The 57,671-nt window shown below is 72.5% G+C and carries 43 protein-coding genes and 1 pseudogene (1 of these 44 cut by a window edge); 25 read left to right on the forward strand and 19 right to left on the reverse strand.

The genetic code is table 11. From position 1 onward, the window contains the following. Positions 1–526 carry the 5' end (the start) of a mechanosensitive ion channel family protein gene (locus tag ACGF12_RS05850; protein ID WP_393026041.1) on the reverse strand. 632 nt of this gene lie to the left of the window's left edge, so only the first 526 of its 1,158 coding nucleotides appear in the window; its start codon is at positions 524–526; its stop codon lies beyond the left edge, outside the window. 490 nt (positions 527–1,016) lie between these two features. On the opposite strand from ACGF12_RS05850, the gene ACGF12_RS05855 reads away from it, so the two are divergent. Beyond that, positions 1,017–1,661 (forward strand): HNH endonuclease, encoded by a 645-nt coding sequence (locus tag ACGF12_RS05855; protein ID WP_380614149.1) that lies wholly within the window; start codon positions 1,017–1,019, stop codon positions 1,659–1,661. Between the two features lie 250 nt (positions 1,662–1,911). On the opposite strand, the gene ACGF12_RS05860 is transcribed toward ACGF12_RS05855, so the two are convergent. Beyond that, positions 1,912–5,871 (reverse strand): beta-N-acetylglucosaminidase domain-containing protein, encoded by a 3,960-nt coding sequence (locus ACGF12_RS05860; RefSeq protein ID WP_393026045.1) that lies wholly within the window; start codon positions 5,869–5,871, stop codon positions 1,912–1,914. 438 nt (positions 5,872–6,309) lie between these two features. Between ACGF12_RS05860 and malQ the strand changes: the two genes are divergently transcribed. Further along, on the forward strand, positions 6,310–8,448 hold the full coding sequence (gene malQ / locus ACGF12_RS05865) for a 4-alpha-glucanotransferase (RefSeq protein WP_393026048.1): 2,139 nt from the start codon (positions 6,310–6,312) through the stop codon (positions 8,446–8,448). A gap of 74 nt (positions 8,449–8,522) precedes the next feature. After that, entirely contained in the window at positions 8,523–8,747 is a 225-nt protein-coding gene (locus ACGF12_RS05870) for a hypothetical protein (RefSeq protein ID WP_393026050.1), read from the forward strand. A gap of 103 nt (positions 8,748–8,850) precedes the next feature. Here the strand turns inward: ACGF12_RS05870 and pepN are convergent, their stop codons facing one another. Together pepN and ACGF12_RS05880 are read right to left on the reverse strand one after the other, a co-directional pair. Continuing rightward, the gene (pepN, locus tag ACGF12_RS05875) at positions 8,851–11,460 is read right to left on the reverse strand and encodes an aminopeptidase N (RefSeq protein ID WP_393026053.1); all 2,610 of its coding nucleotides are present in this window, start codon (positions 11,458–11,460) and stop codon (positions 8,851–8,853) included. Positions 11,461–11,636: 176 nt separating this feature from the next. Continuing rightward, positions 11,637–13,439: a PQQ-binding-like beta-propeller repeat protein gene (locus tag ACGF12_RS05880; RefSeq protein WP_393026055.1), complete on the reverse strand. Its 1,803-nt coding sequence runs from the start codon at positions 13,437–13,439 to the stop codon at positions 11,637–11,639. A gap of 392 nt (positions 13,440–13,831) precedes the next feature. Here ACGF12_RS05880 and ACGF12_RS05885 point away from each other — a divergent pair, with 392 nt between their 5' ends. The 3 genes from ACGF12_RS05885 to ACGF12_RS05895 all read left to right on the forward strand — a co-directional run bounded on the left by ACGF12_RS05885 (position 13,832) and on the right by ACGF12_RS05895 (position 18,861). Then, entirely contained in the window at positions 13,832–15,010 is a 1,179-nt protein-coding gene (locus ACGF12_RS05885; RefSeq protein ID WP_393026058.1) for an ROK family protein, read from the forward strand. A 258-nt stretch (positions 15,011–15,268) separates the two neighbouring features. After that, positions 15,269–17,173: a 1-deoxy-D-xylulose-5-phosphate synthase gene (gene dxs / locus ACGF12_RS05890; RefSeq protein WP_393026061.1), complete on the forward strand. Its 1,905-nt coding sequence runs from the start codon at positions 15,269–15,271 to the stop codon at positions 17,171–17,173. Positions 17,174–17,334: 161 nt separating this feature from the next. Further along, complete coding sequence (locus ACGF12_RS05895; RefSeq protein WP_393026064.1) at positions 17,335–18,861, forward strand: ArnT family glycosyltransferase; 1,527 nt, start codon at positions 17,335–17,337, stop codon at positions 18,859–18,861. Positions 18,862–18,972: 111 nt separating this feature from the next. On the opposite strand, the gene ACGF12_RS05900 is transcribed toward ACGF12_RS05895, so the two are convergent. From ACGF12_RS05900 to ACGF12_RS05920, 5 genes are all read right to left on the reverse strand, one after another. Continuing rightward, the gene (locus ACGF12_RS05900; protein WP_393026066.1) at positions 18,973–21,120 is read right to left on the reverse strand and encodes a 3-hydroxyacyl-CoA dehydrogenase NAD-binding domain-containing protein; all 2,148 of its coding nucleotides are present in this window, start codon (positions 21,118–21,120) and stop codon (positions 18,973–18,975) included. Between the two features lie 2 nt (positions 21,121–21,122). Further along, positions 21,123–22,340: a thiolase family protein gene (locus ACGF12_RS05905; RefSeq protein WP_393026069.1), complete on the reverse strand. Its 1,218-nt coding sequence runs from the start codon at positions 22,338–22,340 to the stop codon at positions 21,123–21,125. A gap of 246 nt (positions 22,341–22,586) precedes the next feature. Continuing rightward, the gene (locus ACGF12_RS05910; RefSeq protein ID WP_393026071.1) at positions 22,587–23,828 is read right to left on the reverse strand and encodes a ribonuclease D; all 1,242 of its coding nucleotides are present in this window, start codon (positions 23,826–23,828) and stop codon (positions 22,587–22,589) included. A gap of 206 nt (positions 23,829–24,034) precedes the next feature. After that, positions 24,035–24,751: a response regulator transcription factor gene (locus ACGF12_RS05915; RefSeq protein WP_030288221.1), complete on the reverse strand. Its 717-nt coding sequence runs from the start codon at positions 24,749–24,751 to the stop codon at positions 24,035–24,037. Between the two features lie 320 nt (positions 24,752–25,071). After that, positions 25,072–25,734: a DUF3000 domain-containing protein gene (locus ACGF12_RS05920; RefSeq protein WP_387620787.1), complete on the reverse strand. Its 663-nt coding sequence runs from the start codon at positions 25,732–25,734 to the stop codon at positions 25,072–25,074. A 203-nt stretch (positions 25,735–25,937) separates the two neighbouring features. On the opposite strand from ACGF12_RS05920, the gene hemE reads away from it, so the two are divergent. Then, positions 25,938–26,984, forward strand: a complete 1,047-nt coding sequence (gene hemE, locus ACGF12_RS05925) for a uroporphyrinogen decarboxylase (protein WP_393026334.1) — start codon at positions 25,938–25,940, stop codon at positions 26,982–26,984. A 130-nt stretch (positions 26,985–27,114) separates the two neighbouring features. On the opposite strand, the gene ACGF12_RS05930 is transcribed toward hemE, so the two are convergent. Then, positions 27,115–27,555 carry a DUF523 domain-containing protein gene (locus tag ACGF12_RS05930; protein WP_393026075.1) on the reverse strand — a complete coding sequence of 147 codons (441 nt, stop codon included), beginning with the start codon at positions 27,553–27,555 and terminating at the stop codon, positions 27,115–27,117. A 55-nt stretch (positions 27,556–27,610) separates the two neighbouring features. Here ACGF12_RS05930 and ACGF12_RS05935 point away from each other — a divergent pair, with 55 nt between their 5' ends. The 3 genes from ACGF12_RS05935 to hemQ are packed head-to-tail and all read left to right on the forward strand — an operon-like array spanning position 27,611 to position 30,392. Next, entirely contained in the window at positions 27,611–28,201 is a 591-nt protein-coding gene (locus ACGF12_RS05935) for a Uma2 family endonuclease (protein WP_393026078.1), read from the forward strand. A gap of 38 nt (positions 28,202–28,239) precedes the next feature. Continuing rightward, positions 28,240–29,670: a protoporphyrinogen oxidase gene (gene hemG, locus ACGF12_RS05940; RefSeq protein ID WP_393026081.1), complete on the forward strand. Its 1,431-nt coding sequence runs from the start codon at positions 28,240–28,242 to the stop codon at positions 29,668–29,670. Then, complete coding sequence (gene hemQ / locus ACGF12_RS05945; protein WP_380614165.1) at positions 29,667–30,392, forward strand: hydrogen peroxide-dependent heme synthase; 726 nt, start codon at positions 29,667–29,669, stop codon at positions 30,390–30,392. The genes hemG and hemQ overlap by 4 nt, the downstream gene beginning before the upstream one ends. Positions 30,393–30,461: 69 nt before the next feature. Here the strand turns inward: hemQ and ACGF12_RS05950 are convergent, their stop codons facing one another. From ACGF12_RS05950 to ACGF12_RS05960, 3 genes and pseudogenes are all read right to left on the reverse strand, one after another. Beyond that, positions 30,462–31,244, reverse strand: coding sequence for a TIGR04222 domain-containing membrane protein (locus ACGF12_RS05950; protein ID WP_393026084.1), 783 nt, complete (start codon positions 31,242–31,244; stop codon positions 30,462–30,464). A 69-nt stretch (positions 31,245–31,313) separates the two neighbouring features. Next, entirely contained in the window at positions 31,314–32,372 is a 1,059-nt protein-coding gene (locus tag ACGF12_RS05955; RefSeq protein WP_393026087.1) for a TIGR04222 domain-containing membrane protein, read from the reverse strand. Positions 32,373–32,400: 28 nt separating this feature from the next. Beyond that, a pseudogene (locus tag ACGF12_RS05960) lies at positions 32,401–33,674 on the reverse strand (DUF692 domain-containing protein). Positions 33,675–33,940: 266 nt separating this feature from the next. Between ACGF12_RS05960 and ACGF12_RS05965 the strand changes: the two are divergent. The 8 genes from ACGF12_RS05965 (at position 33,941) to ACGF12_RS06000 (ending at position 41,521) form a co-directional block, all read left to right on the forward strand. Continuing rightward, on the forward strand, positions 33,941–34,867 hold the full coding sequence (locus tag ACGF12_RS05965) for a GNAT family N-acetyltransferase (protein WP_393026090.1): 927 nt from the start codon (positions 33,941–33,943) through the stop codon (positions 34,865–34,867). Positions 34,868–35,001: 134 nt separating this feature from the next. Next, complete coding sequence (locus ACGF12_RS05970) at positions 35,002–35,787, forward strand: hypothetical protein (RefSeq protein WP_393026093.1); 786 nt, start codon at positions 35,002–35,004, stop codon at positions 35,785–35,787. A 121-nt stretch (positions 35,788–35,908) separates the two neighbouring features. Then, the gene (locus ACGF12_RS05975) at positions 35,909–36,919 is read left to right on the forward strand and encodes an MBL fold metallo-hydrolase (RefSeq protein ID WP_393026096.1); all 1,011 of its coding nucleotides are present in this window, start codon (positions 35,909–35,911) and stop codon (positions 36,917–36,919) included. 47 nt (positions 36,920–36,966) lie between these two features. After that, positions 36,967–38,745, forward strand: a complete 1,779-nt coding sequence (locus tag ACGF12_RS05980; RefSeq protein ID WP_393026098.1) for an ATP-binding protein — start codon at positions 36,967–36,969, stop codon at positions 38,743–38,745. Then, entirely contained in the window at positions 38,742–39,173 is a 432-nt protein-coding gene (locus ACGF12_RS05985; protein WP_393026101.1) for a roadblock/LC7 domain-containing protein, read from the forward strand. The genes ACGF12_RS05980 and ACGF12_RS05985 overlap by 4 nt, the downstream gene beginning before the upstream one ends. Before the next feature lie 179 nt (positions 39,174–39,352). Further along, positions 39,353–39,706, forward strand: coding sequence for a DUF742 domain-containing protein (locus ACGF12_RS05990; protein ID WP_393026104.1), 354 nt, complete (start codon positions 39,353–39,355; stop codon positions 39,704–39,706). After that, positions 39,684–40,331, forward strand: coding sequence for an ATP/GTP-binding protein (locus ACGF12_RS05995; RefSeq protein WP_393026106.1), 648 nt, complete (start codon positions 39,684–39,686; stop codon positions 40,329–40,331). Before ACGF12_RS05990 ends, ACGF12_RS05995 begins: the two co-directional genes overlap by 23 nt. Beyond that, positions 40,328–41,521, forward strand: a complete 1,194-nt coding sequence (locus ACGF12_RS06000) for a cytochrome P450 (RefSeq protein ID WP_393026109.1) — start codon at positions 40,328–40,330, stop codon at positions 41,519–41,521. Before ACGF12_RS05995 ends, ACGF12_RS06000 begins: the two co-directional genes overlap by 4 nt. Before the next feature lie 45 nt (positions 41,522–41,566). Here ACGF12_RS06000 and msrB read toward each other — a convergent pair whose 3' ends face one another. From msrB to ACGF12_RS06020, 4 genes are all read right to left on the reverse strand, one after another. Continuing rightward, positions 41,567–41,971 (reverse strand): peptide-methionine (R)-S-oxide reductase MsrB, encoded by a 405-nt coding sequence (msrB, locus tag ACGF12_RS06005; RefSeq protein ID WP_380614176.1) that lies wholly within the window; start codon positions 41,969–41,971, stop codon positions 41,567–41,569. 22 nt (positions 41,972–41,993) lie between these two features. Next, a complete protein-coding gene (murC, locus tag ACGF12_RS06010) occupies positions 41,994–43,403 on the reverse strand; it encodes a UDP-N-acetylmuramate--L-alanine ligase (RefSeq protein WP_393026112.1) in 1,410 nt (469 codons plus the stop codon). Between the two features lie 109 nt (positions 43,404–43,512). Then, complete coding sequence (locus ACGF12_RS06015) at positions 43,513–43,974, reverse strand: indole-3-glycerol phosphate synthase (RefSeq protein WP_393026115.1); 462 nt, start codon at positions 43,972–43,974, stop codon at positions 43,513–43,515. A gap of 51 nt (positions 43,975–44,025) precedes the next feature. Beyond that, positions 44,026–44,817: a pyrimidine reductase family protein gene (locus ACGF12_RS06020; protein WP_393026117.1), complete on the reverse strand. Its 792-nt coding sequence runs from the start codon at positions 44,815–44,817 to the stop codon at positions 44,026–44,028. A gap of 96 nt (positions 44,818–44,913) precedes the next feature. Between ACGF12_RS06020 and zapE the strand changes: the two genes are divergently transcribed. The 4 genes from zapE to ACGF12_RS06040 all read left to right on the forward strand — a co-directional run bounded on the left by zapE (position 44,914) and on the right by ACGF12_RS06040 (position 50,207). After that, positions 44,914–46,002, forward strand: coding sequence for a cell division protein ZapE (gene zapE / locus ACGF12_RS06025; RefSeq protein WP_393026120.1), 1,089 nt, complete (start codon positions 44,914–44,916; stop codon positions 46,000–46,002). Between the two features lie 103 nt (positions 46,003–46,105). Beyond that, complete coding sequence (gene uvrB, locus ACGF12_RS06030) at positions 46,106–48,202, forward strand: excinuclease ABC subunit UvrB (RefSeq protein ID WP_393026123.1); 2,097 nt, start codon at positions 46,106–46,108, stop codon at positions 48,200–48,202. Positions 48,203–48,455: 253 nt separating this feature from the next. Next, positions 48,456–49,034: a TerD family protein gene (locus tag ACGF12_RS06035; RefSeq protein WP_393026124.1), complete on the forward strand. Its 579-nt coding sequence runs from the start codon at positions 48,456–48,458 to the stop codon at positions 49,032–49,034. Positions 49,035–49,223: 189 nt separating this feature from the next. After that, a complete protein-coding gene (locus tag ACGF12_RS06040; RefSeq protein WP_393026127.1) occupies positions 49,224–50,207 on the forward strand; it encodes a TerC family protein in 984 nt (327 codons plus the stop codon). Between the two features lie 83 nt (positions 50,208–50,290). On the opposite strand, the gene ACGF12_RS06045 is transcribed toward ACGF12_RS06040, so the two are convergent. Beyond that, a complete protein-coding gene (locus tag ACGF12_RS06045) occupies positions 50,291–50,944 on the reverse strand; it encodes an MBL fold metallo-hydrolase (protein WP_393026130.1) in 654 nt (217 codons plus the stop codon). A gap of 45 nt (positions 50,945–50,989) precedes the next feature. Then, the gene (locus ACGF12_RS06050) at positions 50,990–51,724 is read right to left on the reverse strand and encodes a maleylpyruvate isomerase family mycothiol-dependent enzyme (protein WP_393026133.1); all 735 of its coding nucleotides are present in this window, start codon (positions 51,722–51,724) and stop codon (positions 50,990–50,992) included. A gap of 267 nt (positions 51,725–51,991) precedes the next feature. On the opposite strand from ACGF12_RS06050, the gene uvrA reads away from it, so the two are divergent. The 3 genes from uvrA (at position 51,992) to uvrC (ending at position 57,564) form a co-directional block, all read left to right on the forward strand. Continuing rightward, a complete protein-coding gene (gene uvrA / locus ACGF12_RS06055) occupies positions 51,992–54,901 on the forward strand; it encodes an excinuclease ABC subunit UvrA (RefSeq protein ID WP_393026135.1) in 2,910 nt (969 codons plus the stop codon). Between the two features lie 113 nt (positions 54,902–55,014). Further along, the gene (locus ACGF12_RS06060) at positions 55,015–55,458 is read left to right on the forward strand and encodes a Rieske (2Fe-2S) protein (protein ID WP_393026137.1); all 444 of its coding nucleotides are present in this window, start codon (positions 55,015–55,017) and stop codon (positions 55,456–55,458) included. Between the two features lie 66 nt (positions 55,459–55,524). Further along, a complete protein-coding gene (gene uvrC, locus ACGF12_RS06065) occupies positions 55,525–57,564 on the forward strand; it encodes an excinuclease ABC subunit UvrC (RefSeq protein WP_393026139.1) in 2,040 nt (679 codons plus the stop codon). Positions 57,565–57,671: the final 107 nt, after the last annotated feature.

Raw genomic sequence — 57,671 nt, forward strand, 5'->3', positions numbered from 1 at the left:
TGCGGGCGCCGAAACCGATCGCCACACCGGCCACACCGGCACTCGCCAGCAGCGGCGCCAGGTTCACCCCGAGCGCGGAGAGCACCATCAGCGCCGCCGTGCCCAGGATGCTGAACGAGGCCACGCTGCGCAGCACCGAGCCGATCGCCTCCGAGCGCTGCTGGCGCCGCTCCGGGTTCACCACCCCGTGGTTGGCCAGCAGCCCGCCCAGCCGGCTCTCCTCGTGGTGCTCGTGACCGCGCGCCATCCGCGCTATCAGCTGGGTGATCAGCTTGCTCACCACGACCCGCAGGACCATCGCGAGCACGATGATGAGGATGATCTGGAGGCCGCCCGCCAGCCAGCTCTGCCAGTGCGTGTCGAACCAGCTGGCCGCCTGCTTGGTGGTGTCGGTGACCTCCTGCGCACTGGTGGGGATGCGCAGGTCCAGCTGCGGCAGCCCCGGCGCGGTGGGGGAGAGCGCCGGCGTCGGGGTGGAGAGCGTCGAGGACGCGTCGGTCAGACCGGTGGCGCCGGAGCGGAACACGTGCGGGACCTTCCTTGCTGGGGGCGTGACGGGCCCGCGCAGCCGCAAGCGGCCCGCGGACCGTGCGCCTCAGCCTAGCCGTTGCCGAACACCCGCCCGGACACGCCGAAGGGCGTACAGAAGATCCCGGACGCCCCGTCAACGCCCCGGTGCGCTCCCCCTATGCACCGCCCCCGCGCCACCCGGACCGACCCCGAACGGCCCAGGCAGGCCGCCGTACGGGCCAGGGCGCTGCTCCGACCGGCCGAGCCGCCCCCCGGGCGGGAGACCGCGCCGTACCCCGGCGCCGCCGTGGTGCAACCCGACCTCTCCCAGGGCATACCGGGTATGACACAAGCCACACCCGGAGTTCACGTCGGGTCCGTTACACAGGAGTGGTGGCGCCGTACAAAGGCGTAAGGCGACACTGGGGGAGATCGCGCACTCGTTGTGCGATCCAACCGCTCGTCCCGGCGCGAGCCACGCGCCGCAGGCGTCCAAGGAGGCATCCGTGCCGCATGTCCTGGTCCTCAACGCGTCCTACGAGCCACTCGGCGTCGTATCGATGCGCCGCGCACTCATCCTGGTCCTCAACCACAAGGCGGTCAGCCTGGAGGACTCGGGAGTCACTCTGCACAGCGCCACCAGCGCCCTTCCGGCGCCGTCCGTCGTCCGACTGACCCGCTTCGTCCGGGTCCCCTTCTGCGGGCCCGTCCCGCTCACCCGCCGGGCGCTGTTCGCCCGGGACCACGGCCGCTGCGTCTACTGCGGGGCCGCCGCCACCAGCGTCGACCACGTCATCCCGCGCAGCCGGGGAGGCCAGCACCGGTGGGACAACGTGGTGGCAGCCTGCCGCCGCTGCAACCACACCAAGGCCGACCGCCACCTCACCGAACTCGGCTGGCGGATGAAGCGCCCGCCCGCACCGCCCAGCGGCCTCGCCTGGCGGATCATCGGCACCGGGATCAAGGACCCGCGCTGGCGGCCCTACCTGGAGCCCTACGGCGGCTCGGACCAGCTGCGCGCCCCGCAGTGGGGCGAGTACGAGCACCACGACCATACCGAGCCGAACCACTCCGTCCCGATCGGCCGGGCGCACGGCGCCCACCCCGCCCCCGTCCGCCGCGGCGAGCAGCCCGAACCGCTCTCCGCCTGACCGAAGCACCACAAGGGCCCGCCCGTCATACCGTCGGTACGCGCCTCATGGGCCGCCGCGCCCCCCACACTGGGGAGCCCGGCGGCCCGCCGCGTTTTTTGGGCACCCCTTTTTTGGGTCCGGCTCGCCTCCGGGGCGCTCTGGTCCGGTGCCGACGGTCGGCGCTCCCTCGCTCCTCCGTCGCTCCCTCGCTTCTCCCTTTCGGCACCGGCGCGCCCCTTCGGCTCGCCGGGCTTGCCCGGGTGGCCTCCTACTGCTTCGGCGGCGCCGCCGGAGGCGTGGTGGCCGCGACCCCCGGCTGCCCCGGGCCTGGCTGGCCGGGCTGGCTCGGCTGGGCCGGCGGAGTGGTCGGCGGCTGCGGCGGGACGACCGGCGCGGTGACGGCGTACAGCTCGATGCCGTACAGCGAGTAGCCGAACTTGGTGGCCCGCGCCACGCCCTGCATCCGGACGAACCGGACGTTCGAGGCGTCGAAGCGCACCGTCTCGTCCCCGCCCTTGCCGTTGTCCACCACCGCCGCGTCCGTCCAGGTGCTGCCGTCCGGCGAGACCTGGAGCTTGTACGAGGAGGCGTACGCGGCCTGCCAGTGCAGCACCGCCGCGCCCAGGTGGACGGGCTGCGGCAGCTCCAGCTGCACCCAGGCGTCGTCCTTGGCCGGCGAGGACCAGCGGGTCTTGGGGTCGCCGTCGGCGACCGCCGAGGCCGGGAAGGACGGCGTCTCGTCGCCCGAGGAGGTCGCCGTCGAGCCGACCGCCAGGTCCGGCCCGCTGGTCGGCGGCACCACGTGCACCTGCAGCACCTGCTTCACGGTGGTGCCGCCCGCCACGTACGACACCGGCACCTGGTACGTCCCGGACGGCGTCCCCGGCGCGGCGGTGACCAGCAGCGGCACGCCCACCCGGCCGCCGCGCGGCACGGTCACCGGGCCGGCCGGGGTCACGGTCAGGCCCTTGGCGGCGGCCGGCACCTCGGTGCGCAGTTCGCCGGTGGTGCCCTCGGGGCGGCCGGCCTCGACGGTGGCCTGGGTCTTGGCGGGCGAGGCCGCGCCGGTGACCACGTCCAGCGCCGGGTCGGCCAGGCTGAGCCGGGCCGCCGGGACGTCCGAGTACCAGGGGATCACCTGGTTGACCACCGGCGGGTCGCCGCCGGGCTTCCAGGTCAGCCGGAAGGCGTCGGCCAGCTGTCCGCCGGCCGCCAGCTCGTTGTAGCCGGGCTGCACGGTGCCGATGTCCGTCCAGGTGCCGTCGGAGCGGCGCACCGCGACGGTGGCGGTGGCGTGCACGTTCGGGTCGGTGAGCACGGTCAGCCGGTCCAGCGGACGGGCGCTGCCGAGCTCGACGGTGAGCGGCTGGTCCTGCGCGGTGGGCGGATTGGCGGCCCGGTACGCGGTGTCCGGGTTGCCGTCCAGAACGGCCGCGGCCGAGGAGCCGGGCAGCGCGTCGGGCCCGCCGGAGACGCTGGCCGGGGCCTCGTCGGGGGCGGTGACGGTGAACTCGCGCACCGCGACGGCGGTCTTCTGCGCGGCCGTGGCCCGCAGCCGTACCGCCCGTACCACCGTGCCCGGCGGCAGCTGGGCGCTGACCGTCTTCTGGTTCTTCACCACGGCGAGCTGCTTCCAGCCGCCCTCGCCGGTGCTGTACTCCAGTACGCCGTCGCGGATGTAGTCGTCCACGGCGGTCTGGGCGTCCGGGCCGTCGCCCCAGCCGCCCATCAGCACGGTGACACCGGTGATCGCCCGGCCGGCGCCCAGGTCCACGCCGACCGAGTCGCCGGGCTGCGGGGGAGCGGAGCTCCAGTAGAAGGTGTCGGCCTGGCCGTCGGTCATCAGCGCGGGCAGGTGGTCGTGCGCGGTGCCCATGCTGGTGGTCGGGGTGACCCCGCCGCTGACCACGCCGGACCAGTTGTCGGCGGCGCGCACCGCGCGGTCCAGGAACGGGCCGAGCACCCCCGCGCCGATGGTCGCCGGGGACTGGGAGAGCTGGGCACGCAGCCGGTTGAGCTGCACCCGGGCCTTCCAGGCCGCCGCGCCGTCGCCGCCCTTCTGGGCCAGCAGCATGTCCAGCGCGGCCTGCCCGGCCAGCCCGTAGTCGTGCAGCGGGCCCAGCCACGGCCCGGCCTCGGCGGCCAGCTGGGCGGTGGCCTGGGTGCCGGCCAGGGTCTGCTGGGCGGTGGCCATCGCCGCGAAGGCGTCCCGCAGCGGGCCCGCGGCCTCGATCAGCTTGGCGAGGTCCGGGGTGGCGCCGGAGGTGGGCTCGGCGGCGGCCCAGAACCGGTCCAGCAGCGGCGTCAGGTAGCCGGACTCCTGCTTGGACAGCGGCGAGGAGGTGCTGTTGCCGGCCAGCGCGGTCACCGCGGACAGCGCCGACCCGGCGGGCGTGGCGGCGGCGCCGGTCGGCCCGGCCAGCGAGCGCACCGCGGCCTGCCAGGAGTCGTCGGGCTTGTAGCCGGTCGGGTTCCAGGCGAAGTCGCCGGCCGTGGCGAGCGCTATCCGGGAGGCCACCGGCTGCTGCATCGCGCCGGTCAGCAGCACCGCCGAGCGGGTGGCCACCTCCGGATCGCGCCCGGTGTAGGCACCGAGGAAGAGCCGGTCCGGGCTGGCGTCGTTGACCGGGTAGTTGTCCATGGTGACCAGCGGGTGCCCGTACAGGCTGCCGGTGTCGGAGGTCTGGGCGCCGGTGATCTTCTCCGGGATCACCCCGCCGCCGCTCCAGGCCACCTGCACACCGCTCGGCAGCGCGTCGGCCAGCGCCTTGCGGTACGGCGAGGTGCCCTGCTTGTGGTACTCGGTGGGGACGACGGACAGCGGCGCCAGGCCCGGGTTCTTGGCGATCAGCCGGTCCTGCACCTTCTTGATCAGCGCGGCCTGCGCCTTGGCGGCCGCGGCCGGACCGCTGCCGTAGGCGTCGTGGTCGTCGTCGCAGTGCCACTCGTCGTAGCTGACGTCCAGGAACTGCAGCTGGAAGGCGGTGAAGCCGAGCTTGCGCAGCCCGTCCAGCTTCGAGACCAGCGCGTTGACGTCCTCCTCGGAGCTGAAGCAGAGCGACTGCCCCGGATCGATCGCGTAGCCGAGGGTGACGTGGTTCTGCCGGGCCCGGTCGCCGAGCTCGCGCAGCTCCGACTGCTGCGCGGCGGGGTAGGCGTCGCGCCAGCGGGACAGCCGGAACGGGTCGTCACCGGGGGCGTAGAGGTAGAAGTTCTGCTTGGAGCGGCCCAGGAAGTCGACCTGGTCGAGCCGCTGCTGGGCGGTCCACGGGGTGCCGTAGAACGCCTCCGCGGTGCCGCGCACCGCCGCGCCGCTCGGCCAGTCCCGCAGCGTGATCCCGGGCAGCCCGAGCCCGGCCGCACCCGGCCCCTGGCCCTGCCCGGCCGGTACGGCGGAGAGCAGCTGGCGCAGGCTCTGCGCGGCGTAGAAGGTGCCGACCGCGTCCACGCCCGCGAGCACCACCGCGCCGTAGGTCCCGCCGCCCTGGGCGGGCAGCTGGCCGGCCGCCAGCACGTAGCCGCCGTCCGTCATGCCCTCGGTCGAGGGCGCGACGCCGTCCTTGGAGCCGGCCGCGGCGGCCAGCTGGCGCAGCGTCCGGTCGACCTCGCCGCCGGCGTCCTCGGCGGCCCCGCCGACGTACACCACCAGCGAGCCGGCGGCCGGCGTCCCGCCGTCCGGCTGCGGGGTCACCGAGGTGGCCCCGGCGATCGTCAGCACCTCGCGCACGGCGTCCACCGCGCCCCGGTCCACCCTGGGCGCGGGCACCAGCGTGACCGCGGCCGGCACCGTGACGGCCTTGCCCGCCACGGTCTGCTCCTGCGGGTGCGGGAACACCTGGGGGTTCGTCACACTGCCCAGCGGCGTCTGCGGCGCGCTGCTCACCACGTCCGGCCCGGGCGTCGCCGCGTACGCCGCCGACGGCATCGGCCCGGCCAGCAGCCCGCCGACCACCGCCGCCGCCGCGACCCCGGCCGCGATCTGCATCGCCCGCCGCCCCGGCCGCCCCGCCGCACGCTCCGCCCGCACGGATGCCAACAGCGGCTCCGTCCCCTTCAGATCGGCGATCAGCCGGTCCGCGGTCCTCGGCGCCAGCTGACGGCACGTCCGCGCGGTGGCCCGCCGGGCACTCAGCGCGGCCGGATGCTGCAGCACCTCCCGCAGCGCCGGACTCTGCTCCAACTGCTGCCGCAGCCGCCGCCCGGCCACAACGGACACACGGGCTTGCACAGGAGCCTCCTCGACAGGCCTGGACCACAACGCGAGCAACCCCACCAGCTACCCAACCCGGTGTCAACGTCGTCGACGGCTATGTTGAATTTGCCCCGATTCATCCCGCTCCCCAACCCGTGCTCCGAGGGCGCCCGCGACGGCCGGAACCGGCGACACCGTGCGGCGATGCGTCAGCCGGACCTCTGGGAGGGGCAGAGGGGCGTGACCGGCATCCGCACGAGCGCCCTCCGGTCCCTCCGGCAGGCCTCGGCGGCGCCGCTGTCCCCGACCGGCTCGGTCCGCCCGCGGTCCGTCGCCGACGACCGACCGGTCGAACCGCGGTGGCCCGGTGCGATCCGCCCCGTACGGTCGTGTCGCGCAGCGTGGTCGGCTCGTCACCCGGGTAGGACTTGGGAGTCCTGACCGGGCGTTGCCGAGACATCGCAGGAGCCGCGAGTGGCCGCTTACCACGACAGTGACGGAGCCGACGGGCTGAAGGTGCCGCCGCAGGACGCGCCGCCACCGCCGGCCGAACTGGTGGCGCTGGCGCAGGCGTACGGGGTGGATGCGCGGCACCCGGGGCCGGGTGGGCAGGCGGTGGGGGCGCGGACGCTGGTGGCGGTGCTGGCGGCACTGGGGGTGGCGGCCGGGACGCCGGAGGAGGTGCGGGAGGCGCTGGAGCGTCACCGGGCCGAGCAGCAGGGCCGGTTGCTGCCGCCGTGCGTGGTGGTCCGGCAGGGGCGGCGCACCGCGCTGGACGTGCCGGCCGACGCCCGGCTGCGGGTGGAGCTGGAGGGCGGGGGCAGTTGGGAGCTGCCGCGCGGTCACTCGCACTGGCTGCCCGCGGACCTGCCGCTCGGGCGGCACACGCTCAAGGCGGAGAGCAACGGCGCGACAGCAGCGGCACCGCTCATCGTCGCCCCGCAGCAGCTGCCCCAACTTCCCGGTCGCAACTGGGGGTTCCTCGCCCAGCTGTACTCCGTCCTCTCCTCCCGCTCCTGGGGCATGGGCGACCTCGGCGACCTCGCCGAGCTGGCCCAGTGGGCGGGTGCCGGGCTCGGTGCGGGCTTCGTGCAGATCAACCCGTTGCACCAGGCGCTGCCGGGCGCCCCGGGTACTCCCACCGACCCGTCCCCGTACCGCCCGTCCTCCCGCCGCTTCGCCGACCCGGTGCACCTGCGGATCGAGGCCGTCCCCGAGTACGCCTACCTGAACACCGCACAGCGGGAGCAGGCCGACGACCTGGCCCGCCGCGCCGCCCGGCTGCGCGACGAGGTGCTCGGCCACGACGGTCTGATCGACCGCGACGCCGTCTGGGTGCTCAAGCGGGAGGCCCTGGAGCTGCTGCACGAGGTGTCGCGCGGCCCCGGCCGTCAGGCGGCGTACGAGGCGTACCAGCGGCGCGAGGGCGAGTGGCTGCGCCGGCACGCGTTCTGGAACGCCCTGGCCGAGGCGCACGGCTCCGACTGGCACCACTGGCCGAAGGGCCTGCGTCACCCGGACGGCCCACAGGTCGCGCAGGCCGCCAAGGAACTCCAGGAACGCGTGGAATTCCACCGCTGGCTCGCCTGGCAGGTCGACCAGCAGCTTTCCCACGCCCAGCGCAGTGCCCGCGAGGCGGGCATGCCGGTCGGCCTGATCCACGACCTGGCCGTCGGCGTCCACCCCGACGGAGCCGACGCCTGGGCCCTCCAGGACGTTTTGGCCGGCGGCATCTCGGTCGGCGCCCCGCCGGACGCCTTCAACGCCCACGGCCAGGACTGGGGCCTGCCGCCCTGGCGCCCGGACGCGCTGGCCGCCGCCGGCTACGCCCCGTACGCGGAGCTGCTGCGGGCGACCACCCGGCACGCGGGGGCGCTGCGCATCGACCACGTGATGGGCCTGTTCCGCCTCTGGTGGGTCCCGGCCGGGCACCCGCCGACCGAGGGCGCGTACGTGCGCTACGACGCCGAGGCGATGCTCGGCGTGCTGGCCCTGGAGGCGCACCGGGCCGGGACGGCGGTGATCGGCGAGGACCTGGGCACGGTCGAGCCGGGCGTCCGGGAGGAGCTGGCGGCGCGCGGCATCCTCGGCACCTCCGTGCTCTGGTTCGAGCGGGACTGGCAGGCGAACGGCGGCATCCTCGCCCCGGACCGCTGGCGGCCGGGCTGTCTGGCCACCCTCACCACCCACGACCTGCCGAGCACCGCGGCCCGGCTCTCCGGCGAGCACGTCGAGCTGCGGCACCGGCTGGGCCTGCTGGCCCGGCCGCTGGGGGAGGAGCAGGAGGAGGCGGCGACGGAGCTGGCGGACTGGCGGGCCGAGCTGGCCGGGCTGGGGCTGCTCACCCCGGGCGAGCCGCTGTCGATGCCGGTGCTGTACCGCTTCCTGCGGGCGACCCCGGCGGAGCTGGTCGGCGTGTGGCTGCCGGACCTGGTCGGCGACCCGCGCCCGCAGAACCTGCCCGGTACCTGGGACCAGTACCCGAACTGGCGCCTGCCGGTCGCCGACGGCGCCGGCGACCCGGTCACCCTCGACCACCTGGCCGCCGTCCCGACCGCCCGCCTGCTGGCCCACCTCCTCGCCCCGCCCAGCCCGCGCGACCCCGGCCGCTGACCGGGACGGGCCCCGCGGGCCGGAAGGCCGACCCCGACGCGCGCCCACCCATAAGCGGCGGGTAAGTTGGAAACGTGGACAAGAGGAACGCTTTGCGAGCCGGCGCGGTCTGCGCAACGGTCACGCTGATGATGCTGCTGTCGTCGCCCGCCATGGCCCTCACCAGGGACGACGGTGACGACCCGGGTCCTGGCCTGAGCGTCGGCCAGACCATCGGCCTGTACGTGCTGATCCCGCTCGCGGCTTTCGCCATCATCGCGGCCCTCGCGGGCATGCCGTACGGCAAGAAGAAGAAGTAACCGTCGCGTCCACCAGGACCCAGCGTCCACCAGGACCCGCACAACCCTGAAGGGGCGCCGGACGATCCCGTCCGGCGCCCCTTCAGGCGTTCCCGACATCCGGTCAGCGAGCCCCCGCCGCCCGGTCCACCGCCTGGGCCTTGAGCGCGCGCTCGATCCCGGCCCGCGCCTCGACCACCTGGCGCCGCAGCGCCGGGGCCGGATCGGCCTCGGTCAGCCAGGCGTCCGTGGCGGCCAGCGTCCCGGCCGACACCTGCAGCGACGGGTACAGCCCGACGATGATCTGCTGCGAGATCTCGTGGCTGCGGGTCTCCCAGATGCCCTTGACGGCGGCGAAGTACTTCGCCGCGTACGGGGCCAGCAGCTCCCGCTGGTCCGACTGCTGGAAGCCGGCGATCACGGCCTCCTGGACGTAGTTGGTCAGCTTGTCCGACTCCACCACCGAGGCCCAGGCCTCCGCCTTGGCCTCGGCGGTCGGCCGGGCGGCGCGGCAGGTGGCCGCGTGCTCCTGGCCCGCCGCCGTGTTGTCCCGCTCCAGCTCGGCGGCGATCGACGAGTCGTCCGCGCGCCCGGTGGCCGAGAGCCGGGTCAGCAGCGTCCAGCGCAGCTCGGTGTCCACCGCCAGGCCCTTGACCTCCACCGACCCGTCGAGCAGCCCGGCGAGCAGGCCCAGCTGGCCGTCCGTCCGGGCGACCGTGGCGAGACTGCGGGCCCAGGCCAGCTGGTGGTCGCTGCCGGGCTCCGCGGCGCGCAGGTGCTCCTCGGCGGCGGCGGCCCAGCGGGCGAGGCCCTGCTCGCGCCACTCCGGGTCGGCGTAGGCGTCCAGGGCCAGCTTCACCTGGCGCTGCACGGACTGCACCACGCCGATGTCGCTCTCCCGCCCGATGCCGGACAGCGCCAGCGACAGGTAGTCGCGGGTGGCCAGCTCGCCGTCACGGGTCATGTCCCAGGCGGAGGCCCAGCACAGCGCGCGCGGCAGCGACTCGGTGAAGCCGCCGAGGTGCTCGGTGACGACGGCCATCGAGTCCTCGTCCAGCCGGATCTTGGCGTACGACAGGTCGTCGTCGTTGAGCAGCACCACAGCCGGCCGGTGCCGCCCGACCAGCTCCGGCACCTCGGTGCGCGGGCCGTCGACGTCCAGCTCGATCCGCTCCGTGCGCACCAGAGAACCGTCGTCCGTCAGCTCGTACAGGCCGATCGCGATGCGGTGCGGCCGCAGCACGCCACGCGGCGGAGCCGCAGAATCGGACACAGTGCCCTTGGCGCCGGCCGGCAGCGCGGGGGCCTCCTGCAGCACCGCGAACGACTCGATCTCACCGTCCGTGTTCAACACGACGGACGGCCGCAGCACGTTGATGCCGGCCGTCTCCAGCCAGGACTTCGACCAGGCCTTGAGGTCGCGTCCGCTGGCCTCCTCCAGCGCCCCGAGCAGGTCACTCAGCCGCGTGTTGCCCCAGGCGTGGCGCTTGAAGTACGCCTGCACGCCCTGGAAGAACGCGTCCTGGCCGACGTACGCCACCAGCTGCTTGAGCACCGAGGCGCCCTTGGCGTAGGTGATGCCGTCGAAGTTGACCTGGACGTCCTCCAGGTCGTTGATCTCCGCCATGATCGGGTGGGTGGACGGCAGTTGGTCCTGCCGGTAGGCCCAGGTCTTCATCTGGTTGGCGAAGGTGGTCCAGGAGTGCGGCCACCGGGAGCCGGGCGCCTCGGCCTGGCAGACGGCCTCGGCGAAGGTGGCGAAGGACTCGTTCAGCCAGAGGTCGTTCCACCACTCCATGGTGACGAGGTTGCCGAACCACATGTGGGCGAGCTCGTGCAGGATCGTCGCGGCACGCGACTCGTACGCGGCGTCGGTGACCTTGGAGCGGAACACGTACTGGTCACGGAAGGTGACGGCGCCCGCGTTCTCCATCGCGCCGGCGTTGAACTCCGGGACGAAGAGCTGGTCGTACTTGGGGAAGGGGTACGGGTAGTCGAACTTCTCCTGGAAGTAGTCGAAGCCCTGCTTGGTGACCTCGAAGATCGCCTCGGCGTCCAGGAACTCGCGCAGCGACGGGCGGCAGTAGACGCCCAGCGGCACCCGCTGCTCGCCGTTCTCGTAGGCGTCGAAGACGCCCACGTACGGGCCGGCGATGAGTGCGGTGATGTAGGTGGAGATCCGGCCGGTGGGCTCGAACTTCCAGACCCGGGTGGCACCTTCGCCGACCGGCTCCGGCGTCGGCGCGTTGGAGACCACGACCCAGCCCTCGGGGGCGGTCACGGTGAACGCGAACGTGGCCTTCAGGTCCGGCTGTTCGAAGCTGGCGAAGACCCGGCGGGCGTCCGGCACCTCGAACTGGGTGTACAGGTAGGTCTCGCCGTCGACCGGGTCGACGAACCGGTGCAGGCCCTCACCGGTGTTGGTGTAGGCGCAGGTGGCGACCACGCGCAGCTCGTTCTCGGCGGCCAGGTTCGGCAGCGGGATCCGGCTGTCGGCGAAGCTGCCCGGGTCGAGTGGGGCGCCGTTGAGGGTGATCTCCTCGACGCTCGGGGCGACGAGGTCGATGAAGCTGTCCGCGCCGGGCGTGTTGGCGGCGAACCGGACCACGGTGGTGGACCGGAAGGTGCCACCGTCGCGGGCCGAGCCGAGGTCGAGCTCGATGTCGTACGCGTCCACCCGGAGGAGGTCGGCCCGGGTGCGGGCCTCCTCACGGGTCAGGTTGGTGCCGGGCACTCGCTGCACTCCTTTGTCAGGCTGATGGACCGAATCCTCGCATGCCCAACGGTCGAGCCCACCGGAAAATCGCAGGCGGGGCGGACCCGGGCCGAAGCCCGTGCCCGCCCCGCCCGGACGAGTGCCCGCGGCCCCGGGTCAGACCCCCGGGACCACGTCCGACGTCACCATGGCCGTCACTTCGACCACTTGGTCATCGGCGACGTGTAGCTGCTGCCGCGACGGTAGGCGATGATCGCGCTGTTGTCGTCGGTCACGAAGAACTCCGACATGCTCATCCCGATGTCCATGCCGTCCGGCATCGCCATGGTGCCGATGTCGCTCGTCGAGCCGTCGGCCTGCGACAGCGTCACCAGCTTGGCCGGCTTGTCGTAGCCCTGGCTGACGATCGCCCGGACCTTGCCGTCCTTGGTGGTGCCGGAGACCAGGCGCATGTCGTTGCTGTCCGCCGAGCCGGTGGTGGACCAGATGCGCTTGCCGGTGTTCAGGTCGTACGCGTTGATGCCCGACTTGCTGCCGGTGATCTGGACGTACAGCGTGGTGCCGCTGACCACGTTGCTGCTGATGGCGTCGGACTGGCCGGACAGGCGCAGGCTGTCCGAGCCGGCCTCCTTGGTCGACATCTGGTTGCCGGGCTTGTTGTCCTTGTCGAACGGCAGGATGTAGTCGCCGTTCGGGCCGCCGGTCATCAGCACCACCAGGGGCTGGGTGCTGACGACCTTGTCGACGCGCTCGATGGTGCCGGTGAGCGTGATCGGCGAGCTGGCGGGCTGGCCGGTCTCGGCGTTGACGATCTGCAGCACCGACTTCGGGCTGACGTCGTAGCAGCGGTCGGTGATCGCGATCTGCGAGCCGGCCGTGGCGCCGTACACGGTGCAGTCCTTGCCGCGGCCCTTCAGCTGCCAGACGGGCTGCCCGTTGTCGATGTTCAGCGCGCCGACCGGGCCGACGGCGACCACCTTGTCGGTGACGCTCAGCGTCGGCGAGGACAGCCGGTCCGCGGTGGCCTTGACGCTCCAGAGCAGCTTGCCCGAGGAGATGTCGACGGCGCCGATGGTGGAGCAGTCGTAGTCACCGGTGTTGAAGGAGACCGCGACGATGTTCTTGGAGTTGTGCGAGTAGGAGGCGGTGCACAGCTCCTTGGAGCCGGACGGCACCGGGATGTTCCAGGCCTGCTTGCCGTCCGAGAGATTGTAGGCCGTGATGCCGGTGCTGTCCGCGCGCACGGCGGTCTGACCGGCGCCCCAGACTCCGAGCAACTGCGAACTGGTGTCCGAGTCCTGCGGCTTGGCGGCGTTCCAGGCGACCTTGTACGTCTCCTTGCCCGGGGCGGGCGTGGTGTCCCCGCTGGTGCCGATGGTGGTGTTGCCGCTGTTGGAGGTGCTGGTCGTGGTGCCGCCCGAGTCGGCCACCGGCCCCGGGTTGGGCTTGGGGTCGTGCCCCTTCAGCAGGATGACCAGCGCGATCACGATGGCGACCACCAGCACACCACCGATGATGCCGCCCCACAGCATCACGGGGTTGCGCTGCGCGGGCGCGGCGGGCGCCGGCGCACCCGGGTAGGTGTACCCGGGCTGCTGCTGGTAGTTGTACCCGCCGGCGTTGTAGTCAGGGGTGGCGTAGCCGGCGCCGGCCGCGCCGCCGGGCATCGGGTCGTACGGGCCGATCGGCGCACCGCCCGGCGGCGGGGCCTGGGCGGGGAGGCCGGGCGCGGTCGGTCCGTACGCCGCGTAGTCGACGCCGCCCGGCGGCTGCGTGGGCGGTGCCGGCGGCTGGGCCGGCGGCTGGGCCGGCGGTCCGGCCTGGCCCGGAACGGCCGAGCCGTCGAGCTGCGTCATCTGGTCCGCGACGGCGGCCGGATCCACGCCGCCGTTTGCCGGGCGTCCGAACGAGACGCCCCGGTTCTCCTGCGGGCCGCTGCCGGGCACTTCGCCCGCGCCCGGCGTAGGGTGATCCCCTGCCATCTGATTCCCCGTCATGTCTGGAAGCGTCCCCCTGCCGGTACCGTCCGCGGCCCGGTGGGACGGGTGAGATTCGGCACCATGCTAGTGGTGGGTGGTTTTCGGCCGTCGCCAGTACCGCCGAACCCCGCCCCCACGGGCCCTGACCGCGCAACACTTTCACCGGCCACCCACGCCGCCGCCACGGCCGCCCCGCCCCCGGCACCAGCGCGCGCCCACCCGCGCGCCCCCTACCCGCCCACCCCCAGCACCCTCCACCCACCCCGTACCTCCCTCCAGCGAGAGGGAGGCGCCCCCGGCCACCCGCCCTCCCGAGAGCCACCCCCTACACGAAAGACCCCCGCGCCGTAGGCTTCAGGAGTTGAAGGGGACGCCCGCCAGAGGGATCCCCGCCCCTGGGAGGGTGGATCATGTCGACGGACACACCGGGCTCGCAGTCGTCCCTGCACCGGGCGAACCTGGAGCGGGTGCTCCGGGCGGTGCGGATGGCCGGTTCGCTCACCCAGGCCGAGATCGCCCGCGGCACCGGCCTCTCCGCGGCCACCGTCTCCAACATCGTGCGGGAACTGAAGGAGAGCGGCACCGTCGTGGTCGCCGACACCTCCTCCGGCGGCCGCCGCGCCCGCAGCGTCTCGCTCAGCGGCGACGCCGGCATCGTGGTCGGCATCGACTTCGGCCACACCCACCTGCGGGTTGCGGTCGGCAACCTGGCGCACCGGGTGCTGGCCGAGGAGAGCGCCCCGATCGACGTGGACGTCTCCGCCGCGCAGGGCTTCGACCGGGCCGAGGCGATGGTCGAGCGACTGCTGGAGCAGGCCGGCTTCCGCCCGGAGAAGGTGATCGGCGTCGGCCTCGGCGTGCCCGGCCCGATCGACGTGGAGACCGGCGCGCTCGGCTCCACCGCGATCCTGCCCGGCTGGACGGGCATCGCCCCGGGCCGGGAGCTGGCCGAGCGGCTCGGCATGCCGGTGCACGTGGACAACGACGCCAACCTGGGCGCGCTCGGCGAGCTGGTCTGGGGCGCCGGCCGCGGTCTGAGCGACCTCGCGTACATCAAGATCGCCAGCGGCGTCGGCGCCGGGCTGGTGGTGAACGGCCAGATCTACCGCGGTCCGGGCGGCACGGCGGGTGAGATCGGGCACATCACCCTGGACGAGGCCGGCCCGGTCTGCCGCTGCGGCAACCGGGGCTGCCTGGAGACCTTCGTCGGCTCCCGCTACCTCCTCTCGCTGCTCAGTTCCACCCTCGGCCCCGACCTCACCCTGCCCCGGGTGGTCGAGCTGGCCCACCAGGGCGACCTCGGCTGCCGCCGGGTGATCGCCGACGCCGGCCGGCAGATCGGCACAGGCGTGGCCACCCTGTGCAACCTGCTCAACCCCCGCCGGGTGATCCTCGGCGGCGACCTCGCCGAGGCCGGTGAGCTGGTGCTCGCCCCGATCCGCGACTCGGTCGCCCGCTACGCCATCCCCAGCGCCGCCCGCCAGCTCTCGGTCGTTCCCGGCACCCTCGGCGGCCGGGCCGAGGTGCTCGGCTCGCTGGCCCTGGTGATGAGCGAGATGGGGGAGTCCGGCGCCCTCGGCCGCCACTGAGGGCTCCCGGGTGGACGGCTGCCGGCCCGCCCGACCGGAACACCCATCCGTCAATGCGGCATTGACGTGCACCCCCGGCCCCACCTCCCGGAATGGCGGTAACCCGTCGGTGGCACCGGGCGTGCCGGTCGGTGTCCGGCAAGCGGACATTAGACTCGACCGGTCGGCACCGACCGCGACCGCCGGCCTGCCGCCGGACCGGGCAGCGACGCCCGTCGGACCGTCCGCGGTCCGCGAACACTGAACGAGGAGGAACGGGTGGCCCTGCTGACCCGCATTCGGGGACCGCGCGATCTCGACCGGCTCACGCCCGGACAGCTGGCCGCACTGGCCCAGGAGATCCGGTCCTTCCTGGTGACCGAGGTCTCCAAGACGGGCGGCCACCTCGGCCCCAACCTCGGCGTGGTGGAGCTCACCATCGCGATGCACCGGGTGTTCGACTCGCCGCGCGACCGCATCCTCTTCGACACCGGTCACCAGAGCTACGTCCACAAGCTGCTCACCGGCCGCCAGGACTTCTCCCGGCTGAAGATGAGCGGCGGCCTGTCCGGCTACCCGTCCCGCGCCGAGTCCGAGCACGACGTGATCGAGAACTCGCACGCCTCCACGGTCCTCTCCTACGCCGACGGCCTGGCCAAGGCCAACCAGCTGCTCGGCAAGAACGACCCGGTCGTCGCGGTGATCGGCGACGGCGCGCTGACCGGCGGCATGGCCTGGGAGGCGCTCAACAACATCGCCGACGCCAAGGACCTCCCGATCGTCATCGTCGTCAACGACAACGAGCGCTCCTACTCCCCGACCATCGGCGGGATGGCCAACCACCTCGCCACGCTGCGCACCACCCAGGGCTACGAGCGCTTCCTGTCCTGGGGCAAGGACGCGCTGCAGCGCACCCCGGTGGTCGGCCAGCAGCTGTTCGAGACGCTGCACGGCGCCAAGAAGGGCCTCAAGGACTTCATCGCCCCGCAGGGCATGTTCGAGGACCTCGGCCTCAAGTACATCGGCCCGATCGACGGCCACGACCTGACCGCCCTGGAGTCCGCGCTGACCAAGGCGCGCGGCTTCGGCGGCCCGGTGATCGTGCACTGCCTCACCGAGAAGGGCCGCGGCTACCACGCCGCCGAGAACAACGACGAGGACCGCTTCCACGCCGTCGGCGTGATCCACCCGGACACCGGCCTGCCGGTCAAGAGCTCGGGCAAGGACTGGACCTCGGTCTTCGGCGAGGAGATGGTCGCGCTCGGCCACGAGCGCGAGGACATCGTCGCCATCACCGCCGCGATGCTCCACCCGGTCGGCCTCGCCCCCTTCGCCAAGGCCTTCCCGGACCGCATCTTCGACGTCGGCATCGCCGAGCAGCACGCCGTCACCAGCGCGGCGGGCCTGGCCACCAACGGCCTGCACCCGGTGTTCGCGGTCTACGCGACCTTCCTCAACCGGGCCTTCGACCAGGTCCTGATGGACGTCGCCCTGCACAAGCTGGGCGTCACCTTCGTGCTCGACCGGGCCGGTGTCACCGGGACGGACGGCGCCTCGCACAACGGCATGTGGGACATGTCGATCCTCCAGGTCATCCCGGGCCTGCGGCTGGCCGCCCCGCGCGACGCCGACCAGGTCCGCGCCCAGCTGCGCGAGGCCGTCCTGGTCAAGGACGCCCCGACCGTGGTCCGCTACTCCAAGGGCACGGTCGGCCCGGCAGTCCCCGCGGTCGCCAAGGTCGGCGGCATGGACGTGCTGCGCGCCGCCGAGGAGCCGAGCGGTGCGCACCGCGCCGACGTGCTGATCGTCTCGGTCGGCGCGATGGCCCCCACCTGCCTGGAGGTCGCCGACCTGCTGGCCGCCCAGGGCATCACCGCCACCGTCGTGGACCCGCGCTGGGTCAAGCCGGTCGACCCGGCCCTGCCGGGCCTGGCCGCCGAGCACCGGGTGGTCGTCACGATCGAGGACAACGGCCGTACCGGCGGCGTCGGCGCGGCCGTCGCGCAGGCACTGCGGGACGCGGACGTGGATCTGCCGGTGCGCGACTTCGGCATCCCGCAGGAGTTCCTGGACCACGCCAGCCGGAACGAGATCCTGGCCGAAATCGGCCTGAACGCCCCCGACATCGCCCGCAAGGTGACCGCCCTGGTCGCCAGGCTGGACGTGGCGCCGGTCGAGGCCTGAGAACGGCCTGGCGGAACGGGCCCCGGGAACCGTCCCGACCCGTTCCGCCGACGACTGGTTGTCGTCGCTCCGTAACAGTTCGTCGCGGAACAAGCTGACAATCGCACTGAAAGGCGGGACCGGCGCCACCCGCGCCGATCCCGCCCGGTAGGTTGTCAACCGTGCCGACCCCCACCCGCCTCCGCCCCGCCGGACTGGCCGAGCGCCTGCCCGAGCGTGTCCGTACCCACCTTCGTCAGGGGTACTGGACCAGGCTGGTGCCGGCGCTCGCGCTCGTCGCACTGCTCACCCACATCCCCTCCTTCGCCCGGCCCGTCTGGAGCCCGGACGAGGGCTTCCTGGCCACCCAGGCCCGGATGCTGGCGGACGGCGGCGTGCTCTACGACACCGTGGTGGACCGCAAGCCGCCGCTGCTCCCCTGGCTCTACCAGGCCTGCTTCGCCGTCTTCGGCTCCGCCTCGCTGTGGCCGCTGCGCACCCTCGCGGTGGTGGCCCACCTGGTCACCGCGATCCTGCTGGCCTCGATCGCCCGCGGCCGCTGGGGCAACCGCGCCGGTGCCGGGGCCGGACTGCTCTACCTGCTGGTCTCCATCGGGCTCTCCCCGGAGGACACCCAGGCGGCGACCTTCGAGGTCTTCATGCTGCCCGCCATGGTGGCCGCCTTCCGGTACGCCGAGCGCCGCCGCTGGCTGGCCGCCGGCATCGCGGTCGCGCTCTGCTCGCTGACCAAGCAGACCGGCGGCGCCGTCATGCTGCCGGTGCTCTGGATGCTGCTGCAGGACGCCCGCCGACGAGGGGTGCGCTGGCCGCCCGCGCTGTTCAAGATCGGGTTCGGCTTCGCGCTGCCGATAGCGCTGGTCGCGGTCATCCTGACCAAGCCCAAGGGCTTCCTCTTCTGGGTGGTCACCGGCAGCGGCGACTACGCCTCCTTCGGCGGCGCCTGGCTGCAGATGCTCGGCCGCGCCTTCGGCAACCTGGGCATCCTGGCCGCCGCGGGCCTCGGCTTCCTCTACCCGGTCGGCCGCCGGCTCTGGTTCAAGTACCGCCACCGCCCGCTGCCGGTGGCCGGCGAGGAGCACGGCTCGACCACCGACCTGTGGGTCTGGCTGCTCTCCTCGGCCGTCGCGGTCAGCGTCGGCTTCCACTTCTTCGGCCACTACTACCTGCAGCTGATCCCCCCGCTGGCGCTGCTGGGCACCGGGGCGGTGGCCACCTCGGCGATCCGCTGGAAGCCCGTCCTGGTGTACACCACGGTCGCCGCCACGGTCTTCTGGGGCCTGGCGCTGGCCTGGCCGGGGGAGCAGATGAACCGCAACACCGAGGTCGCCACCGCGGTCGCCGCCCAGACCACCCCCAAGGACACCGTGCTGGTCTGGGGCATGCACCCCGAGCTGTACTGGCTGGCCGACCGCAAGCCCGCCACCCGCTACCTGACCGCGGGCTTCCTCACCAACTACAGCGGCGGCAAGGACGGCAGCCCGAACGTCGGCGAGCAGTTCAGCGTCAACAACGCCTGGCAGACCTTCGACAAGGAGCTGGCCAACGGCCTGCCCGAGGTCTTCGTGGACGACTCCGGCATCTCCCCGTACCAGCCGGTGATGGTCCCCCGGATCGAGAACCTGCTGGACACCCACTACGAGATGATCGGCGTCATCGGCGACACCGTGGTGTACCGCCTCAAGCACTGAGCACAGCCGCCCCGGGCACCGGGCACAGCCGTGCCGCCCCGGGCACCGGGCACGTACGGAAGGAGCCCCCGGCGACCAGGTCGCCGGGGGCTCCTTCCGTAGCGCTACGCCTTACGCGGGCACCGAGGCCACGCCGGGGGCGAGGAACTTCTTGCCGGTCACCCGCTCCGAGACGCCCTCACGGTCCAGGTACGGGGTGATCCCGCCCAGGTGGAAGGGCCAGCCGGCACCGGTGATCATGCAGAGGTCGATGTCCTGTGCCTCGGCGACGACACCCTCCTCCAGCATCAGGCCGATCTCCTGGGCCACGGCCTCCAGGGCGCGGTTCAGGACCTGCTCCTCGGTGAGCACCGAGTCGCCGAAGGTCAGCAGCTCCAGCACCTCGGGGTCGAGGACCTGCTTGCCGTCCACCCAGGTGTAGAAGCCGCGCTTGCCGGCCTTGACCACCTTGCCGAGGTTCTCGGAGACGGTGAACCGCTCCGGGAAGGCGCCGTGCAGGGTCTCCGAGACGTGCAGGGCGATGGCCGGGCCGACCAGCTCCAGCAGCACGATCGGGGACATCGGCAGGCCGAGCGGCTCGACGGCCTTCTCGACGCTGGCGATCGGGGTGCCCTCGTCGATGATGTTCTGGATCTCGCCCATGAAGCGGGTCAGGATCCGGTTCACCACGAACGCCGGGGCGTCCTTGACCAGGACCGAGGTCTTCTTCAGCTTCTTCGACACGGCGAAGGCGGTGGCCAGCGACGCGTCGTCGGTCTGCTCGCCGCGGACGATCTCCAGCAGCGGCAGGATCGCGACCGGGTTGAAGAAGTGGAAGCCGACGACCCGCTCGGGGTGCTTCAGCTTCGAGGCCATCTCGGTGACCGACAGCGAGGAGGTGTTGGTCGCCAGCACACAGGTCGGCGAGACCACGTTCTCCAGGTCCGCGAAGACGGTCTGCTTGACGCCCATCTCCTCGAACACGGCCTCGATGACGAAGTCCGCGTCGCCGAAGGCGGCGGCCTTGTCGAGCGAGCCGCTGACCAGGCCCTTGAGGCGGTTGGCCTTGTCCTGGCCGATGCGGCCCTTGCCGAGCAGCTTGTCGATCTCGGCGTGGACGTAGCCGACGCCCTTGTCGACGCGCTCCTGGTCGATGTCGGTGAGGACCACCGGCACCTCCAGACGGCGGGCGAACAGCAGCGCCAGCTGCGAGGCCATCAGACCGGCGCCGACGACGCCGACCTTGGAGACCGGGCGGGCCAGCGACTTGTCCGGCGCGCCGACCGGGCGCTTGGCCCGACGCTGCACCAGGTTGAAGGCGTAGATGCCGCTGCGCAGCTCGCCGCTCATGATGAGGTCGGCCAGGGCCGCGTCCTCGGCGTCGAAGCCGGCCTGCAGGCTGGCCTTGTCGGCGAAGTCGGCGTCCTTGACGGCGGCGATGATGTCCAGCGCCTTGTAGGCGGCCGGAGCGGCGCCGTGCACCTTGCCGTCGGCGACCAGACGGCCCCAGGCGACGGCGTCGTCCCAGGCCTTGCCGCGGTCGATCGCCTCGCGCTCGACGGCGACGTCGCCCTTGAGGACCTTGGCGGCCCACAGCAGCGACTGCTCCAGGAAGTCGGCCGGCTCGAAGATCGCGTCGGCGATCCCCAGCTCGAACACGTCCTTGCCCTTGAGCTGCTTGTTCTGGTTCATCGAGTTCTCGATGATGACCTTGACGGCGTTACCGGCACCGATCAGGTTCGGCAGGATGGTGCAGCCGCCCCAGCCGGGGACGAGGCCGAGGAAGACCTCGGGCAGCGAGAAGGCCGGAACGCCCGCCGACACCGTGCGGTAGTCGCAGTGCAGGCCGACCTCGACGCCGCCGCCCATGGCCGCGCCGTTGTAGAAGGCGAAGGTCGGGACGGGCAGCGCGCCGATCCGCTTGAAGACCTCGTGGCCGCCCTTGCCGATGGCCAGCGCGTCCGCGTGCTGCTTGAGCAGCTCGACGCCCTTGAGGTCGGCGCCGACCGCGAAGATGAACGGCTTGCCGGTGATCGCCGCGCCGACGATCTTGCCCTCGGCGGCCTCGGCCTCGACCTGGTCCAGCGCCTCGGACAGCTTGAGCAGCGAGCCCGGGCCGAAGGTGGTCGGCTTGGTGTGGTCGAAGCCGTTGTCCAGGGTGATCAGGGCCAGCTTGCCGGCCTGCAGCGGCAGGTCCAGGTGGCGCACGTGGGCGGTCGTGACGACCTCGCCCGGGAACAGCTCGGCGCCGTGCTGGAGCAGCTCAGTCGTGGTGCTCATGGTCACTTACCACCCTCGAAGTGCGGGTTCTCCCAGATGATGGTGCCGCCCATGCCGAAGCCGATGCACATCGTGGTGAGGCCGTAGCGGACGTCCGGGCGCTGCTCGAAGCGGCGGGCCAGCTGGTTCATCAGGCGCACGCCCGAGGAGGCCAGCGGGTGGCCGAAGGCGATCGCACCGCCGAACGGGTTGACCCGCTCGTCGTCGTCCGCGATGCCGTAGTGGTCCAGGAAGGACAGCACCTGGACGGCGAAGGCCTCGTTGACCTCGAAGGCCTGGATGTCGTCGATGGTCAGACCGGCCTTGGCCAGCGCCTTCTCGGTGGCCGGCACCGGGCCGATGCCCATGACCTCGGGCTCGACGCCCGCGAAGGCGTAGGAGACCAGGCGCATCTTGACCGGGAGGCCGAGCTCCTCGGCGACGTCCTCGGCGGCCAGCAGCGAGGCGGTGGCACCGTCGTTCAGACCGGCCGAGTTGCCCGCGGTGATGTTGCCGTGCGGGCGGAACGGGGTCTTGAGGTTCGCCAGGCTCTCCATCGTGGTGCCCGGGCGCATCGGCTCGTCCACGGTGGCCAGGCCCCAGCCGGTCTCGCCGACCTCGGGGTTGGTGTTGCGGATCGAGATCGGCACCAGGTCGGGCTGGATGTCGCCGTTGGCGTACGCCTTGGCGGCCTTCTCCTGCGAGCGCACGGCGTAGGCGTCGCAGCGCTCCTTGGTGATGTGCGGGAACCGGTCGTGCAGGTTCTCCGCGGTCATGCCCATGAACAGGGCGGACTCGTCGACCAGCTTCTCGGAGACGAATCGCGGGTTCGGGTCGACGCCCTCACCCATCGGGTGGCGGCCCATGTGCTCTACACCGCCGGCCACGACCACGTCGTACGCGCCGAAGGCGATGCCGCCGGCGGTGGTGGTCACGGCGGTCAGGGCGCCGGCGCACATGCGGTCGATCGCGTAACCGGGAACGGACTTCGGCAGGCCGGACAGCAGGGCGGCGGTGCGCCCGATGGTCAGACCCTGGTCGCCGATCTGCGTGGTGGCCGCGATGGCGACCTCGTCGATGCGTTCGACGGGCAGGTTCGGGTTACGGCGCACGAGCTCCCGGATGCACTTGACGACGAGGTCGTCCGCGCGGGTCTCGTGGTAGATGCCCTTCGGGCCGGCCTTGCCGAACGGGGTGCGGACGCCATCGACGAAGACGACGTCCCTCGCGGTACGAGGCACGGGGGCTCTCCTCCCAGGGACCAACATTTCGAGGTGGGCGGGCTGCCGCCGGTGAAGACCCGAGCGGCGCCGCATCACCGTCATGCTACCCGCCGGTAACCAACCTGCCCAGGCCTCTCGGAGGGTTCGGACCATGTGTCCCGCGACACGTCCGACCAGGAAGGCTTCCCGGACACGTCGAAGGGGATGCCGTCCGGACGGACGACATCCCCTTTTCGGAGTCATGCCTCGGGAGCGCGGCCCGGGTCAGCCCTGGGTCGAGGCGGCGGCGAACGCGGCGGCCACCGGCGGCGCCACCAGGTCGACCTGCCACTGCCGGGCGCCGAGCCGGCGCAGTGCGGCGGCCACGCCCTCGGCACTCGGCTCGACCGGCGGCTCCCAGGAGACCCGGCGCACCAGGTCCGGGGTGATCAGGTTCTCGGCCGGCAGGTTGTGACGCTCGGCCAGGTCGCTGACGGCGGCGCGGGCACCGGAGAGCCGGGCGGCGGCCACCGGGTCCTTCTCGGCCCAGGCCCGCGGCGGCGGCGGTCCGTCGTGCGGCGCGGCGGCCGGCGGCAGCTGGTTCTCCGGGATCTCCCGGCCGCGCTGCACCGCCGCCAGCCACTGGTCCAGCTGGCGCCGGTGCAGCCGCGGCCCGAAGCCCTGGACGGCCTGCAGCGCGGCGATGTTCAGCGGCATGGCCAGCGCGGCGTTGACGATCGCGGCGTCCGAGAGCACCCGGCCGGGGGAGACGTCGCGCTCCTGCGCTATCCGGTCGCGGGTCAGCCACAGCTCGCGCACCACGGCCAGCTGGCGGCGCCGGCGGACCTTGTGCAGCTGCGAGGTGCGCCGCCACGGGTCGGTGCGCGGGGCCGGGCGGGGCGCGGCGGCGATCGAGGCGAACTCCTCCAGGGCCCAGCCGAGCTTGCCCTGGGCGTCCAGCTCCTGTTCGAGTGCGTCGCGCAGCTCGACCAGCACCTCGACGTCCAGAGCCGCGTAGCGCAGCCAGGGCTCGGGCAGCGGGCGGGTGGACCAGTCGACCGCCGAGTGCTCCTTGGCCAGGCTCAGCCCGAGCACGTTCTCGGTCATCGGCCCGAGGCCGACCCGGGCGAAGCCGGCGATCCGCCCGGCCAGCTCGGTGTCGAACAGGCGCTGGGGTCTCATGCCCACCTCGGCCAGGCAGGGCAGGTCCTGGGTGGCGGCGTGCACCACCCACTCGGCGTCCGCGATGGCGGCGCCCAGCCCGCTGAGGTCGGGGCAGGCGATCGGGTCGATCAGGGCGGAGCCGGCACCCGCGCGGCGCAGCTGGATGAGGTACGCCCGCTGCCCGTAGCGGTAGCCGGAGGCGCGCTCGGCGTCGACGGCGACCGGTCCGGTGCCCGCGGCGAAGGCGGCGACCGTGGCGGCCAGCGCCCGCTCGTCCGCCACGACGGGCGGGATCCCCTCCTTCGGTTCGAGGAGCGGGACCGGGGCTGCTTCTTCTGGGATGGCTGCTACGGCGTCGGTCACCCCCCAAGGGTACGACGGTCCCCGGAACTGGGAGTGTTGTCGGACTGGTCAGACCGTTACGGGCGGCGGCGAAGGTGCCGTCCGCACATGGCTGTGGCGGTTGCCCCGATGCCTGCGGCGGCCGCTCCCACGCCTGCGGCGGCTCAGAAGGAACGTTCCTCCTGAGCCGCCGTTGTGGTTCGACAAACAGTTCGGGTTCGATCGGCTCAGTGGATGATTCCGGTGCGCAGTGCGACCGCGACCATGCCCGCGCGGTCCCCGGTGCCGAGCTTGCGGGCGATCCGGGCCAGGTGGCTCTTCACGGTGAGCGCGGACAGGCCCATCGCCACGCCGATCGCCTTGTTCGACTGGCCCTCGGCGACCAGCCGCAGCACCTCGACCTCGCGGCCGGACAGTTCGCGGTAGGCGGCCTGCTGCGGGCCCGGCGCACCGGGGGCCCCGGGCGCTCCCGGAGCACCGGCGGCGCCCGGCATGCCCGGCATCCCGGGGCGGCGCATCCGGCCGGCCAGTCCGGCGGCGCCGAGCGGCAGGCCCGGGCGGCCGGGCATCGCGACATTGGTGCGGGTGCCGGTGACCACGTAGCCCTTGACGCCGCCGGCCAGCGCGGAGCGGACCGCGCCGATGTCGTCGGCGGCCGACAGTGCCAGGCCGTTGGGCCAGCCCGCGGCGCGCGTCTCGGCGAGGATGGTCAGCCCGGAGCCGTCCGGCAGGTGGACGTCGGCGACGCAGATGTCGCGTGGGGTGGAGACCCGGGGGCGGGCCTCGGCGATCGAGGACACCTCGATCACGTCGCGGACGCCGAGCGCCCACAGGTGGCGGGTGACGGTGTTTCGGACGCGGGGATCGGCGATGACCACCATGGCGGTGGGCTTGGTCGGGCGGTAGGCGACCACGTTTGCGGGGTGCTCAAGAAGGACCGACACCAGGCCTCCTGCGGGGAGTGGCGGACGGAACCCCGATGGGGGCGGTCGGAGTGTTCCGCGTTCGGAAAGGGTCACAGTCTGCTTCGGCAGCAACCGTGTCCGGCTTTAGCGAAAGATCACGATCTAGTGAGTAACAATACGGACAAATCGCGCATGTGACTGATGCGACATGCTTGGAATTCGTACAAAATCGATCAGAAACGTCACTGATCGGTCGCTTCTGACCAGCTAATTGACGCAGAGCGGGATCGAAGTCACACTCCGTCAGTCCTGGGGGTGGTGTCGGGGCGGGAGGTGCCGCCCGGCCCGGACGCCACTCGTCAGTGCGACCGCGGGCGTCGCCGGGCGGGCATCGGGACCACCCCACCGAGTGACGTGACCTCGGCCGGCGGCTGCGCGGTCGGGGTGGCCGGTGGCAGCCCGGCGCTGATGCAGAGCAGATCCCCCCAGGCCGCCAGGTGCCGCTCGAACCGGCCGTCGGCCGGCGTCCAGGAGGCCCGGATCTCGATCTCGGTCGAGGACGGACGGTCCGCCAGACCGCCGAAGTACTGCGACGCGCACCGGGTCACCGTGCCGGACGGCTCCGCGTACCCGGCGCCCTGCGCCTGCAGCGCGTCCATCAGCCAGGCCCAGCCGACCTCGGAGAGCATCGGGTCGCCGGCCATCTCCGGTTCCAGCTCGGCCCGGGTCATGGTGACCACCCGGAACTCCCCGTTCCAGGCCTCCTGCCCGGCCGGGTCGTAGAGCAGCACCAGCCGGCCGTCGGCCAGCTCCTCGCCGTCCACCTCCACGGTGGCGGTCAGCGCGAACGCGTGCGGGGCGAGCCGGCGCGGGGCCGGCGCGGGGGAGAGCTGGAGCTCGGGCCGGAGCCGCGCCCCGCTCAGGGCCTCCACGGCGGCCCGGAACTCGCTCGGCGCCCCCTCCCGACCCGTTCCGCCACCTGCTCCGCCACCCTGCGTGGGGTGCCCGCCGACCGCTGCCATGACCCGAAGACTAGGTCGAAAACCCGGGTTATCGCCGCAACTTCCGTCCGAGCGGCGTGCCGGAACGGCAAACCCGGACAGATCTTGGAGGAACCGACGAGGCCGCCCGGGGAGGACGGTCCGAGGCGCATGCGAAGATTTGACCCGTGAGCGAGACTACGGCAGACCCGACGGCGGCCCCCCTCGAAGGCCGACCCACCCCCGTGCGCCGCGGCGCCGCGCACGACTCCGCGTTCCTGCGCGCCTGCCGGCACGAGCCGGTGCCGCACACCCCGGTGTGGTTCATGCGCCAGGCGGGCCGCTCGCTGCCCGAGTACCTGAAGGTCCGCGAGGGCATCCCCATGCTGGAGTCCTGCATGCGGCCCGAGTTGGTCAAGGAGATCACCCTGCAGCCGGTGCGCCGGCACAAGGTGGACGCGGCGATCTTCTTCAGCGACATCGTGGTGCCGCTCAAGGCCGTGGGCATCGACGTGGACATCAAGCCCGGTATCGGTCCGGTCATCGCCGATCCGATCCGCACCTTCGAGGACCTCCAGCGGCTGCGCCCGCTGGAGCCCGACGACGTCCCGTACGTCACCGAGGCCATCGGCCTGCTGGTGGACGAGCTCGGCGAGACCCCGCTGATCGGCTTCGCGGGTGCGCCGTACACCCTGGCCAGCTACCTGGTCGAGGGCGGGCCGTCCAAGAACCACGAGAACACCAAGGCCATGATGTACGGGCAGCCCGAGCTGTGGGCCGCCCTGGTGGACCGGCTCGCGGACATCACCTCGGCCTTCCTGAAGGTGCAGATCGAGGCGGGCGCCTCGGCGGTCCAGCTGTTCGACTCCTGGGTCGGCTCGCTCGCGCCGGACGACTACCGCCGCTCGGTGATGCCGGCCAGCACCAAGGTCTTCGACGCCGTGGCCCACTACGGGGTGCCGCGGATCCACTTCGGCGTCGGCACCGGCGAGCTGCTCGGGCTGATGGGCCAGGCCGGCGCGGACATCGTCGGCGTCGACTGGCGGGTGCCGCTGAACGTCGCCGCCGAGCGGGTCGGCGCGGGCAAGGGCCTGCAGGGCAACCTCGACCCGGCGGTGCTGTTCGCGCCGACCAAGGTCGTGGAGACCAAGGCCCGCGAGGTGCTGCACGCCGCCCAGGCGCTCGGTACCAGCGGCCACATCTTCAACCTCGGCCACGGCGTGCTGCCGTCCATGGACCCGGACGCGCTCTCCCGCCTGGTCGCCTTCGTGCACGAGGCCAGCGCGCGCTGACGCGTCGAACCACGGCGGCGGGCCCTCCGGTCACGGCGGGCCCGCCGCCGTCGTTCAGCCCCCTCGGCGCCTCCCCTCAACTTCGTTGACAGGCCTCCCCGTTGAGGCGGGAGTGCCGGTCGGGCACGAGCTATCCGGCGGTCACCTCGATCCCCGCCCGCCGCAGCAGCGCCGCCGTCACCCCGTCCCCGGGCCGCAGCTCCCCGGTGAACGTTCCGTCGTACACCCGCCCGCAGCCGCACGACGGACTGCGCGCCATCAGCAGCGCCCGCCGCGCCCCCGCCGCCTCGGCCGCCGCCAGCGCCGCCCGGGCACCGGACGCGAACTCCTCGGTGCGGTCGGTCCCGGTCGTGTCCACCACCCGCGCCCGCCCGTCGAGCACGTCCGCCCCGTCCCCACCCACGATCTCCGCCGCCGGCCGAGGCGTCGGCAACCCACCCGCCCCCTCCGGGCAGACGACGACCGCGCGCCCCTCCTCGACCAGCCGTACGGCCTCCGCCGAGGTCTTCGCCCGCCCGTCATAGCGACAGGGAATCCCAGCCAGACACGCACGCACCACGATCGGTCCCATAGCACACAGAGTAAGTAGCGGCTCGCCACGCCCCGGAAGTCGCTATCTTGGGACCATGAGCGAGCTGCCGGACTGGATGTACGCGCCCAGGCAAGAGGGCTGGTTTGCCGAGGACCTCGACCACCTGCCGCAGGCACCGCGGCACACCGAACTCATCGATGGAGCACTGGTCTTCATGATGTCCCCCCAGCGCCCCTGGCACAGTTGGGTTGTATCGGGCCTGAACGTGGCGCTGGAGAGCATCGTGCCGGATGGGATGTGGCCGGAGCGTGAGATCACGATCAAGCTCGACCGCCTCAACCGTCCGGAACCCGACGTGATGGTCGTGACTGCCGAGCCCGATCCCAACCGCACGTGGTACGACCCAACCGATGTCGTGCTGGCCGTCGAAGTCGTGTCGCCGGAGTCCGTTCACCGCGATCGCACGGTCAAGTTCCGCAAGTACGCCGACGCCGGCATCCCGCACTACTGGATTGTCGAGGAGGAGGACGGCCTGCCGGTGGCGCACGTCTATGAGCTGGACGAGGTGACCTCCTCATATGTCGCGGCGGGGATCTTCCGGGGCAAGCTGGAGCGGCCGGTGCCGTTCCCCGTCGTCATCGATCTCGACAAGCTCGTATCCCGGTGGAAGCGCGCGAGCAGCTGATTGAGGCATCCGCGTAAAGACCTGCGAGACTGCGAGGCATGTCGGATGCACAGGTCGTCGTCGTCGGTGGTGGGATCGCGGGGCTGGCTGCGGCCGCCTTCCTGAGCGGGGTGGCCGGGGGGCCGGCGCGGGCCCGGGTGACGGTGCTGGAGGCGTCGGGGCGGGTCGGCGGGAAGCTGTGGGGCGGGGAGGTCGGCGGGGTCCGGGTGGACCTCGGGGCCGAGTCGGTGCTGGCGCGGCGGCCGGAGGCGGTGGAGCTGGCGCGGGCGGTCGGGCTGGGGGACGAGCTGGAGCCGCCGACCACCGCGAAGGCGGCGATCTGGACCAGGGGCGCGCTGCGGCCGCTGCCGGGCGGGCAGGTGATGGGCGTCCCGGGAGACCTGGAGGCGCTGGCCGCCTCCGGGGTGCTCACCGCCGAGGGCCTGGAGCGGGCCCGGCACGAGCGGGGGACCGAGGTCGGGGCGGACGTCGCGATCGGACGCTACGTCGCCGACCGGCTCGGCCAGGAGGTGGTGGACCGGCTGGTCGAGCCGCTGCTGGGCGGCGTCTACGCCGGGCGCTCCGACGAGATCTCGCTGCGCGCCGCCGTGCCGCAGCTGCTGCCGATCGCGCAGGGCGGCGGCTCGCTGGTCGAGGGGGTGCGCGAGCTGGCCTCCCGGCCGACGGTGGTCGGCACCCCGGTGTTCCAGGGGCTGCGCGGCGGCCTCGGCACCCTGCCGGAGGCGGTCGCCGAGGCCTGCGTCAAGGCGGGCGTGGACCTGCGCACCGACACCCCGGTGGACGAGCTGCGCCGCACCCCCGAGGGCTGGCGCGTGGTCGCCGGCGGTGAGGTGCTGCACGCCGACGCCGTGGTGCTGGCCGTCCCGGCCCCGGCCGCGGCCCGGCTGCTGCGCGCGGACGCCCCGGCGGCCGCCGTCGAGCTGGACACCGTCGAGTACGCGGGCATGGCGCTGGTGACCCTGGCGTTCCGCCGCGCCGACCTGGCCGAGCCGCCCAGCGGCAGCGGCTTCCTGGTGCCGCCGGTGGACGGGCGGCGGATCAAGGCCTCGACCTTCTCCTCCAACAAGTGGGGCTGGCTGGACCGCTCCGCCCCGGACTCCTTCCTGCTGCGCACCTCGCTGGGCCGCTACCGCGAGGACGAGGCGCTGGAGCTGCCGGACGAGGAGCTGGTGGCCCGCTCGCTGGCGGACCTGGAGGAGGCGATCGGGCTGACCGCCCGGCCGTACGACACCTTCGTCTCGCGCTTCACCGCCGGCCTGCCGCAGTACCCGGTGGGCCACCTGGACCGGGTGGCCCGGGTGCGGGCGGCGGCGGAGGCGGTGGGCGCGCTGGCGCTGTGCGGCGCCGCGTACGACGGGGTGGGCATTCCGGCCTGCATCGGTTCGGCGGCCGCCGCCGCGGCGGCCATCGACAAACTGTTGACCCCGGCGACCGGGGAAGGTTCCACGGAGAGGACAATGGGCGCATGACTGAGACCGTTGAGCAGCAGCCGGAGCAGCAGCCCGAGAAGAAGAAGGCGCGCGACCTGAACCAGGTCATCCGCTACACCATGTGGTCGGTGTTCAAGCTCAAGGGCGGCCTGCCCGAGGACCGCACCGCCCTGGCTGCCGAGGTGGACGAGCTGTTCGCCCAGCTGGCCGCGAAGGACGTGACCGTGCGCGGCACGTACGACGTTTCCGGTCTGCGCGCGGACGCCGACATCCTCGTCTGGTGGCACGCCGCCGACTCGGACGACCTGCAGGAGGCGTACAACCGCTTCCGTCGCACCGGCCTGGGCCGCCACCTGGAGCCGGTCTGGTCGAACATGGCGCTGCACCGCCCGGCCGAGTTCAACAAGTCGCACATCCCGGCCTTCCTCGCCGACGAGCGCCCGCGCGACTACGTCTGCGTCTACCCGTTCGTCCGCTCCTACGAGTGGTACCTGCTGCCGGACGCCGAGCGGCGCGCGATGCTCGCCGAGCACGGCCAGATGGCCCGTGGCTACCCGGACGTGCGGGCCAACACGGTCGCCTCGTTCGCGCTCGGTGACTACGAGTGGCTGCTCGCCTTCGAGGCGGACGAGCTGCACCGGATCGTCGACCTGATGCGCGACCTGCGCCCCTCCCGGGCCCGGCTGCACGTCCGCGAGGAGGTCCCGTTCTTCACCGGCCGCCGCAAGCCGGTGAGCGAGCTGCTGAACGGCCTGGTCTGACCCGCGTCCTACGGAGGCCGGTCCCCTGCGTACGGGGGGCCGGCCTCCGGTCGTTGCCACGGGCGCGGGTTACGTCCGGTGCGGGCGGAGGGCGGCGCGCAGGCGGGGGTCGGGGAGGGCGGCGGGGCCGTTCATGGCGACGGCGGTGAGGAGTTGGCGTTCCTCGTCGTCGGCGAGGCCGTGCTGTCGGGTGGGCCGGACCTCGCGCAGGACCTCCTGGCCGATGGGGGAGGCCCAGCGGGTGTAGGGGTAGACGTCGACGCGGGCCATCAGCAGGGTGCCCGAGGTGAGGATCAGCGGCAGGGAGAACCAGGCGAGCGGGGCGAGGGTGTCACCGCCGGTGAAGCCGCTGAGGGAGAGGGCGGCGGCGAGCAGGGCCAGGGTCAGCAGCAGGGCGTGCCGGACGTGGCGGACCACCACCACGGTGTTGCGCTGCACCAGGGCCGGGGTGGCCAGACCGGCCAGCGAGAGCCGGGCGCCGATCTCCAGCACGGTGGGGTGCTCGGCCATCGCCCGGCGCAGCTCGTCCGTGCGGCACTGGCCCTCGGGGCCGACGGTGGCGATGATCGCGCGCTCCAGGCGGCTGCGGCCCTTGGGGTCGACCACGGTGGTCCAGCCGGTGTGGGCGAGGTGCAGGCGTCCCCGGCCGGCCATCAGGACGAGGGCGAGTTCCACCACCCGGTCCGGGCCGCCGGCCAGGTAGGCGGTCTCGTACAGACCGATGCCGACGGCCTCCGGTGGACGCAGCAGGTCCTGATCGGCCAGGGCGTCGGCAGCGGCGGTCATCCGTACCAGCCGGAGGCAGGCCAGCACCGCTGCGACACAGGCCGGGATCAGGAACAGCAACCACATGGGCTTGTTCTATGCCTGGGCCGACGGCGTGGGGAACGGCTTCCCGGAGCGCGATACCGAACTGTGACGTCAGGAGCCGCCACAGCTGCTCCCACAGCTCGAACCACAGCTGGACCCACAGCTGGAACCGCAGCTGGAGGAGGACCCGCAGCTGCTGGAGTGCGAGGAGCCGCACGAGGAGTGGTGCGAGGACCCGCAGGAGGAGTGGTGCGAGGAGCCGGAGTCGGGAGAGCCGCAGGACGAGGTGCTCGACGAGCAGGAGGAGCCCGAAGAGGAGGAGCCCGACGAGGAGGACGAGGAGGAGGAGAAGGACGAGGACGAGGACGCCTGCCGGATCGCCTCCTCCTCGGCCGCCGCGGCCAGCATCGCCGACTCCAGCTCCTGGTTGTCCAGCGCGGCCGCGGCCATTCCGCCGAGGGCGACCGCGCCCAGCATCGCGCCGCCCGTCAGCTTCGGCGAGACACCGGACTTGGGCGTCCACGGGCTGCCCTGCATCAGGGTCAGCTGGCGCTGCCCGGCCGGGGTGACCCGGCCCTTGGGTGCCGCGGTGGTGACCAGCGCGACGGCGCCGGCGAACAGCAGGAAGCCCGGGATGAAGAGGTTGGGGCGGTCGGAGAGGATCTCGCCGTTGTCGAGCAGCAGGGAGACCGGGATGGAGGCCGCGACGAGGAGCATCGTCTGCCAGAGCAACCGGCGGGCCTTCCGGGCGTGCCCCAGCCGTTCGGGGCGGCGCGTCAGGCCGCGATCGGCGAGCCGGTCGCCGATCTCCTGGACGGCGGCCGAGCGCATCACCATGCGCCGCAGCGGGCCGAGTTCACGGCTGCCGGTCGGGCCGACGGCGTCGTGGATCGCCTGGTCGACGGCGTCGTAGGGCTTGGCGCCGGTGAGGGTGACCAGGCCGGCGCGGTTGACCACGGCCTGCTCGCCGAGGTGCATCCGGACCATCGCGGTGTCGAAGACCCGGCCAGGGCCGCCGGCCAGGAACGCGGTGTCCAGCAGCGGCAGTCCGCGGCCGGGCAGGCCCTGCGGATACGGGACGTGGCCGACCCGCTGCCGGGTCTGGACGGCGTACAGGGCGGCGGCGGCCAGCAGGACGGCCGGGATCAGGAAGTAGCTGTTGTGCCACATGGGCGGTTCCCCCGAGGATGACGTCGGTTCAGCGTTCGCGCAGGGCCCGGCGCAGACGGGCGAGCGGGCCGGGCGGCCGCTCGGGCGCCGGGTGGAGCCACAGCTCCAGGGCCCGGCGGAGGTCGGCGGCGAGCGGGCCGCCGTCGGTGCGCACCCACTCGGCGAAGGCCCGGGCGTCAGCGCGGTAGCCGCCGGTCTGCGGGTGGGTGCGGGCGTAGTCGAGGAAGAGCGGCCCGTACTGTGCCCCGAGCAGGCGGGGCAGGTCGGGGACGACCTTCGCGGTGGTGTCGCGCCGTTTGGCGGCGAGGCCGGTGGACTGGGCGCGGACCTGGTCCGGGTCGAAGCCGGGCGGGACGGGCCCGCCGGCCACCAGGGCGGTCATCAGCTCCTCCTGGCGCCGGGCGAGCCGCTGCCTGGCGATGTCGGTCGCGGATGCGCTTTCCAGGTCGTTCATCGCGGGGTGCTCCCCTCCAGCACCCGGCGGATGGCGTCCAGTTCACCGGCCAGCTCGGTGGGCGGCGGGAAGTCGGCGTCCCGTTCCAGCAGGACGCCGGGCGGTGCGACCCGCGCGCAGAGTTCGGCCAGGACCTCCAGCACCGGTTCGGTGACGGGGTGGGCGTGGGTGTCGTGCCAGACGCCGTCGACCAGGGTGCCGCCCGCGACGTGCACGTAGGCGAGCGCCTCCAGCGGCAGGCGGTCGAGTTCGGCGGCCGGGTCGGTGCCCAGGTTGACCCGGTTGGTGTGCAGGTTGGCGACGTCGATCAGCAGCCGGACGCCGGTGCGCTCGACCAGTTCGGCGAGGAACTCGCCCTCGGTGAACTCGTCGTCCGGCCAGGCGAGCTGGGCGGCGATGTTCTCCAGGGCGAGCGGCACCGGCAGCTGCTCCTGGGCGATCCGGACGTTCTCGGCGATCACCCGCAGGGAGTCCCGGGTGCGGGGGACGGGCAGCAGGTGGCCGGCCTCCAGGCCGCCGGCCCGAACGAAGGCCAGGTGCTCGGTGACCAGCGGGGAGCCGAGTGCCAGCGCCGCCCCGGCGAGTTTGCCGAGCCGGGCGGGGTCGGGCAGGTCGGCGCCGCCGAGGCCGAGGCCGACGCCGTGCGGGACGACGGTGACGCCGCGCTCGCGCAGGACGGTGAGCGAGGTGGGCAGGTGGTCGGCGCAGATGTTCTCGGCGACCACCTCGACCCAGTCCAGGCCGGGTTGGCGCTCGACCACGGTGTCGATCTCGGTGCGCCAGCCGAGGCCCACGCCGAGCCGGGTGGCGGTGGCGGAGCCGGGCAGGTCCAGGGCAGGGGAAGTCATCGGTTCGCCCCCTTCGGAGGGCTGGACGGGGAGGCCGTCGGGCGGTGCGGGCGTCGTCGCCAGGACCGCGCGGCCGTGCTGCTGAGGATGTCCCCGGGCGGGGTGGCTGCCAAGCCTCACCCGGTCTTCTCAGAGCATTATTTGAGCTTGCCGTCCTGGTGCTGACGGACTTTAGTCCCCGGCCCGGGGCAACCCCGCAGGTGGGGTGGCCCGGCGGCGGGAAAATCGGAGGCGGCGACGGGCCGGCGCGGATAGCGTGCGAACCCATGACTTCGACCGAACCGACGATCCGTGACTTCCGCCCCGCCGACGCCGAGGCGGTGGCCACCGCCCACCGGGCCGGGCGCGAGCACCTGGTGATGACCGCCGAGGCCCTGCTCTGGCTGAACGCCCAGCAGAATCCCGACCAGCACTTCCGCACCTTCGTGGCCGAGTTGGACGGCCGGGTGGTCGGCGCGGTGCGCTGCGGCCTGGTGCTGGGGACGACGACCACCGGCGTCGGCTACGCCAACGGCAGCGTGCTGCCGGAGTTCCGGCGGCGCGGCGCGGCCACCGCACTGCTGGCCGCGGCCGAACGGCACCTGGCCGGGTACGGGGTGGCCGAGCTGCACAGCTGGCTGGACGACGTGCCCGGTTCGCTGGCCTTCGCCACCGCCCGGGGCTACGAGATCGGGCGCGAGGCGCAGTTCGGCGGGAGGGACCTGACGCTGCCACTGCCCCAGGCGCCGGTCCGGCCGGCCGGTGTCGAGCTGCGCCCGGCCACGGACTGGGCGGACGATCCGCGCCCGCTGTTCCTGGTGGAGGCGGACGCCATCCGGGACGAGCCCGGGGAGGTGCCGATGGACGCCCTGGAGTACGAGGAGTGGCTGCGGGGCGACTGGGCCCGACCGGACCTGGACCTGGGACTGACCGTCGTCGCGGTGGTGGACGGTGAGCCGGCCGCGTTCACCATGGCGCAGACCGACGGGGTGGACCGCTACTGGTCCGCGTTCACCGCCTGCCGCCGGGAGTTCCGCGGCCGCGGTCTGGCCAAGCTGGCCAAGCTGGAGTCGCTGCGGCTCGCTGCGGCGGCCGGCTACCGGAGCGCGTACACCAGCAACGACATCACCAACGCGCCGATGCTGGCGGTCAACGCGTGGCTCGGGTACGAGCGCTGTGCGGGGGAGCGCAAGGGGATCAAGCGCTTGAAGTAGTCCACGTGCGGTGATCCTGACGGCCGGAATCGCCGCAAGGGGGGTATTTTCGGCCACGGGCGGGGACTTAACCAGGGCGCACAGTTCGTGGTCGAGTCTTCCTCCGGGGGGATGATATGGAGATCCTTCTCCAGGTGCTGATCGCATCGGTTCCGGCGGTGATCGGTTTCCTCGCGGCCCGTTCCCTCGCCCGGACCAGGCTGTTCCTGCGGTACGGCTTCCTGCGGGTGCTGCTGGCGCCGTACAGCCGGGTGCAGATCATCACGCCGAGCCTTGAGGTGGCGGAGTTCGCGTTCACCACGGACGGCTGCCAGCTCACCAGCCGCGGGCCGAAGAACGTGCTGTTCGTGCCGATGGCCGAGGCCAGGGCGATAGCGGAGCTCACCGACCTGCTGCGGAAGGTCAACCGGAAGGCCACCATCGAACTGGTGGTGGCCGGTGCCCAGGATCCACGGATGCCGACCTTCTCGATCGGCGGTCCGAGCGTCAACTCCTACTCCGCGGGCGTGCTGGACGCGGTGTTCCCGGACTTCGCCATCGAGTACCCGGACGAGGCCCGCGCCCGCTGGGGCGGGATGACCTTCGAGGCGCTGTACAGCCCGGCCGGGGAGCTGATCCGCGACCACGGCTTCATCTTCGTCACCCGTACGCCCCGGCACGCGCCGTGCATCGTGCTGTGCGGGGTGTTCGCCTTCGGCTCCGCGATGGCGGTGGAGGCGCTGACCGCGGCGAGCCGGAACTCGCCGTTGGCGGCACTGTTCCGCTCGGGGGAGAAGGGGTTCGTCGCGGTGGAGGGGCGGGTGATCGGTCTGGACACCGTGGACGTCACCGTCGAGGTCTGCCGCGTCCTGCCCTCACCCCGGTCCGACGTCCCGTCGGGGTTCCGGGGCGAGGTGTCCACCGGTCGTCCCGAGACCTGAGACGATTGGTCTCGACCATGCGGCGCGAAACCGGACAGCCCGGGAGGGACTGGGGCATGAACTCCGGCCGTCCGCGCAGGTTTTACCCCACTCCCGGCGCAAGGTGGGCATAATCGCGCGCATGACGATCAACCGTGCGAACGTGAGCGCGATTGCCGAGGACCTGTACGTGTGGCTCCCCCCGAAGCGGGGCTGGGGCCTGGCCAACTGCGGCCTGCTGGTCTCGGAGACCACCGCGCTCTGGATCGACACCCCGTACGACCCGTCGCTGGCCGGGGAGTTCCTCACCGCGAGCCGACGCCTGCTGCCGACCGGGGTGGAGATCGACCGAGTGGTCGTCACCCATGCCAACGGCGACCACCTGTGGGGCGCCGGGGTGCTCCCGGACGCCGAGGTGATCGCCACCCGCGAGGCGCTGGACCACATCCACTGGGAGCCCTCCCCGCAGCAGCAGCACGCGCTGATCGCCAACAGCGACCCGGACTCCCCGCTCGGCGGCTACCTGCGGGAGCACTTCGGTCGCTTCGACTGGTCCGAGACCGAGGCGGTGCACCCGGACACCGTCTTCACCGGCGAGCTGGAGCTCAAGGTCGGCCGCCACCCGGTCCAGATCACCAGCCTGCCCGCCGCCCACACGGGTGGGGATCTGATGGTCCACCTCCCGCACCAGCGCGCGGTGTTCACCGGCGACGTGGTCTTCTCCTCGACCCCCGAGCAGCCCGGCGACCACCCCTCGCACTGGGCCGGCCCGCTGGCGAACGTCATCGGCGCCTGCGAGCAGGCCCTCGCCACCGGCGCCGAGATCTTCGTCCCCGGCCACGGCCCGGTGCTCGACCGCGACGGCGTCCGCCGGCACATCGGCTACCTCGACTACGTCCGCGAGCGCGCCCACGCCCTGCACGGCGCCGGGATACCCGCACTGGACGCCGCCCGGCGGGTGATCGCCGAGCAGCGCCACCCCGAACTCGGCCTGCCCGAGCGGCTGGTGCTCACCGTCGCGGCCGAGTACCGGCACCTGGACGGCTCCGCCAAGCCCGGCATCCTGGAGTCGATGGGCCAGGTCGCCCTGGTGGCCCGCGAACTGGCCGAAGAAACCGCCCGCGTCCCGCGCCCGCGCTCCGGCCGGAACTGACCCCCCGCGGCCCAGGCGCCAGCCGGCCAGGACACCCGAGGACTTCGATGCAGATCGCGCTGATCGCCCTGGTGCTGGTCGCCGCCGCGGCCACGGTCGTGCTCTCCCGTGGCCGGGCCCGCGCCATCGCCCGGGCGACGGCCGCCGAGACCGCCCGCGACCACGGCGAGGAGCGCGCCCGGGCCGCCGAGGCCCGACTCGCCCGCGTCGAACAGGAGTTGCGCGACTCCCAGGAGGCCGTGCGGCACTCCGTCGAGGAGGCCCGCCGGGCCGGGGAACGCCACCGGGCCGCCGAGCGACAGGCCCGGGAGGCGCAGGAGGCCGTGCGGGAGGCCGAGCAGCGGGGCGCCGCCGCGACCACCCGGGCCGAGGAGGCCGAACGCCGGCTCGCCACCGCCGAGCAGCACGCCGCCGCCCTGCTCGCCGAGATCGGCCACCTCGCCCAGGAGCGGGTCGCCGCCACAGCCGTACGCCTGACGCACGCCAACGCCCCGCTGGTCGGCCCGCTCGACCCGGAGGCCGTCGGAGCCGAGGCCGTCCGAGCCCTGCAGTCCGTCCTGGACGCCGCCACCGCCGCCCTCGCCGACGAGCGCGAACGGGTCGACGCCGCCGCCCGGGCCGCCATGCGCGGCGCCACCTCCCGGATCCAGACCCTGCTCTACCAGATCCAGAGCCTGGTCCAGCAGCTCCAGCACGACAACGACGACCCCCGGCTGCTGGAGGTCGACTTCCGCAACGAGGTCGCGCTGCGCCGGATCCAGACCGTCGCCGTGCTCTGCGAGGCCTGGCCGGGCCTGGCCCGCACCGACTCCCCGCTCACCGAGGTGGTGGTCGGCGCGCTCTCCCGGGTGCCCGGCTACGCCCGGATCAAGGTCGCCAACCACCTGCGGGAGCAGCGGCTCGCGGTGGTTGCCCGGGCCGCCGAGCCGGTCGCCATCGCGATCGCCGAACTGCTCGCCAACGCCACCGCCTACTCCCCCCCGGAGACCGACGTGCCGGTCACCGTCCAGCAGGGCGGTCGCGGCGCGCTGGTGATCACCGACGACAGCGGCATCGGCATGGACGAGGACCAGCTGCGCCGGGCCCGCCGTCTGCTGGCCGGCCCGCCGGACGTGCTGCTCACCGAGCTCGGCAACCCGCCCAGGACCGGCTTCGCGGTGGTCGGCAAGCTGGCCCGGCAGTACGGCTTCACCTGCCACATCGAGCCCTCGCCGTACGGCGGCATGCGGACCATCCTGCGGATCCCGGCCGCGCTGGTGACGGTGGTGGGCGAGGAGCAGCCGCTGTCGGTGCTCACCCCGCTGCCGCTGCGGGCCGGCGGCGGCCCGGCTCCGGCGCCCACGGTCCTGGCGCCCACGGTCCTGGCCGTGCCGCCGATGCGCGATGCCGACGAGCAGGACGGGCCGGTGCTCGACGACCGCCACAACCAGCCCGGCCCGCTCCCGGCGCCGGCCATCCACGCGTTGCCCAACCCCGGCCCTGACACCGCCCTCGACCCTGACACCGACCACGACCCCGACCCGGCCGCGGTCCGGACCGGCGACGGCAGCGGTCTGCCCACCCGGCGCCGCCGCCGTCCGCCGGCGGCCGAGCAGCCCGCCGGGGAGCCGACCGGCGCGTCCACCGACGCGACCGGCGGGCCCGGGGCCGAACCGAACCACCGCACCGCCGAGCGGGCCGCCGCCCACTGGCAGGCGCTCCAGCAGGGCACCGGCTCCGGCCGGGCCGTCGTGGCGCGGGCCGCCCGCGAGAGCGCCGTACCGGACGAACCCGGCACCACCGGTGACCGCACCACCGGCCCGACCTTAGAAGGAGCCGAGCAGTGAGCAACTCGCCCAGCCCGAACGCCACCGACGAGATCTCCTGGGTGCTGAACCCGCTGCTGGAGCTGCCAGGGGTGCTGCACGCGGTCGTCGCCACCGGTGACGGACTCGTCGAGGCCGCCTCCGACGGCCTCGGCCGGGCCTCCGCCGAGCGGGTCGCCGCGATGACCGCCACCGTGCACGCCGCCGCCCGCGCCTTCACCACCGCCTTCACCGACGCCGAGCGGCCTCGACTGGCCCAGACCGTGGTGGAGTCCGACCTCGGCTACGCCGTCGTCGTCCCGGCCGGGGAGAACACCTCGCTCGCCGTGTTCACCGCCCCGGACGCCCAACTCGGCAACGTGGCTTACCAGATGCAGCTCCAGGTCGCCGCCCTGGGCCGCGCGCTCGCCAGCCCGTCCCGGCGGCAGGACCCCACCGCAGGGTCATGAGCGAGCGAATCATCGAGAGGCGCGCATGAGCGAGCGGTGCGAGCTCATCATCAAGAGGTGCGTGTGGGCGAATGCCCCTGCCGAGCGCGGCGAGGTGGGCGCATGAGCGAGCGGTGCGAGCTCATCATCAAGAGGTGCGTGTGGGCGAATGCCCCTGCCGAGCGCAGCGAGGCGGGCGCATGAGTGCCGTCCCCCGCAGGCGGATGGTGCCCGCCTACCTGGCCACCGGCGGCCGCAGCCGCCCCGGCACCGAGGGCTTCGAGCGGCTGACCGTGCTGTTCGCCGACCGCGTCGAACCGCCGACCGGACTCGAACCCGAACACCGCCGGCTCTGGGAACTGCTGCGCCCCGGCGCGCTGACCGTGGTGGAGGCCGCCGCGCACCTGCGCCTGCCGGTCAGCGCCACGGTCTTCCTCGCGGCCGATCTGGTCGAGGCAGGCTGCCTGCACGCCCGCGCGCCGATCCCGCGTGCCCAGCAGACCGACCGTTCCATCGTCGAGAGGCTCCTCGTTGGACTCCGTGCGCTCCGGTGACCGGGCCGGCTCCCCCGAGGGGCGGCCGAGCCGGGTGGGCTACCTGCCCGACCGGGACCAGACGCTGATGAAACTGGTGGTCGCCGGCCCGTTCGGGGTCGGCAAGACCACGCTGATCCGCACCCTCTCCGAGATCGCCACCCTGCACACCGAGGAGGCGATGACGGAGTCCGGGCGGCCGGTGGACGACCTGGCGGGCCTGCCCGAGAAGTCCACCACCACCGTCGCGGTCGACTTCGGCCGGCTCACCCTGCCCGGCAACCTGGTGCTCTACATGTTCGGCACCCCGGGCCAGCGCCGCTTCTTCCCGCTCTGGCAGGACGTCGCCCGCGGCGCGCTGGGCGCCCTGGTGCTCGCCGACACCCGCCGGCTGGCCGACTCCTTCGAGATCATGGACATGGTCGAGGAGCAGGGTCTGCCGTACGCCGTGGCGGTCAACCGCTTCCCGGATTCCCCGGACCACCCGGTCGAGGTGCTGCGCACCCACCTGGACCTGCACGCCGCCACCCCGCTGCTGCACTGCGACGCCCGCGAGCGCGGGAGCAGCCTCGACGCGCTGATCGCCCTGGCCGAGCACGTCCTCGACACCCTGCCCGCCGCCACCGCCGCCCGGGAGGGCTCGTGACCGTCGAGACCCGCCCGACCCCGATCTACGGCCCGGTCTTCGCCGCCGACCCCCAGCTGGTGTACGAGCGGCTGCGCCGCCACGGCGCCGTCGCCCCGGTGGAGATCGCGCCCGGCGTGGACGCCCTGCTGGTCACCGACTACCAGGCCGCCCTGGACCTGCTGCGCGACACCGACACCTTCTCCAAGGACCCCCGCGACTGGCAGCGGACCGTCCCGCCGGACTCCCCGCTGCTGCCGGTGCTCGGTTACCGCCCCACCGCCCTGTTCAGCGACGGCGGGACCCACGCCCGCTACCGCGTGGTGATCACCGACGGCCTCGCCCTGTTCGAGCCGCACCGACTGCAGCGCCAGGTCGCCGAAGCCGCCCACCAGCTGATCGACGGGTTCGCCGCGGTCGGCCGCGCCGACCTGATCGCCGAGTACGCCCGCCGGCTGCCCGCCTTCGTGCTCACCACCTGGTTCGGCGTGCCCGAGGAGCAGCGAGCCCGGGTGGTGGCCGCGATCACCGGGCTGATCGAGTCCACCGAACGGGCCGGCGCCGCGTACGGGGAACTCGTCGGGGTGGTCACCGGGATGGTCGCCGAGCGGCGCGAGCGCCCCCGTAACGACCTCGCCTCCTGGTTCGTCACCCACCCGGTCGCGCTGGACGACGAGGAGGTGATCCGCCAGATCACCCTGACCATGATCGCCGGGCACGAGCCGACCACCAACCTGATCGGCAACGCCCTGCTGCGGCTGCTCACCGACGCCCGCTACGCCGGCTCGCTGTTCGGCGGCGCGATGACCGCCCACCAGGCGATCGACGAGGTGCTCTGGCACGAGCCGCCGATGGCCAACCTCTCCGCCCACTACCCGCGCTACGACATCACCTTCCACGGCCGGGAGATCAGGGCCGGCTCGCTGGTGCTGGTCTCGTACGCGGCCGCCAACTCCCAGGCCGCGCCGCCCACCGACGGCACCGAGCTGCGCAGCGGCGAGAGCGCCCACCTGGCCTGGGCGGCCGGCCCGCACGCCTGCCCGGCCCGCGACCCGGCCCTGCTGATCGCGATCACCGCGATCGAGCAGCTGACCAGCCGGCTCAGCGACCTCGAACTGGCCACCCCGGCGGGGGAGTTGCTCTGGCGCCCGGGCCCCTTTCACCGCGCCCTGGTGCACCTGCCGGTCCGCTTCGCGCCGCTGGCCGGATAGCCGGAAGGCCCGGACGACGATCGTCCGGGCCTTCCGCCGTCCGCCCTACTCGGCCGGCCGCAGCGTCAGCGAGATGCTGTTGATGCAATACCGCTGGTCGGTCGGCGTCCCGTAGCCCTCGCCCTCGAAGACGTGCCCCAGGTGCCCGCCGCAGCGGGCGCAGCGCACCTCGACCCGGCGCATGCCGAGCGAGTCGTCCTCGATGTACTCGACCCGGTCCTCGGCCAGCGGCGCGTAGTACGAGGGCCAGCCGCAGTGGCTGTCGAACTTGGTCTCGGAGCTGAACAGCTCCGCCCCGCAGGCCCGGCAGCTGTAGACGCCGACCGTCTTGGTGTCGGTGTACTCGCCGACGAACGGGCGCTCGGTGCCCGCCTCGCGGAGGACGTGGTACTCCTCGGGGCTGAGCTGGGCGCGCCACTCGGCCTCGGACTTCTGGATCTCGTAGCTCATCACGACTCCCGCTCGGCGTACGTCAGACGTTGGAGGCAACGTTCGCGAGGTGCTTCAGAATTTCGGGCCCGAGGTTGGTGACGTCGCCCGCGCCCATGGTGAGCAGCAGGTCGCCCGGGCGGGCCAGCCCGGCCAGCAGGGCGGGGGCGGCGGCGAAGTCGTGCTCGGCGGTGACGTCGGCGCCGGCCCGGCGGGCGGCGTCGATGATCAGCTCGCTGGTCACGCCCGGGATCGGGTCCTCGCGGGCCGGGTAGATGTCCAGCACCACCGAGGCGTCGGCCAGCGCGAGGGCCCGGCCCATCTCCTCGGAGAGCTGCTGGGTGCGGCTGAACAGGTGCGGCTGGAAGACCACCAGGACGCGGCCCTCGCCGTCCAGGCCCTCGCGGATCGCCTCCAGGTCGGCGGTCATCTCGGTCGGGTGGTGGGCGTAGGAGTCGATCACCTGGACGCCGGACTCCTCGCCCTTGAGCTGCAGGCGGCGGCGCACGCCGGTGTAGGCGCCGATCGCCTTGGCCAGGTCGGCGGCCGGGACGCCCAGCGCGACGCCGGCGGCCAGCGCGGCGACCGCGTTGTGGGCGTAGTGCCGGCCGGGCACCGAGACGGTGAAGGCCAGCTCGGCGCCGTCCAGCAGCACGGTGACCTCGCTGGTCATGCCGTGGGCGACCACCGACAGGACGCGCACGTCGGCGTCCTCGGCGGAGCCGACGGTCACCACGTTCAGCCCCTCGCGGGCGGCGACCCGGGCGGTCAGCTCGCGGGCGCCGTCGTGGTCGGCGGAGACCACCAGGGTGCCGCCGGGGGTGATCCGGCCGACGAAGGTCTCGAAGGACTCGTAGATCTCTTCGATCGAGGCGTAGTTGGCGTGGTGGTCCAGCTCCACGTTGAGCACGATCGCCACCTCGGGCGCGTACTTGTGGAAGCTGCGGTCGCTCTCGTCGGCCTCGGCGACGAAGATCTCGCCGGCGCCGTGGTGGGCGTTGGAGCCGGGGGCGTCGAGGTCGCCGCCGATCGCGTAGGACGGCTCCAGGCCCAGCTCGCCGAGGGCGACGGCGAGCATGCTGGTGGTGGTGGTCTTGCCGTGGGTGCCGGCGACCGCCAGCGCCCGGCGGCCGCCCATCAGCGCGGCCAGCGCGTCGGAGCGGTGCACCACCGGGATGCCTCGCTCGTGGGCGGCGGCCAGCTCCGGGTTGTCGGCGCGGATCGCGCTGGAGACGACGACGCAGCTGGTGCCGTCCGGCACGTGCTCGGCGGCGTGGCCCACGTGCACCGTCGCGCCGAGGGCGCGCAGCGCGAGGACGGTCTCGGACTCCTTGGAGTCGCTGCCGGAGACGCTGGCACCGCGCACTGCGAGGATCTTCGCCAGGCCGGACATCCCGGCGCCGCCGATGCCGATGAAGTGCGGGGCGTGCAGGTCGTGCGCGGCGTCGTTCAAGGCGTGTGCTCCGTACGGGCGGGGGCTGGTGGGCAGGCGGGTCCGGCGATGTGCGAATCGTCCTCGCGGGCGGACCGCAAGGACGATTCTGCACCACGGGCGCGCGGAGCTAGGAGTCGCTGGCGAACAGCCTCAGCACCGGGACCCCCACCTTGTGCCGGGCCTGGGAGGCCCAGTCGCGATGGAAGAACTCCTCCACGAAGTGCGGTGAGGTGAGCACCACCACTTCGTCCGCGCGCTGTTCCTCGACCACCGCGCGCAGCCGCTCCAGCGGCTTGTCCTCGACCAGTTCGCCGGCCGCCTCGGCCCCGGCCCGGCGCAGGTGGCGCAGGCTGTGCTCGAGCGATTCGCCGGCCAGGGTCGGGCCGCTCTCGGATTCGTCGTGCTCGTGCACCACCTTGTCGAGGTGGCCGAGGGCGACGTCGTCGAGCGCCCGCAGCAGTTCGTCCTGCTTGCCGCGCGGCTGCATCAGGACGACGAAGGACACCTTCTCGTCGCTGTGGAGCGTCGTGACGAGCTCCACGTCCGCGTCCGAGAGAGCCTTTTCGATCATCAGTACCGTCTTGAACACGTGAGTCCCTTCCAGTGGCCGGCCCCCAGGCCCCGGCATCGCATAACGGGATCACGATCGGGGGGTCACGGGGTCATCCGAACCCAGGTGACGCAGGTAGCGGGTGAAGAGGAATCCTTTCTGCTCGATCAATGAGACCAGCCGCATCCGTTGCACGTCAGGCATTTGCGCATCGTGGACGATGCGCGGCGCGTCGCCGCCCGTGATCAACGGGGCCAGCGACAGGCACAGCTCGTCCAGCAGGCCCGCCGCCGCGAGCTGTCCCAGCAGCCGCGGGCCGCCCTCGCTCAGCAGACGGGTCCAGCCCCGCTCCACCAGGGCCGCCACACCCGCCCGCAGGTCCACCGAACCCCGCCCGGCGAGCACCAGGTCGGCCACCTCGGCGACCGCCCGGCGGCGCTCCTCGGGGGCGTCCTCGACGGTGATCACGACCGTCCTGACCAGCGGTTCCGCGAACAGCGGTGCACTCAGGTCGAGGTCCAGCGAGCGGCTCACGATCGCGATCGCCGGGGCCGGGGCCTGCCCCGCCGCCGCCCGCGCCGCCGCGAACTCCCGACGGGCCCGGGCCGGACGGTAACCCTCCGCGCGGACCGTCTCGGCGCCCACCAGCACCACGTCCGACAGGGCGCGCAGCACACCGAAGATCCGCTTGTCGGCGTCGCCGGACAGGCCCTCGGACAGGCCCTCCAGCTTCGCCCCGCCGTCCAGTCCGGCCACCATGTTGGCGCGCAGCCAGGGGTGCCCCTGATTCACCTGGTCGGGGTACGCGTAGACGGCGGCGAGCGACTCCAGCGCGGCCGGATCGGCGACCGGCGCACCCAGCGGGCTGATCAACTGTTGCATGCCCTCAGTGTTCCACCGAGGGCCGTTCGGAGGCGGTCCGGAGGCGGTTCGGAGGCGGTTCGGAGGCCGCAGAGACCAGGCGTACCCTCTACTGATGTGCCCGCACCCTCCCGCCCCGCCACCGCGACCGAGTCCATAGCCGCCGCGAGCCCGGCCGGCAACCCGATCGCGCTCACCGACCGCCGCCCCGTCGTGCCCGCCGAGCGGCTGGTCGCCGAGATGGTCCCGCCGCCCCGGTTCGCCGACGTGAGCTTCGGGACGTACATCCCGGACCAGACCCAGCCCAGCCAGTACGAGGCCGTGCAGGTGCTGGAGCAGTTCGCGGGCACCCTCGCGCGAGGAAACGGTTCTGCACCCAAGCGCAGCTGGTTCCGCCGCTCCGCCCCCGCGCCCACCGGCCCCGCCGGGGTCTACCTCGACGGCGGCTACGGCGTCGGCAAGACCCACCTGCTCGCCTCGCTCTGGCACGCCGCCCCCGGCCCGAAGGCCTTCGGCACCTTCGTCGAGCTGACCAACCTGGTCGGCGCGCTCGGCTTCCAGCAGGCCGTCCAGACCCTCTCCGGGCACACGCTGCTGTGCATCGACGAGTTCGAGCTGGATGACCCGGGCGACACCGTGCTGGTCTCCACGCTGCTCGGCCGCCTGGTCGAGAACGGCGTCAAGCTGTGCGCCACCTCGAACACCCTGCCGGAGAAGCTCGGCGAGGGCCGCTTCGCCGCCGCCGACTTCCTGCGCGAGATCCAGGGCCTGTCCGCGCACTTCCGCCCGATGCGGATCGACGGCCAGGACTACCGCCACCGCGGCCTGCCCGACGCCCCGCCGCCGTACACCGACGAGACCGTCGAGACCGTCGCCGCCCGCACCCCGGGCGCCTCGCTGGACGACTTCGACGCCCTGCTGGCCCACCTCTCCGCCGTCCACCCCAGCCGCTACGGCGCGCTGCTGGACGACGTCACCGCGGTCTGCCTGCGCGGCGTGCACCAGGTCGACGACCAGTCCACCGCGCTGCGCCTGGTCGTCCTGGCCGACCGGATGTACGACCGCGAGCTGCCCATCACCGCCTCCGGCCTGCCCTTCGACCAGGTCTTCCCGGAGGACATGCTGCGCGGCGGCTACCGCAAGAAGTACCTGCGGGCCGTCTCCCGCCTGGTCGCCCTGGCCCGGGACAGCGAGAAGCTGGGGTGAACGTCTTCGAGGGCGGGGGCCGCCAGCCCGCCATGAGGTTCGAGGCGCACGCGGCCTGAGCGAAGCGGCCACGGTTGTCAGTCGTGGGTCGTACGGTGGACTCGTGCGACCCATCACGAGTATTGAGCGGTCCGTGGCGCCCTTCGAGGTCGTCAGTCCCTTCCAGCCGAACGGTGACCAGCCGACGGCGATCGCCGAGCTGGAGCGGCGGATCAGGGGAGGGGAGAAGGACGTCGTGCTGCTCGGTGCCACCGGTACCGGCAAGTCGGCCACGACGGCCTGGATGATCGAGAAGCTGCAGCGCCCCACCCTGGTGATGGCGCCGAACAAGACGCTGGCCGCGCAGCTGGCGAACGAGTTCCGCGAGCTGCTGCCGAACAACGCGGTCGAGTACTTCGTCTCGTACTACGACTACTACCAGCCCGAGGCGTACGTCCCGCAGACGGACACCTACATCGAGAAGGACTCCTCGATCAACGAGGAGGTCGAGCGGCTGCGGCACTCGGCGACCAACTCGCTGCTCACCCGCCGCGACGTGATCGTGGTCGCCTCCGTCTCCTGCATCTATGGCCTCGGCACCCCGCAGGAGTACGTGGACCGGATGGTCCCGCTCAAGGTCGGCCAGGAGATCGACCGCGACGTGCTGCTGCGCCGCTTCGTGGACATCCAGTACGCGCGCAACGACGTGGCCTTCACCCGGGGCACCTTCCGGGTCCGCGGCGACACCATCGAGATCTTCCCGGTCTACGAGGAGCTCGCCGTCCGGATCGAGATGTTCGGCGACGAGATCGAGGCGCTCTACACCCTGCACCCGCTCACCGGCGAGATCATCAGCCAGGACGAGCAGATCTACGTCTTCCCCGCCTCGCACTACGTGGCCGGCCCCGAGCGCATGGAGCGGGCGATCACCGGCATCGAGCAGGAGCTGGAGCAGACGCTCGCCAAGCTGGAGAAGCAGGGCAAGCTGCTGGAGGCCCAGCGGCTGCGCATGCGCACCACCTACGACATCGAGATGCTGCGCCAGATCGGCACCTGCTCGGGCGTCGAGAACTACTCGATGCACTTCGACGGCCGCGAGCCCGGCTCCCCGCCGAACACCCTGCTGGACTACTTCCCGGAGGACTTCCTCCTGGTCATCGACGAGTCGCACGTCACCGTCCCGCAGATCGGCGCGATGTACGAGGGCGACGCCTCGCGCAAGCGCACCCTGGTCGAGCACGGCTTCCGGCTGCCGTCCGCGATGGACAACCGCCCGCTGAAGTGGGAGGAGTTCCTGGGGCGGATCGATCAGACGGTCTACCTGTCGGCGACGCCCGGCCCGTACGAGCTGTCCCGCGGCGACGGCCAGGTCGAGCAGATCATCCGCCCGACCGGCCTGATCGACCCCGAGGTGATCGTCAAGCCGACCGAGGGCCAGATCGACGACCTGGTGCACGAGGTCCGCAAGCGGGTGGAGCGGGACGAGCGCGTCCTGGTCACCACGCTGACCAAGAAGATGGCCGAGGACCTCACCGACTACATGCTCGGCCTGGACATCCGGGTCCGGTACCTGCACAGCGACGTGGACACCCTGCGCCGGGTCGAGCTGCTGCGCGAGCTGCGCGCGGGCCGGTTCGACGTGCTGGTCGGCATCAACCTGCTGCGCGAGGGCCTGGACCTGCCCGAGGTGTCGCTGGTGGCGATCCTGGACGCGGACAAGGAGGGCTTCCTGCGCTCCGGCACCTCCCTCATCCAGACGATCGGCCGCGCCGCCCGTAACGTCTCCGGCCAGGTCCACATGTACGCGGACCGGATCACCCCCTCGATGGAGAAGGCGATCGAGGAGACCAACCGCCGCCGGGCCGTCCAGCAGGCCTACAACAAGGAGCACGGGATCGACCCGCAGCCGCTGCGGAAGAAGATCGGCGACATCCTGGACACCCTCGCCCGCGAGGACGTCGACACCGACGAGCTGCTCTCCACCGGCTACCGCGGCGCGGGCCAGAAGGGCGGCAAGGCCCCGGTGCCGATGCTGGGCTCGGAGCGCAAGCCCGCCAAGTCGCTGCCGGCCGCCGAGCTGGCGGACCTGATCCAGGAGATGACCGACCGGATGCACACGGCCGCCGCCGATCTCCAGTTCGAGGTCGCGGCGCGGCTGCGCGACGAGGTGAAGGAGCTGAAGAAGGAGCTGCGGCAGATGCGCGAGGCCGGTGTGGCCTGACCTGTCTGCCGGTGCGTCGGGCTTGGCCGGTTCTCGCACCGGTCAAGCCCGGCGGTGTCTCAGCCTTGCCACAAACCGGGTAACCCGGAGGAGGCGGGGGTGTCGCAGGCCCTAGGCTGGCCTGCGGCATCGCGCCCTCGGGACGGGGTTGCGGGCCGTCTTGCAGAGGGGGCCTCAGCCGGGGGACGGCGACGGGGTGTTCCACCGGGAGCCGTGCGGGTGTGACCGCGTGGCCGGCAGAGAGGACAACGTCGTGTCGGTGAACCTTGCCAAAGGGCAGCGGGTCAGCCTCCAGAAGGGGGCGGGCGGCACCCTGACCGTGGTCCGGATGGGGCTCGGCTGGCAGGCCGCCCCCAAGCGGGGCCTGTTCGGCAGCCGGACCAGGAAGATCGACCTGGACGCCTCGGCACTGCTGTACGCCGAGAAGACCCCGTCCGACGTGGTGTTCTTCCAGCACCTGGAGTCCACCGACGGCTCGGTGCGGCACACCGGGGACAACCTGGAGGGCGGCTCCGGCGCCGAGGACGACGAGGCGATCCTCGTCGACCTGCTGCACGTGCCGGCGCACATCACCCAGGTGGTGTTCACGGTCAGCTCGTACACCGGGCAGACCTTCGCCGAGGTGAGCCGGGCGCACTGCCGGCTGCTGGACGAGACCACCGGGGTGGAGCTGGCCCGGTACGAGCTGGCGGGCGGCGGGCCGCACACCGGGCAGATCATGGCGAAGGTGGTCCGGGACGGCAGCGGCGGCTGGGAGATGCAGGCGATCGGCGCCCCGGCCAAGGGACGGACCTTCCAGGACCTGCTGCCGGCGATCGAGCCGTTCCTCTGACGATCCTTTACCTTCTTTACCTTTCCTTGCCCTCCCTGTTACTCTCGATGGCAGCGGAGGGGAGTATTCCTCGACAGCCGACCCCGTCATCACGGGTGCCCGTCGTGGCGCCCCGGGGCGCTGGCCCGATGGGCGGAAGAGACCTCCGGCAGTGACGACCTGTCTCGCCTAGCTGCCGGAGGAGCAGTCATGGACGTTTCCGTAACCATGTGGGTCACCACGATCGGTGTGCTGATCGCACTGGTGGTGGCCGACTTCTTCATCGGGGGGCGCAAGCCGCACGAGGTCTCGATCAAGGAGGCCGGGATCTGGACGGCCGTCTGGGTCGTGCTGGCAGTGCTCTTCGGCGGGTACCTCTGGTGGCACTCCGGCGGGCAGCCGGCGGGCGAGTTCTTCGCCGGCTACATCACCGAGAAGTCGCTCAGTGTCGACAACCTCTTCGTGTTCATCCTGATCATGGGCAAGTTCGCGGTGCCCAGGATCTATCAGCAGCGCGTGCTGATGTTCGGTGTGATCATCGCCCTGGTGCTCCGGGCGGTGTTCATCGCGGGCGGCGCGGCGCTGGTCTCCCAGTTCTCCTGGGTGTTCTTCGTCTTCGGCGCCTTCCTGATCTGGACGGCCTGGAAGCTGGTCAAGGAGGCCCGGGCCGACGAGGAGGACGAGGAGTTCGAGGAGAACCGCCTGCTCAAGTCGATCACGCAGCGCTTCCCGTCGACCGACAAGTACCACGGTACGAAGCTCTTCATCCGGGAGAACGGCCGCCGGCTGATCACCCCGATGCTGATCGTCATGCTGGCGATCGGCACCACGGACGTGCTGTTCGCCCTGGACTCGATCCCGGCCATCTTCGGCCTCACCCAGGACCCGTACATCGTCTTCACCGCCAACGCCTTCGCCCTGATGGGCCTGCGCCAGCTGTACTTCCTGATCGGCGGCCTGCTGAAGAAGCTGGTCCACCTGAGCTACGGCCTGTCGGTGATCCTCGGCTTCATCGGCGTGAAGCTGGTCCTGCACGCCGCCCACGAGGCCGGCGCGCACGTCCCGGAGATCGGCATCCCGTTCTCGCTGGGCTTCATCGTGGTGGTGCTGGCCGTGACGACGGTGACCAGCCTGATGGCCTCCAGGAAGCAGCATGAGCAGGCCGAGAAGGAGTCCGAGAAGCTCGCCGCCTGACCGGAAACCGAACATGCTTGAGCCCCGCCGCCGGATGGCGAATCCGGCGGCGGGGCTCAGTTCTGCGGGTGGCCCGGGTGGGGTCACCAGCCGCGTTCGCGCCACGCGTCGAGGTGCGGGCGCTCGGCGCCGAGGGTGGTGTCGTTGCCGTGGCCGGGGTAGATCCAGGCCTCGTCCGGGAGGACGTCGAAGATCTTCTCGTTGACGTCCCGGAAGAGGGTCTCGAAGGCCTCCGGGTCGCCCCAGGTGTTGCCGACGCCGCCCGGGAAGAGGCAGTCGCCGGTGAAGACGTGCGGGTGGCCCTGCGGGTCGTCGTAGATGAGCACGATCGCGCCCGGGGTGTGGCCGACCAGGTGCCGGACGGTCAGCTCGACGTCGCCGACCCGCAGCTTGTCGCCGTCGGCGAGCAGCAGCTCGGTGGGGACGTCGATGCCCTCGGCGTCGTGCTGGCCGGCGGCGGTGCGGGCGCCGGTGGTGGCGACCACCTCGGCGAGCGCGCCCCAGTGGTCGTGGTGCCGGTGGGTGGTGACTACCGTCTCCAGGTCGTCCCCGACGGTCTCCAGCAGCACCGGGGCGTCGGCGGCCGCGTCGATCAGCAGCTGCTCGTCGGTGGCCCGGCAGCGCAGCAGGTAGGCGTTGTTGTCGTACGGGCCGACGGCCACCTTGGTGATCATCAGGTGGGCCAGCTCCCGCACGTCCGGCGGCCCGCCGACCTTGACCGCTCCGTGGTACGTCATGCGTCCGCTCCTCGTTGTGTCGGTCCTGGGATCATCCTTGCGCGGTCAGCCCATGGGGGGAAGCTGGGGGAGCGCGGTGTCGGGCGTGCGGCGCAGGTCCGCGCCGTCGGAGCGGCCGGAGAGCCAGGCGAGCAGGGCGCGGTGCGGGCCCTCGACGGTCAGCGAGACGGGGCCCGAGCCGATCAGGCCGCGGTCCCCGGTGTCCTCGGCGACCAGCTCGACGGCGGGCAGCTCGCTGCCGTGCAGCTTGATCGCGAGCTTGTGGAACTCGGTGACCGCGAACTCCTCCGGCCACTCGGCGGGGGAGTAGCCGCCGTCCAGGTCGACCAGGTGGTACTCCAGTTCGCCGAGGCGCTTCCAGAGCAGGTCGCAGGCCGGGAAGACGGCGCCGGAGCGGTGGCGCACGTCGGCGGCCCAGTTCTCGTCGGTCATCAGCGCGGCGGCCGCGGCGAAGCGCTCGTGCGACTCGCGCAGGTCGGCGAGCTGGGTGTCCAGCGGGCGGCCGGCGCCGTCCTCGATCCCCTGGTCGCGGGCCTGCTCGCTGGCGTACTGCGGGATGTCGGTGCCGGTGCGGGCGCCGGTCAGCAGGTTGACCAGGGAGTCGGCGTTGCGGGCGATGTGGGCCAGCACGTGGCCGCGGGTCCAGCCGGGGAGCGCGGAGGGTTCGGTGACGGCCTCCGGCTTCAGCCCGGCGACGGTCTCCAGCATGCGCCGGGTGCTTGCCTCGACCAGGTTCAGTCGCTCGGTGGCTAGAGCGGCGGCGGAGTGCGAGTCGGACATCGAATCTGCCTTCTGTACGAGACGGCGCGTTGCCCGAGGAGGGCTTCGCTCGTTGACCAGGCGACGCTATCGCCGAATCCGCGCCCTGAGCAGGGCCTTTTTCGGTCCGGGTACGGACGGTCCCGAGGGTGGTCTCACTCGTTCGGGTGGACTCCGCTGGACAAAGTCGATATTCGAACGTCTGAGCTATAGGCTGGCTGCCGCATCCTGGAAGAAGACCGAATCTCACCGCAAGCCATCTCGCCCCGGAGAAAGGCGCCAGAAGCAGTGGCCGACCGCCTCATCGTCCGCGGTGCTCGCGAGCACAACCTCAAGAACGTCTCGCTCGACCTGCCCCGCGACTCCCTCATCGTCTTCACGGGCCTCTCCGGCTCCGGCAAGTCCTCGCTCGCCTTCGACACGATCTTCGCCGAGGGCCAGCGCCGCTACGTCGAGTCGCTGTCCTCGTACGCCCGGCAGTTCCTCGGGCAGATGGACAAGCCCGACGTGGACTTCATCGAGGGCCTCTCCCCGGCCGTCTCGATCGACCAGAAGTCCACCAACCGCAACCCCCGTTCGACCGTCGGCACCATCACCGAGGTCTACGACTACCTGCGCCTGCTGTTCGCCCGGATCGGCAAGCCGCACTGTCCGCACTGCGGCCGCCCGATCGCCAAGCAGTCGCCGCAGGCGATCGTGGACAAGGTGCTGGAGCTCACCGAGGGCACCCGGTTCCAGGTGCTCAGCCCGGTGGTGCGCGAGCGCAAGGGCGAGTTCGTCGACCTCTTCGCCGACCTCCAGTCCAAGGGCTACTCCCGCGCCCGTGTCGACGGCGAGACGATCCAGCTCGCCGAGCCGCCGAAGCTCAAGAAGCAGGAGAAGCACACCGTCGAGGTGGTCGTCGACCGCCTGACCGTCAAGGAGAGCGCCAAGCGGCGCCTCACCGACTCGGTGGAGACGGCCCTGCGGCTGTCCGGCGGCATGGTCGTGCTCGATTTCGTCGACCTCCCGGAGGACGACCCGGAGCGCGAGCGGATGTACTCCGAGCACCTCTACTGCCCGTACGACGACGTGTCGTTCGAGGAGCTGGAGCCGCGCTCGTTCTCCTTCAACTCGCCGTTCGGCGCCTGCCCGGACTGCTCGGGCCTGGGCAACCGGATGGAGGTCGACCCGGAGCTGGTCGTGCCGGACCCGGAGCGCTCGCTGGACGAGGGCGCGATCCACCCGTGGTCGGCCGGGCACGCCAAGGAGTACTTCCAGCGCCTGATCGACGCCCTCGCCGAGGAGCTCGGCTTCCGCACCGACATCCCCTGGGCCGGGCTGCCCGCCCGCGCCAAGAAGGCGCTGCTGTACGGGCACAAGCACCAGGTGCAGGTCCGCTACCGCAACCGCTTCGGCCGCGAGCGCTCGTACAGCACCGGCTTCGAGGGCGCCGTCCCGTTCATCCAGCGCCGGCACACCGAGGCGGAGAGCGACAGCAGCCGCGAGCGCTTCGAGGGCTACATGCGCGAGGTGCCCTGCCCGACCTGCCAGGGCACCCGGCTCAAGCCGGTGGTGCTCGCGGTGACCGTCGAGGACAGGTCGATCGCCGACGTCTCGTCGATGTCGATCAGCGACTGCGCCGAGTTCCTGGGCGCGATGAAGCTCAACGACCGGGACAAGCAGATCGCCGAGCGGGTCCTCAAGGAGGTCAACGAGCGGCTGCGGTTCCTGGTCGACGTCGGCCTGGACTACCTCTCCCTGGACCGCGCGGCCGGCACCCTGTCCGGCGGCGAGGCCCAGCGCATCCGGCTGGCCACCCAGATCGGCTCCGGCCTGGTCGGCGTGCTGTACGTGCTGGACGAGCCGTCCATCGGCCTGCACCAGCGGGACAACCATCGGCTGATCGAGACGCTGGTGCGGCTGCGCGACATCGGCAACACCCTGATCGTGGTCGAGCACGACGAGGACACCATCAAGACCGCGGACTGGGTGGTGGACATCGGCCCGGGCGCGGGCGAGCACGGCGGCAAGGTGGTGCACTCCGGTTCGCTGAAGCAGCTGCTCTCCAACAAGGAGTCGCTGACCGGCCAGTACCTCTCCGGCAAGCGGTCCATCCCGATCCCGGCCGCCCGCCGCGACCGGGACCGGAAGCGCCAGCTGACCGTCCACGGCGCCCGCGAGCACAACCTCAAGGACGTCACGGTCGGCTTCCCGCTCGGCACCCTGACGGCGATCACCGGCGTCTCCGGCTCCGGCAAGTCGACGCTGGTCAACGACATCCTCTACACCCACCTCGCCCGGGAGCTGAACGGCGCCCGCAGCGTGCCCGGCCGGCACACCCGGATCACCGGCACCGACCTGGTGGACAAGGTGGTGCACGTCGACCAGTCGCCGATCGGCCGCACCCCGCGGTCCAACCCGGCCACCTACACCGGGGTGTTCGACCACGTCCGCCGGCTCTTCGCGGAGACCCAGGAGGCCAAGGTCCGCGGCTACCTGCCCGGCCGGTTCTCCTTCAACGTCAAGGGCGGCCGCTGCGAGAACTGCACCGGCGACGGCACCATCAAGATCGAGATGAACTTCCTGCCGGACGTCTACGTGCCGTGCGAGGTCTGCCACGGCGCCCGGTACAACCGGGAGACGCTGGAGGTGCACTACAAGGGCAAGTCCATCGCCGAGGTGCTGGACATGCCGATCGAGGAGGCGCTGGGCTTCTTCGAGGCCGTTCCGGCGATCGCCCGCCACCTCAGGACGCTCAACGACGTCGGCCTCGGCTACGTCCGGCTCGGCCAGTCCGCGCCGACGCTCTCCGGCGGCGAGGCGCAGCGCGTCAAGCTCGCCTCGGAGCTGCAGAAGCGCTCCACCGGGCGGACGGTCTACGTGCTGGACGAGCCCACCACCGGCCTGCACTTCGAGGACATCAGCAAGCTGATCAAGGTGCTCAGCGGGCTGGTGGACAAGGGCAACACGGTGATCGTCATCGAGCACAACCTCGATGTGATCAAGACCGCCGACTGGATCGTCGACATGGGTCCCGAGGGCGGCTCCGGCGGCGGCTCGGTGGTCGCTGAGGGCACCCCGGAGCAGATCGCGGCCGTCCCGGAGAGCCACACCGGCAAGTTCCTGCGGGACATCCTGCCGAGCGACTTCGCGGACGCCCCGGTCGCCGTCCCCGCCAAGAAGGCGCCGCGCAAGCGGGCCGCCGCCAAGAAGTAGGCCTCGCGCTCCGCCGCTCCCACCCCGGGAGCGGCGGAGCGCGTGCCGCATAGACTTCCACGGGCCCACCGAGCCGTGGCCCGTCCCGCAGTCGAACCGCCAGGAGCGCACCGATGTCCGAGGCCCCCGAGACCAGCCCCGCCACCTCCCGCCGCACCCTGCTCTGCGGGGCTGCGGCCGTCCTGGCGGCCGGCGGCACCGTGGCGGTCACCGGCTGCGGTTCCTCCGCCGGCTCCTCCGACTCCAGCAGCGCCCCCAAGGGCCCGGTGGACCTCGGCCCGGCCTCGGCGATCCCGGAGGGCGGCGGCAAGGTCTTCCGCGAGCAGAAGATCGTGGTCACCCAGCCGACGGCGGGCCAGTACAAGGCCTTCAGCGCCAAGTGCACCCACGCCGGCTGCATCGTGGACCAGGTCACGAAGGAGCAGATCCAGTGCCCCTGCCACGGCAGCCGGTTCGGCATCGCCGACGGCGCGGTGCAGGACGGCCCGGCCCCCAGCCCGCTGCCCGCCTACACCGTCACGGTCGAGGGCGGGAACCTCAAGGTCACCCCGAGCTGAAGCAGTTGAGCGCCTCTCGATTGATCTTGCCCCCGCGGCCCCGACCGCACTCGGTACGGTGGACTCATGGCTGACCCGAGCACCTACCGCCCGGCGCCGGGCGCGATCCCGACCTCCCCGGGCGTCTACAAGTTCCGTGACGCCCACGGCCGGGTCATCTACGTCGGCAAGGCCAAGAGCCTGCGCCCGCGCCTGTCGTCCTACTTCCAGGACTTGGCCGGCCTGCACCCGCGCACCGCGACCATGGTCACCACCGCCGCCTCGGTGGAGTGGACCGTGGTCGGCACCGAGGTCGAGGCGCTCCAGCTGGAGTACTCCTGGATCAAGGAGTTCGACCCGCGGTTCAACGTCAAGTACCGCGACGACAAGAGCTATCCGGAACTCGCCGTCACCCTCAACGAGGAGTACCCGCGGGTCCAGGTGATGCGGGGGGCGCACAAGAAGGGCGTGCGCTACTTCGGCCCGTACGGGCACGCCTGGGCGATCCGCGAGACGGTCGACCTGCTGCTGCGCGTCTTCCCCGTCCGCACCTGCTCCAACGGCGTGTTCAAGCGCGCCCGACAGGTCGGCCGGCCCTGCCTGCTGGGCTACATCGGCAAGTGCGCCGCGCCCTGCGTCGGCAAGGTCTCGGCGGACGAACACCGGGCGCTGGCCGAGGACTTCTGCGACTTCATGGCCGGGCGCGCCGGCAACTACCTGCGCCGGCTGGAAGAGCAGATGCGGGAGGCCGCCGCGGAGATGGAGTACGAGAAGGCGGCCCGGCTGCGGGACGACATCGGCGCCCTCAAGCGCGCGATGGAGAAGAACGCCATCGTGCTCGCCGACGCCACCGACGCCGACCTGCTGGCCGTGGCCGAGGACGAACTCGAAGCCGCCGTGCAGATCTTCCACGTCCGCGGCGGCCGGGTGCGCGGCCAGCGCGGCTGGGTCACCGACAAGGTCGAGGACGTCGACACCGCCGGCCTGGTCGAGCACGCCCTCCAACAGCTCTACGGCGGGGCCACTCCCGGCGAACGCAGCGAGACCGTCCCGCGCGAGGTGCTGGTCCCGGCCCTGCCCGAACCGGTCGCCCCGGTACGGGAGTGGCTCAGCAGCCTGCGCGGCAGCCAGGTCGACCTGCGCATCCCGCAGCGCGGCGACAAGAAGGACCTGATGGCCACCGTGCAGCGCAACGCCCAACAGGCGCTGGCGCTGCACAAGACCAAGCGCGCCTCCGACCTCACCACCCGCAGCCGCGCCCTGCAGGAGATCGCCGACGCGCTGGAGCTGGACTCCGTCCCGCTGCGGATCGAGTGCTACGACATCTCCCACCTCCAGGGCGAGGACGTGGTCGCCTCGATGGTCGTCTTCGAGGACGGCCTGGCCCGCAAGAGCGAGTACCGGCGCTTCCAGATCAAGGGCTTCGAGGGCCAGGACGACGTCCGCTCGATGCACGAGGTGATCAGCCGCCGCTTCCGCCGCTACCTCCAGGAGCGCGAGCAGACCGGCGAGTGGGCCGTCCCCGAGGAGGAGCCCGAGGCCGGAACCGGCGCCCGGGACGAGGAGGGGCGCCCCAAGCGCTTCGCCTACCCGCCGCAGCTGCTGGTGGTCGACGGCGGCCAGCCGCAGGTCGCCGCCGCCAAGCGCGCCCTGGACGAACTCGGCATCGACGACGTCGCGCTGTGCGGCCTGGCCAAGCGACTGGAGGAGGTCTGGCTGCCCGGCGAGGACGACCCGGTCGTCCTGCCGCGCTCCAGCGAGGGCCTCTACCTGCTCCAGCGGGTCCGCGACGAGGCCCACCGCTTCGCGATCAGCTATCAGCGCAACAAGCGTTCCAAGCGACTCACCGCCGGGGAACTGGACTCCGTCCCGGGCCTCGGCGAGACTCGCCGCCAGGCGCTGCTCAAGCACTTCGGCTCGCTGAAGAGGCTCCGGGCCGCCACCGTCGACGAACTCTGCGCGGTACCCGGCATCGGACGCCGCACCGCGGAGACTGTTGCGGCGGCGTTGTCGTCCCGTACACCCGCCGCACCCGCGGTCAACACCGCGACCGGCGAGATCATCGAGGACGGGGCCGAGCCGGTGGCCGCAGCACCCCAGACCGCACCATCCCAGGAGACGCCATGACGGCCGACGCCGCCCGTCTGTCGGCGCGCCCCGACTCCGCCCGCCTGTCCGGGACGGGGAAGGGCGGCCGTGCCGTGCGCGTTCTCCCCAGCAGAAAGACCGAGAGC

This window comes from Kitasatospora sp. NPDC048296, from assembly GCF_043201815.1.
Lineage (GTDB): Bacteria > Actinomycetota > Actinomycetes > Streptomycetales > Streptomycetaceae > Kitasatospora.

What these genes read in the sequence shown, in the direction of transcription:
- ACGF12_RS05990 (WP_393026104.1), top strand. Translation starts at nt 39,353, where the DNA reads ATGAGTGCCGTCCCCCGCAGGCGGATGGTGCCCGCCTACCTGGCCACC.
- uvrC (WP_393026139.1), top strand. Translation starts at nt 55,525, where the DNA reads ATGGCTGACCCGAGCACCTACCGCCCGGCGCCGGGCGCGATCCCGACC.
- ACGF12_RS06020 (WP_393026117.1), bottom strand. Translation starts at nt 44,817, where the DNA reads ATGCAACAGTTGATCAGCCCGCTGGGTGCGCCGGTCGCCGATCCGGCC.
- ACGF12_RS05965 (WP_393026090.1), top strand. Translation starts at nt 33,941, where the DNA reads ATGACTTCGACCGAACCGACGATCCGTGACTTCCGCCCCGCCGACGCC.
- ACGF12_RS05885 (WP_393026058.1), top strand. Translation starts at nt 13,832, where the DNA reads ATGTCGACGGACACACCGGGCTCGCAGTCGTCCCTGCACCGGGCGAAC.
- hemQ (WP_380614165.1), top strand. Translation starts at nt 29,667, where the DNA reads ATGACTGAGACCGTTGAGCAGCAGCCGGAGCAGCAGCCCGAGAAGAAG.
- ACGF12_RS06050 (WP_393026133.1), bottom strand. Translation starts at nt 51,724, where the DNA reads ATGTCCGACTCGCACTCCGCCGCCGCTCTAGCCACCGAGCGACTGAAC.
- ACGF12_RS05975 (WP_393026096.1), top strand. Translation starts at nt 35,909, where the DNA reads ATGACGATCAACCGTGCGAACGTGAGCGCGATTGCCGAGGACCTGTAC.
- ACGF12_RS05880 (WP_393026055.1), bottom strand. Translation starts at nt 13,439, where the DNA reads ATGACGGGGAATCAGATGGCAGGGGATCACCCTACGCCGGGCGCGGGC.
- hemG (WP_393026081.1), top strand. Translation starts at nt 28,240, where the DNA reads ATGTCGGATGCACAGGTCGTCGTCGTCGGTGGTGGGATCGCGGGGCTG.
- ACGF12_RS06045 (WP_393026130.1), bottom strand. Translation starts at nt 50,944, where the DNA reads ATGACGTACCACGGAGCGGTCAAGGTCGGCGGGCCGCCGGACGTGCGG.
- ACGF12_RS05950 (WP_393026084.1), bottom strand. Translation starts at nt 31,244, where the DNA reads ATGTGGTTGCTGTTCCTGATCCCGGCCTGTGTCGCAGCGGTGCTGGCC.
- ACGF12_RS05920 (WP_387620787.1), bottom strand. Translation starts at nt 25,734, where the DNA reads ATGGCAGCGGTCGGCGGGCACCCCACGCAGGGTGGCGGAGCAGGTGGC.
- msrB (WP_380614176.1), bottom strand. Translation starts at nt 41,971, where the DNA reads ATGAGCTACGAGATCCAGAAGTCCGAGGCCGAGTGGCGCGCCCAGCTC.
- ACGF12_RS05930 (WP_393026075.1), bottom strand. Translation starts at nt 27,555, where the DNA reads ATGGGACCGATCGTGGTGCGTGCGTGTCTGGCTGGGATTCCCTGTCGC.
- ACGF12_RS06060 (WP_393026137.1), top strand. Translation starts at nt 55,015, where the DNA reads ATGTCCGAGGCCCCCGAGACCAGCCCCGCCACCTCCCGCCGCACCCTG.
- ACGF12_RS05955 (WP_393026087.1), bottom strand. Translation starts at nt 32,372, where the DNA reads ATGTGGCACAACAGCTACTTCCTGATCCCGGCCGTCCTGCTGGCCGCC.
- ACGF12_RS05900 (WP_393026066.1), bottom strand. Translation starts at nt 21,120, where the DNA reads ATGAGCACCACGACTGAGCTGCTCCAGCACGGCGCCGAGCTGTTCCCG.
- ACGF12_RS05935 (WP_393026078.1), top strand. Translation starts at nt 27,611, where the DNA reads ATGAGCGAGCTGCCGGACTGGATGTACGCGCCCAGGCAAGAGGGCTGG.
- ACGF12_RS06040 (WP_393026127.1), top strand. Translation starts at nt 49,224, where the DNA reads ATGGACGTTTCCGTAACCATGTGGGTCACCACGATCGGTGTGCTGATC.
- ACGF12_RS05980 (WP_393026098.1), top strand. Translation starts at nt 36,967, where the DNA reads ATGCAGATCGCGCTGATCGCCCTGGTGCTGGTCGCCGCCGCGGCCACG.